Here is a 56,323-nt window from a genome sequence, read left to right as displayed (position 1 = left end):
TTCGCCAGTCGCACCACGTCCCCCGATTTGGGGGAGTGCCAGATCTTCCCGGCCCCGGCGTAGATGCCCACGTGGTAGACGCTGCGCCCCGAATGGAAGAAGACGAGGTCGCCGCGTTTACGCTGCGACTTCGCGATATGGCGGGTCTTGTTGTACTGCTGCTGTGCCGTGCGGGGAAGCTTCTTGCCGGCCTTCTTGAACGAGTAGAGCGTCAGCCCCGAACAGTCGAAGCGGCTGGGACCCGCCGCTCCGTACTTGTAGGGAGCCCCCTTCTTCGACGCGGCGACCTTCAGGGCCTTCGTCGAGTGGGCGGTGGCGGCCTCGGCATCACTCACCAGACCGGGCGCCAGCATCGAGGACGTCACGGCCAGGGTGAGCGCCGAAGCCGTACCGACCCGGGCGAACAGAGACGGGACATGAACCTGCGCAGACATGCGCAACCCTTCGTCAGCCGCCTGTGAAGGATGACCTGTCGGGTTCGGGCTGGCGAAGTTGCCCGGCCGCGTCGCGGCTTCACCCCGAGGGCTTCCCGGTCTCCCGGTCGGCCCGTTGTGCTCGGGTCCTCCACTCCTGCCGATCCACTTCTGTCGACCAGTCATCCGGGCGGCGGCAGGACTCGGCGTCCGCCCGGACCGCCCCGCCGCGGCGGCGGGGGCTTGTCGTCCCAGGGATCTTGACGCACTCCGTGCCGGATTTCCGAGCTGAAACGGCGATTTGTGAGTCTCCTCACCACTGATCCATTCAGGTGGACAGGCCTGATTCGCGCTCGCCGACGAGCCCGGCGCACACCCTCGTACCAGGGACGAAAGGATGCATTTCGAGTACGGGCTGCGCTCCGGATGCAAGTTGGGCCGTCGCTCGTGCGGGTGATGACCTACGCCGAACGAGCGAGGGAATGTGATCGCGGGGTCGGGCGTGTCGTGCGGTGGCCCGACCGGTCCGCTCCCGTAAGGCGCTCCCGGCGCGCCGGGCGGGTCAGTTCACTGCGGGTCAGTTCACCGGAGGTCGGTCCACTGGCGGAGGCATCGCGACCCGGCCCGCCCTGCGCTCCCCGTCCAGGACACGCAGGGCCCGCGCCAGGGTGGCGGCGTGGAGCCGTGACTCGCCGCGCTCGTGCATCAGGGCCAGGGCGTCGCGCAGGGCCGCCGCCCCGGAGGCCAGGGCCTGGGCGGCCCGCAGCGCGCTGTAGGTGTCGCCGCCGTGCGCGGGGTTGATCCGGCCCACCTGGTCGAGCACGGCCAGATAGCAGTCGACGAACTCGCCCTCGGCGCGGGTCAGCGCGGGCAGGGGCGGGAACTCGGGTGGCTCCATCGGCGTTTCACCTCGCGTCGTACGGCGCCGGTCGCACGGCGGCCGGATGGGTCAGCGGTTCTCCACGACGTGGTCGACCAGCCCGTGGGCGAGGGCGCCCTTCGCGTCGAGGATGGTGTCGCGCTCGATGTCGGCGGTGACCTGCTCCGCGGTCCGGCCCGTGTGCCGGACCAGCATGGCCGCGAACATCTCGCGGGTGCGCACCAGTTCGCGCGCGTGGATCTCCAGGTCGGACGGCTGGCCCCGCATCGGCTCCTCCAGTGCGGGCTGCTGAATGACTACCCGTGCGCCGGGCAGTGCATGTCGCCGCCCCTTCGCCCCGGCCGCCAGCAGGGCCGCCGCGTAGGAGCCGGCCTGCCCCAGGCAGAAGGTCTCCACCTCGCAGGTCAGGAACTGCATCGTGTCGTAGACCGCCGCCATCGCCTGGAACGAACCGCCGGGGGAGTTGATGTACAGCGACAGGGGCCGGTCCGGATCGGCGTGCTCCAGGTACATGAGCTGGGCGATGAGATCGCTCGCTGCGGTGTCGTCGATCGGGCTCCCGAGGAAGACGATCCGCTCGGACAGCAGCTTGGAGTACGGGTCCTGGGTCCGGGTTCCGGTCGCGGTGCGCTCGGTGAACTCGGGAAGGACGTAGCGGGCGACGGGGCGGATCATGGCGTGCCTCTCTCCTGGAGCTGACCATCCGTCTGGGGGTCCGGCCATCCGTAAAAAATGTACAGGACGTACAGAAGGTTATGATGGTGACTATGGCCTACGAGATTCCGGTGACGCAAGCACGGGCGGAGCTCGCCGAACTGATCAACCGCGTCGTCTACGGCGGCGAACGCGTCGTGGTGACACGGCACGGCAAGCCCCTCATCGCGCTGGTTTCCGCCGCTGACCTGCAACGACTCGAAGCGGAGGAGGCTGCTACCGAGGAGCAGGTGATCAGCTCGGTCTCCTCGATCAACTCCGCGCCCTCCGCTCAGGGCGAACGGCGCAGGTTCGGTATCGCCGCCGAGCACCGCCCTCACGACGGCAACGGCAACGGCCGGGACGCCTGACGCCCGGACCGGACGGCGCCCGCGCCGGAGCGCGCCCGCGCCGGAGCGCGCCCGCGACAGGACAGAGCCGGGTGCCCCTCCTCAATGAGGGGCACCCGGCTCGGCGCGTCCGGACCCGGGGCTCAGCCGGTCAGGGCCGGCTCCCGGGCGGGCTCGGCGGGCGTCGGTGCGGCGGGCTTCGGCGTCCGCCGGGCGAGCAGCACCGCCGCCAGTCCGAGGGCCGACCACAGCGAGAGCGTCAGGAGGGGCCCGCCCGCCGCGCTCCCGTCGAAGAAGGCGACCGAGCGGAGCAGGGAACCCCCCGCGCCCGGCGGAAGCCATTGGCCGATCGCCCCGACGGGCTCGGGCAGCAGCTGCGGTGCGCTGGTGACGCCGGAGAAGGAGTTGCCCAGCAGGACCATCAGCAGGGCGCCGAGTCCGATACCGCGCGGCCCGAACAGGGCGGCGAGCCCCGCCACCGCCGAACCGATGGCCAGCACGGTGAGCGCGAGCACCCCCGCCTCCGTCCACCAGTCGCCCGTGATCACGCCGAGCCAGCTGTGCGTCACGGCCGTGGCGGCGAGCCCCACCAGTGCGGATGCCGCCAGCAGGGTCAACACGCCGCGCGCCCCGCGCAGCCCCATGAGGGTGACGACGGCTCCGGCCGCCATTCCCGCCAGGGCCAAGGGCAGGACGCTCGCGCCGAGCGCACTGCCACGCGGATCCCCGGGCGGTGCGGCGACCACATCGGTGACCTCGACCTGCGTGCCCTTCGGGGCGGACGCGGTCACGGCCTCGCGCAGCAGCTGGGAGACGACGGGGCTCGCCGCCGACGCGGTGAGCAGGTGCGGCCCCTGCGGGGTGGCGACGACCGCTCCGTATACGACCCGGTCCTCGATCGCGGCCCGGGCGGCGGCCTCGTCGGCGTAACGGTGCACCTCGAAGGCGCCCTCGCGCTGCTCGAACCGCTGCTCCAGCTGCTGGGCGGCCGGCGCCGCGCCCGCCACGCCGACCGGGAGGTCGCGCGGCGCGATCCGGGCGGCGGGCCAGGCGAAGGCCCAGAGGGCGAGAGTCACCATCAGGGGGATCAGCAGGATCACCGCTACCGCGCGGCGGTTGGGTGCGGTGGACATGAGGGGCCTCGATTCGTGCGACGGGCAGGCGACGGGCAGGAGCTCAAAAAGAAGGATCGTTCGTTTTACGCTGACCCCCACTGTCCGCACGCCTCGTTCGATTGTCAAGAAGGAACGTTCGTTTTAGATTGAGGCCATGGCCCGTGTATCCCAGGAACACCTCGACGCCCGCCGCCGTCAGATCCTCGACGGCGCGGCGCGCTGCTTCGCCCGCAACGGATTCCACGGCACGTCCATGCAGGACGTCCTCAAGGAAGTGGGCCTGTCCGCCGGAGCGGTCTACCGCTACTTCCCCGGCAAGGAGGACATCATCGCGGCCATCACCGAGGAGACCTTCGGCGTCATTCGCGGCTCCTTCGAGGAGGCTTCCCGTATGACGCCGCCGCCCACCCCGGACGTGCTGCTCAGCCGGGCGCTCGGCGGCGTGCTCGGGGGTCAGGTGTACGGACTGCGGCGTCGTACGTTCGCCGCGCTCGTGGTCCAGCTCTGGTCCGAGACGCTGCGCAACGAACGCCTCGCCACCCTCCTCGGCGAGGGCTACGCCTCCATGCGCGTCGCCTGGGCGAAGCTCGTCGACGCCTACCGCTCCGCCGGGATCCTGGAGGGCGACGTGTCCGGCGAAGACGTGGCGCGCACGATGATCGCGGTGGCGCAGGGCTTCCTCGTCCAGGAGGCGCTCTTCGGGGACGTGCGCCCCGAGGTGGTGGAGAAGGGGTTGCGCGGGCTGATGTCCATCACCCCGCAAAAGATCAGTTAACGCAATGGAAAAACTTCCGCCCTAACGTGCAATGCCTGGTCGCGAGACCTCCGTTCCCGTTCAACGAGTTGTTGAACGGGGATAGGGTCCCGCTGCGTCCGGAGCCAGGAACCGGGCGGAAGACGATGAGGTGGAAGCGTGCAACTGACCCCGCACGAGCAGGAGCGTCTGCTCATCCATGTGGCCGCCGACGTGGCCGAGAAGCGCCGGGCGCGCGGGCTGAAGCTCAACCACCCCGAGGCCGTCGCCCTGATCACCGCCCACCTCCTGGAAGGCGCCCGGGACGGCCGTACCGTCGCCGAACTCATGGCGTCCGGGCGCAAGTTGCTCACCCGGGACGACGTCATGGAAGGCATCCCCGAGATGCTCCACGACGTCCAGGTCGAGGCCACCTTCCCCGACGGCACGAAGCTCGTCACCGTCCACGACCCGATCGTCTGACGGGGGAGCGCCGATGATTCCCGGAGAGATCCTGTACGGGGACGGGGACATCCCCGTCAACGAGGGGCGGGCGGTCACCCGCCTCACCGTCCTCAACGCCGCCGACCGCCCCGTCCAGGTCGGCTCCCACTACCACTTCGCCGAGGCCAACCCCGGGCTGCACTTCGACCGCGCCGCCGCCCACGGCCTGCGGCTGAACATCGCCGCCGGCACGGCGGTCCGCTTCGAACCCGGCATCCCCGCCGACGTCGAACTCGTCCCCCTCGCCGGCCGCCGCGTCGTCCCCGGCCTGCGCGGCGAAACCGGAGGTGCCCTCGATGCCTGACCTCAAGCGGGCGGTGTACGCCGACCTGTTCGGGCCCACCACCGGCGACCGGATCCGGCTCGCCGACACCGATCTGCTCGTCGAGATCGAGGAGGACCGCTCCGGCGGCCCCGGAAACGCGGGCGACGAGGCGGTGTTCGGCGGCGGCAAGGTGATCCGCGAGTCCATGGGCCAGGCCCGCACCACCCGGGCCGAAGGCGCGCCCGACACCGTCATCACCGGCGCCGTCGTCATCGACCACTGGGGCATCGTCAAGGCCGACATCGGCATCCGGGACGGCCGGATCACCGGCATCGGCAAGGCCGGGAACCCGGACACCATGGACGGCGTCCACCCCGACCTGGTGATCGGCCCGGAGACCGAGGTCATCGCGGGCAACGGCAAGCTGCTCACGGCCGGGGCGGTCGACGCCCACGTCCACTTCATCTCGCCCACCCTGATCGACCAGGCACTCTCCAGCGGCATCACCACCCTTGTCGGCGGCGGCACCGGCCCCGCCGAAGGCACCAAGGCCACCACCGTCACCCCCGGCCCCTGGCATCTGGCCCGGATGTTCGAGGCACTGGAGACGTTCCCCGTCAACATCGGGCTGCTCGGCAAGGGCAACACGATGTCGCAGGACGCCATGTACTCCCAACTGCGCGGCGGGGCACTGGGATTCAAGATCCACGAGGACTGGGGTGCCACGCCCGCCGTCATCGACGCCTGCCTCACCGTCTGCGAACGGACCGGCGCGCAGCTCGCCATCCACACGGACACCCTCAACGAGGCCGGGTTCGTCGCCGACACCCTCGCAGCCATCGCCGGCCGGACCATCCACGCGTACCACACCGAGGGGGCGGGCGGCGGGCACGCGCCCGACATCATCAGCGTGGTCTCCGAGCCGTACGTCCTGCCCAGCTCGACCAACCCCACCCGGCCGCACACCGTCAACACCATCGAGGAACACCTCGACATGCTGATGGTCTGCCACCACCTGAACCCCGCCGTCCCCGAGGACCTGGCGTTCGCCGAGTCCCGGATCAGGCCCTCCACGATCGCGGCCGAGGACATCCTCCACGACCTCGGCGCCATCTCGATCATCTCCTCGGACTCCCAGGCCATGGGGCGTATCGGCGAGGTGATCCTGCGGACCTGGCAGACCGCCCACGTCATGAAGAAGCGGCGCGGAGCCCTGCCGGGGGACGGCCGGGCCGACAACCACCGGGTCCGTCGCTATGTCGCCAAATACACCATCAATCCGGCCGTCGCCCAGGGCATGGGCGGCGAGATCGGCTCGGTGGAGACCGGCAAGCTCGCCGACCTGGTGCTCTGGGACCCGGCGTTCTTCGGCGTGAAGCCGCAGACCGTCATCAAGGGCGGCCAGATCGCGTACGCGCAGATGGGCGACGCCAACGCCTCCATCCCGACGCCCCAGCCGGTGATGCCCCGGCCGATGTTCGGCGCGCTGGGCCGGGCGGCCGCGCGGGGTTCGTTCAACTTCATCTCCGCCGCCGCGATCGAGGACGGGCTGCCCGAACGGCTCGCCTTGGACAAGCCGTTCGTGCCGATCACCAGCACCCGGGGAGTCACCAAGGTGGACATGCGGGAGAACGACGCCGTGCCCCGCGTCGACGTCGACCCCGACAGTTTCGCCGTCACCATCGACGGCGATCCGGTCGAGCCGGCCCCGGCGGCGGAACTGCCCATGGCCCAGCGCTACTTCCTCTTCTGAGGGACGGCCACCGCCATGTCACGCGCAGCTCTCCTCGTCCTCGCCGACGGCCGGTTTCCCGCCGGAGGCCACGCCCATTCCGGTGGCGCCGAACCGGCCGTCGCCGAGGGCCGCGTCCGGGACGCCGACTCCCTCGCCGCCTTCTGCCGGGGCCGTCTGCACACCGCGGGCCTCACCGCCGCCGCCCTCGCCGCGGCGGCGGCCCACGGCCTCGACCCGCTCGCCCTCGACGAGGCCGCCGACGCCCGTACGCCCTCGCCCGCCCTGCGGGCCACCGCCCGGAAGCTGGGCCGGCAGATGATGCGGGCCGCCCGCGCCACCTGGCCCGGCCCCGAACTGGACGCCCTCGCCGCGGCCCGGCCACGCGGCGCCCACCAGCCCGTCGTCCTCGGGCTCACCGCGCGGTCGGCGGGCCTCGGCCCCGAGGACGCCGCGCACTGTGTCGCGTACGAGACCGTCAGCGGCCCCGCCACCGCCGTCGTCCGGCTCCTCTCCCTCGACCCCTTCCACGCCACCGCCGTCCTCGCCCGGCTCGCCCCGGACCTGGACCGGGTCGCGGAACAGGCCGCCGAGGCGGCCCGGCAAGGCATCGACGCCCTGCCCGCCGCCTCGGCCCCGCTCCTCGACATCACCGCCGAGGCGCACGCCGCGTGGCCGGTCCGCCTGTTCGCCTCATGACCCTCCAAGAAGGCTTCCCAACCCTCCAAGAAGCAGGAGCAGCCCCATGCACCTCGACCACACCCACGACGGCCCCGCCGCCGTCAGCGCCGACGCCACCCGCCCTGACGGCACCCGGCGCGCCCTGCGCATCGGCCTCGGCGGTCCCGTCGGCACCGGTAAGACGGCGACCGTCGCCGCCCTCTGCCGCGAGCTGCGCGACCGGCTCTCCATCGCCGTCGTCACCAACGACATCTACACCCGGGAGGACGCCGACTTCCTCCTGAACAACGCGGTCCTGCCGCCCGAGCGGATCCAGGCCGTCGAGACCGGCGCCTGCCCGCACACCGCGATCCGCGACGACATCTCCGCCAACCTCGAAGCGGTCGAGGACCTGGAGGACGCGGTCGGCCCGCTCGACCTGATCCTCGTCGAGTCCGGCGGCGACAACCTCACCGCCACCTTCTCCAAGGGCCTGGTCGACGCGCAGATCTTCGTCATCGACGTCGCGGGCGGCGACGACATCCCCCGCAAGGGCGGCCCCGGCGTCACCACCGCCGACCTCCTCGTCATCAACAAGACGGACCTCGCCCCGTACGTCGGCTCCGACCTGGAGCAGATGGCCCTGGACGCCAAGAAGCAGCGCGGCGACCTCCCCGTCGCCTTCACCTCCCTGACCTCGGCCGAGGGTGTCGGACCGGTCGCCGACTGGGTGCGCGCACAGCTCGCCGCCTGGACCGCGTGAGCGTCCGCGCGCGCGCCCGGCTCCGCGCAGTGCCGGACGGGCGGGGCGGCACCGCCCTGCCCGTCCTGGAGAGCGCAGGCCCGCTCGCCCTGCGGCGCACCCGTTCCCCGCACCCCCCGTACGCCCGGGTCACCGTGGTCGGCGCGATGAGCGCCCCGCTGAACGGCGACCGCCTCGCCATCGAGGCCGAGGCGGCCGACGGCGCACGCCTCACGGTCGACGCGGCGGCGGCCACCGTCGCCCTCCCGGGCCCCCGCCCGGACGCCGACCCGTCCACGTACACCGTCGACCTGACCGTGGGGGAGGGGGCGATCCTGCACTGGCTCCCCGAACAATTGGTCTCCGCTCACGGCAGCCGCCTGCACCAGACCACCCGGGTCCAACTCGCCCCTACCGCACGCCTCCTGCTGCGCGAGGAACAGATCCTCGGCCGCCACGGCGAACCCACCGGCGCCCTCACGACCCGCCTCGCCGTCCACCGCGCTGGCCGCCCCCTCCTCGACCAGCAACTCGCCTACGGCCCCGACGCCCCCGCCGGCTGGGACGGCCCAGCCGTCCTCGCCGGCCACCGAGCCGTCGGCCAACTCCTCCTCGCCGACCCGCTCTTCGAGGATGCCCCGCTCCCCGCGTGCCTCCTCGGCCCCACCGCCGCCCTCACCCCACTGGCCGGCCCCGCCGTCCTGGTCACCGCGGTGGCAGCGGACGCCCGCCTGCTGCGCGGAATCCTGGACGACGCGATGCGCGAACTGCTGGACGGACTGAAGGAGAGTTTCGAGGACTGAGTCCGCTCAGCGAACTTCCTTCACCGGTTATGGGTTCGGTAAAGAAACAGGTGTACGCCCTGGCCCCAGGTGCCCCACAGACGAAAGGATCCCCGCGACGTACCGATGACCACGCCGCCCCCTCGGCGGCGGATCGGATGAAGGGGGATTCACGTGAGACGTACGACAGTGCTCGGCTCGGCCGGGGCTCTCGTCGCGGGCACGCTCATAGCGGGGGCCATGGCCGCACCCGCGGCGAGCGCCGACGGCCGGCACCACGGCCGGGGCGACGCCGAGGCGCGCGGGGTCGCCGTCGCGGCGCAGCGGGCGGCGAAGAGCGGGATCGACTGGAAGGACTGCCCGGAGGACTGGGGTCTGACCGCCCCCATCCAGTGCGGCTGGGTCACCGTGCCGCTCGACTACGCCAAGCCGCACGGGAAGAAGATCAAGCTCGCCGTCGACCGGCACGTCAGTACCGGCACGAAGGCCGAGCGGCAGGGCGCCCTGCTCTACAACCCGGGCGGGCCCGGCGGTTCGGGGATGCGCTTCCCCACCCGGATCACCGCCAAGAACCCGCTCTGGACGAAGACCGCGAAGGCGTACGACTTCGTCGGCTTCGACCCGCGCGGCGTCGGCCACTCGGCCCCGATCTCCTGTGTCGATCCGCAGGAGTTCGTGAAGGCGCCCAAGGCCGACCCGGTCCCCGACAGCGAGGCCGACAAGCGCGCCCAGCGCAAGCTGGCCCGTGAGTACGCCGAGGGGTGCGGCGAGCGCAGCGGCGAGATGCTGCCGCACATGACGACGCCGAACACGGCACGCGACCTGGACGTCATCCGGGCCGCGCTCGGGGAGAAGAAGCTCAACTTCCTCGGCGTCTCCTACGGCACCTACCTGGGCGCCGTCTACGGCACGCTCTTCCCGACCCACGTCCGGCGCATGGTCGTCGACAGCGTGGTCGACCCGTCGCGGAAGAACATCTGGTACCGGGCGAACCTCAACCAGGACATCGCCTTCCAGACCCGCTGGGACGACTGGAAGGCGTGGGTCGCCGAGCACGACTCCGTCTACGGCATCGGCGACACCCCGCAGAAGGTCGAGAAGGCCTGGCTGGAGCTGCGGGCCGCCGCGAAGAAGAAGCCCATCGGCGGCGTCGTCGGACCCGCCGAGCTGATCTCCTTCTTCCAGGGCGCCCCGTACTACGACTCCGCCTGGGCCCCCACCGCCAAGACCTGGAGCGCCTACCGGGCCGGTGACACCCAGGCGCTGATCGACGCCGCCGCCCCCGACATGAGCGACCTCGCGGGCAACGCCGCATCCGAGAACGGCAACGCGGTCTACAGCGCCGTCGAGTGCGCCGACGCCCAGTGGCCCACCGACTGGCGCACCTGGGACCGGGACAACACCCGGCTGCACGAGAAGTACCCGTTCATGACGTGGGCCAACGCCTGGATGAACCTGCCCTGCGCCACCTGGCCCGCCAAGCAGCGGACCCCGCTGGACGTGAAGACCCGCAAGGGCCTGCCGCCGGTTCTCATCGTGCAGTCCACCCGCGACGCCGCCACCCCGTACGCGGGCGCGGTCGAGCTGCACAAGCGGTTCAAGGGCTCCCGGCTCATCACCGAGAAGGACGCCGGATCCCACGGCGTCACCGGGCTGGTCAACCCCTGCGTCAACGAGCGGGTGGACACCTACCTGCTCACCGGGAAGACCGACCGGCGCGACGTGACGTGCACCCCGCACGCCACGCCGAAGCCTTAGCACGCCCCTGAGGCGTACGACCGGGGCCCGTTCTCAGCGGCGGCTCCGGTCGTACGCCGCCAGCCAGGCGTCCTCCGCCGCGTAGTCGAAGAGACCCTCGCCGTAGTTCTTGAGCATCTTCGGGAACGCCTCCCGCCAGTCGCGCCCCGCCAGCTCTCCGGCCAGCCACTCGACCGTCTCCGGCAGTGACTCCACGTACCCCGTCACGGGCCGGTAGCCGAGCTGTTCACCGGCTGCCGCCATGTCGTAGACCACCGGGTGCGCGCCGCTCCACGGTGTCTCGCCCACATGTCCCTCGGGCGCCGGGCCGTCGATCAGCACCGTCGCCGTATCCCGCCCCAGCACCGCGTCGATCGCCGACGCGATCTCCGCGACCGTGGGCGCCTCGGGGTCCGCCGCGTTCAGCACACGCGAACCCGGCTTCCCGGCGGCCAGCCGGATGAGCTCCGCCGCGTTGGAGACATGGAGCGGGTGGAAACGGGTCTTCCCGCCGTACGCGAGGACCCGGCGCCGCCGCCCGTCCAGCAGCCGCTTCACCACGTACAACTCGCGCGGTGTGCGGCAGTACGGGCCGTGGACCGCGCCCGCGCGCAGCAGCGTCACCGGCAGCGCCTCGCCCGCCGCCAGCAACTCCCGCTCCAGCAGGACCTTCCGCGTCCCGTACGTGGCGTCCCCCGGCGCCACCGTGGCCTGGCTCTCCGGCAGCGGCACCGGGTAGCGCGGGAAGCCGTCCGGTTCGGCCTGGGTGTCGAAGCTGCGGCCCCGCTCGTCCTCGTACACCGCGCCGCTGGAGATCACGACCGCCGAGCCGATCCGGCCGGCCAGCCCGGTCAACTGCCGGGCGTGCGCGCCGTCGAACGCCACCATGTCGACCAGGACGTCACAGCCGCCGCCCAGGGCCTTCTCCAGCGCCCCTTCCTCGTCGCGGTCGAGCGCCACCGCCCGGACCCCGGCGTCCCACGCCTCGTCCCGGCCCCCGCCGCGCGAGGCCGCGGTGACCTCCCAGCCGTCGGCGGCCAGCGCGCGGACCGCGGCCCGCCCGATCTGGCCCGTCGCTCCCAGTACCCATGCGTGTCCGTTGCTCATGCATCCGACGCTAGGGGAGCGGGGCCTCCCGGACGAGACCGCTCTGCCGGTGGCGAATTCGCGCTCAGCGTCGCAGCTTCGGGAACTTCCTCGGCGGCGCTGCTGCCTGTTCGGCCGCCTTCACCTTGGCCGCGTACTCGTCCACGTACTCCTGGCCGGAGAGTTCGAGGATCGCGTACATGATCTCGTCCGTCACCGCACGGATCGCGGCTTTCTGGTCCTCCATGCCCGCGTAGCGCGAGAAGTCCAGCGGCTCACCGAACCGGATCGCGACCTGCTTGATCTTGGGGAGTTTCTGGCCGGGCGGCTGGATCTCGAAGGTGCCGAGCATCGCGCACGGGATCACCGGCACCCCCGCGGTGATCGCCATGACCGCCACCCCGACCTTGCCCTTGTAGAGCCGGCCGTCGTGCGAGCGGGTGCCCTCGGGATAGATCCCCAGCAGCTCGCCCTTGCTCAGCACGCCGAGCCCCTCGCGGATCGCGGCCTGACCGGCGTCCTTGCCGGACCGGTCCACCGGGATCTGGCCCGCGCTGCGGAAGAAGGCGGCCGTGAGCCGGCCCTTGATCCCCGGGCCGGTGAAGTATTCGGCCTTCGCCAGGAAGGTGATGCGGCGCTTGAGGATGGCCGGCATCAGGAAATGGTCCGAGAAGGAGAGGTGGTTGCCCGCGACGATCGCCGCACCGTCTTCCGGGATGTTCTCCAGGCCCTCGATCCGGGGGCGGAACAAGAGCCGCAGAACGGGTCCCAGAACGACATACTTCAGGATGTAATAAAACACCTTGTGGGTGCACCTCGCTCTGCCGGGCCGACTCAGGACTGCGTACTACCAGGTCATGGTGGTGCCGGGACCCTACCCGCAGGGTCCCGGCACCACCAGGGACGGTAAGCGCTGTCCCGACGCGTACCCGGCTCCGGGGACGTCAGGCGTTGTCACCCGCCGTGACGTCTCAGGTGTCCTGTGTGGCCAGCATGCCGATGGTGCACAGTCCCAGCACCACCCAGCCGAACCAGAGCCAGCCACTGCTTCCCAGCGCCACCGTGTACGCGGTCACCGCGACCAGCGCCCCGACGGTCATGTATCCCATGGTCTTCGTCGATCCGGACATGCGCGCACGCTCCTCGTCGGCCGCGCGGCCGTTGTCCCCATGGTCACCCCGTATGCGCCATCCGCGCTACTGTCCGCGCGCCTGCAAAGACGCGAGATAGGCGTTGTACGCCGCCAGCTCCTTGTCGCCGTCGCGGTCGGCGGCCCGGTCCGAGCGCCGTGCAGCACGCTGTTCGGAGTTGTACCACTGGTAGACCAGCGCGATCAGCACCAGCACCGAGGGGATCTCGCTGAACGCCCAGGCGATCCCGCCCGCCCAGTTCTGGTCGCTCAGGGCGTCGATGCCCAGCGAGGCGGGCGGATTCTCGTACGTCTTCACCATCGGCGTCGACGCCATCATCAGGGCGATCCCGAAGAACGCGTGGAACGGCATCCCGGCGAACAGCTCCAGCATCCGCATCACATAGCCGGGGCGGTGCGGACCCGGGTCCACGCCCATGATCGGCCAGAAGAAGACCAGGCCGACCGCGAGGAAGTGCACCATCATCCCGAGGTGGCCCGGCTTGGAGCCCATCAGGAAGTCGAAGATCGGCGTGAAGTAGAGCGCGTAGAGGCTCGCGATGAACAGCGGGATCGTGAACACCGGATGCGTCATGATCTTCATGTACCGGCTGTGCAGCAGCTTCAGCAGCAGCTCGCGCGGTCCGATCCGCCCCCGGCCGGCCGGCGGCAGCGCGCGCAGCGCCAGCGTCACCGGGGCGCCCAGCAGCAGCAGGATCGGCGACAGCATGCTGATCACCATGTGCTGCACCATGTGGACGCTGAACATGACCATGCCGTAGTCGTTGAGCTTGGTGCACATCACCAGCGCGATGCTCAGCACGCCCACCGTGAAGAACACGATCCGGCTCACCGGCCAGCCGTCCCCGCGCCGACGCAGCCGCACCACGCCGTACCCGTACAGGGCGAGCGCCAGGACGCAGCCGGTCAGGAAGAACGGTTCGACGGAGAGCTCCAGCCCCCGTCCCAGCGTGAACGGCGGCAGATCCATGTTCATGCCGTGCCCGCTGTGATCCATCTGTTCACTCCCGATGGGGACACGTCCCCGTTTCGTGCCGGTTGTCCGGTCCAGAGTAGAACTGCCCCCGGCCGCGGTTGCGGCCGGGGGCAGTTCTGGACGATGTGTCCTGACGAGGTGTTCTACAGCACGCACTCCGCCTCGGCGTACCGCTCGGCCGGGACCGTCTTCAGCGTCTCGACCGCCTCCGCCAGCGGGACCATCACGATGTCCGTGCCGCGCAGCGCGGTCAGCATCCCGAACTCGCCCCGGTGCGCCGCCTCCACCGCGTGCCAGCCGAACCGGGTCGCGAGGACGCGGTCGTACGCGGTCGGCGTGCCGCCGCGCTGGACATGGCCGAGGATGACCGGGCGGGCCTCCTTGCCGAGCCGCTGCTCCAGCTCGCCGGAGAGCTGCGTGGCCACCCCGGCGAACCGCTCGTGGCCGTAGATGTCCTTGACGCCCTGCTCGAACTGCATGGAGCCCTCACGCGGCTTGGCGCCCTCGGCGACGACCACGATGGCGAACTTCTTGCCCGCCGAGAACCGCTTGCCGACCAGTGCGGTCAGCTCGTCGATGTCGAAGGGGCGCTCGGGCACCACGATCGCGTGGGCGCCGGCGGCCATGCCCGAGTGCAGGGCGATCCAGCCGGTGTGACGGCCCATGACCTCGACGATCAGCACCCGCTGGTGCGACTCGGCGGTGGTCTTCAGCCGGTCCAGCGCCTCGGTCGCGACACCGACGGCGGTGTCGAAGCCGAAGGTGACGTCGGTGGAGGCGATGTCGTTGTCGATGGTCTTGGGGACCCCGACGATGGGCAGCCCGGCCTCGGAGAGGAGGTTGGCCGCCTTCAGCGTGCCCTCGCCGCCGATCGGGATGATGGCGTCCAGGCCGAGATCCGCGACATGGCCGCGGGCGCGCTCCACCCCGTCGCGCAGATGCGCGGGCTGGACGCGGGAGGATCCGAGGATCGTGCCGCCGCGGGCCAGGATGCCGCCCACCGCGTCGAGGTCGAGCTTGCGGTAGTCCGCCTCCAGCAGGCCCTTCCAGCCGTCGTGGAAGCCGATGACCTCGTCGCCGTGGTCCACCACCGCGCGGTGCACGACGGAACGGATGACGGCGTTGAGGCCGGGGCAGTCGCCGCCGGAGGTGAGTACGCCAATGCGCATGGCCCGGAAACCTTTGCAACGTGTAAGTCGACGACCGGACCACGCCGTCCGGTTGGATCCCCGCCACCCTACCGGCGCAGAGTGGCGGGGCCGAACCGGCCGTCCGCCTGCTGGACTTCGCTCAACCGAGCGAAATACCCCTCAGGCGGGCCGTCGCTCAAGCGAGCGTCAGCCCCCTCAGGAGGGCTTTGCTCATGCGAGCGGAATGTGCCTCAGGCGGGCTGGGTCGCCGAGGCGATCCGCTCGGCGCGCAGCGCCTCGTACCACCGGTCGTCGGTGGGCGGCAGCGCGTTCACGTCGAGGGCCAGCTTCAGCAGCAGGTCGGCGATCTGCGGGTTGCGGGCCATCACCGGACCGTGCATGTACGTCCCGAAGACGGTGTCGTTGTACGCGCCCTCCGTGCCGTCCCCGGTGCCGTTGCCCCGGCCGAACTGCACCCGGGCGAACGGCCGTGCCGTCGGGCCGAGATGGGTGACGCCCTGGTGGTTCTCGAACCCGGTCAGCGGCGGCAGGCCGAGCTGCGGGTCGATGTCCGCCAGTACGTCGCCGACGCACCGCGCGCCCTCACCGCGGGTGGAGACCACGTCGAGCAGACCGAGACCCTGCTCGCGCTCACCGAGGTCGTTGACGAACTCGTGGCCGAGGATCTGGTAGCCCGCGCAGACCGAGAAGATGATCGCGCCGTTGGACGCGGCCCGGGCCAGCCCGCCGTCGCGGCGCAGCCGCTCCGCCGCGAGGCGCTGCGGCCGGTCCTCACCGCCGCCGATCAGATAGATGTCGCCGGACGTCGGCACCGGCTGGTCGCTGCGCACGTCGACGCGCTGCACGTCCAGACCGCGCTGCCGGGCCCGCCGCTCCACGACCAGGGCGTTGCCCTGGTCGCCGTAGGTGCTGAGCAGGTCGGGGTAGACCCAGACCAGACGCAGACCGTTGTTCATACTTCGTCCTCTCCGGAGATGGCCGGGGCCGGGGTCAGTTGCCGACACGACGGCGCAGATCCTGGAAGGCGGTGTAGTTGGCGATGACCTCGATGCGGCCGGGCGGGGCGTACTGCACGGCCTCGTCGAGGTTCTCGCAGACCCGGAAGTCGAGACCGGCCACTTCGAGGCGGACCGCGAGGTCCAGCTTCCGGTCGCCGAGCACGAAGATCGGGTGCCCGGCCAGCTGGGTGTAGTCCACGTCCCACAGCCAGGAGGTGTCCGTGCCGTCCGCTCCGCGGGCGTTCACCGAGAGGATCACCGGCGTCGGCGGCGGGTCGATCAGCGAGAACGTCTCCAGCCAGCCGGCCGGGTTCTTCGCCAGCAGGAGCCGCAGCTCACGGTTCTGGAAGGAGACGACGTCGTAGCGTCCGGCGACCGCCTGCACCTGGTACATCCGCTCCAGCGCGACCTGCGGCGGTACGCCGAAGACGGCGGCGACGGCCGCCGAGCTGGTGGCGTTCGCCTTGTTCGCGCGGCCGGGCAGCTGGAGGTGGATCGGCCACGCCGAACCGTGCGGGTCCAGGACGTAGTCGCCGTTCAGCGCCCAGCTCGGGGCGGGGCGGCGGAAGCCGCACTGCCCGCAGAACCAGTCGTCGCCCGGGCGCTGCATCACACCGCCGCAGGACGGGCAGGACCACGCGTCGTCCTTCCACGCCTGACCGGCCGCCACCCACACCACGTTGGGCGAGGAGGAGGCCGCCCAGACGACCAGCGGGTCGTCCGCGTTGGCGATGATCACGGCCTTCGAGCCGGACAGGCCCTCGCGCCAGTGCTCGGCCATCATCCGGGTCTCCGCCGCGCGGTCCAGCTGGTCGCGGGAGAGGTTGAGCAGCGCGATGGCCTTGGGCGTGGTGTCCCGGGCCACCCCCGCCAGATACTTCTCGTCGACCTCGATCACGCCGAACTTCGCGTCCGAGCCGCCGGCCAGCGCCGAGGTGATGCCCGCGGGCATGTTCGCGCCGAGCGCGTTCGATACGACGGGCCCGGCGGCCCGCAGCGCCTCGGCGATCAGCCGGGTGGTGGTCGTCTTGCCGTTCGTCGCCGACACGAGGATCACGTCCAGGTGCTGCGCCAGCCGCCCCAGCAGGTCGGGGTCGAGTTTGAGCGCCACCCGGCCGCCGATCACCGATCCGCTGCCCCGCCCCGCGGCGCGTGACACCGCCGCCGCGGCCTTGCCCGCCGTCACGGCCAGTTTGGCCCGCGGCGACAACGGCTCCGTGTTGCCTGCCATCGTCCTAGATCCTCCTTGCATCGGTCCGCGCCCAGCCTATCGATGTCCGCCGCATCGACCGCACCGCGGCACCACGGGAACTCCCCGGCCCCGGCGGAACGTACGCTTGCCGCCATGCGAAACCGCCCGATCCCCGGCAGTTCCGGACTCGTCCGTGAGATGAGTCTGCTCGGCGACCCGTTGCTCCACCGGCCCTGCGAGGACGTCACCGACTTCGGTCCGTCGCTCGCGAAGCTGGTCGAGGACATGTTCGCCACGATGTACGCCGCACAGGGTGTCGGGCTCGCCGCCAACCAGATCGGCGTCCCGCTCAAGGTGTTCGTCTACGACTGCCCGGACGACGACGATGTCCGCCATCTGGGACACGTGGTCAATCCCGAACTGGTCGAGGCGGACGGACTCACCGTACGCGGACCGGAGGGCTGTCTGTCACTTCCGGGTCTGGAAGCGGGCACGGAACGCTTCGACCACGCGGTCGTCGAGGGGCTGACGATGACCGGCGAGCCGGTCCGGATCGCCGGGACGGGATGGTTCGCCCGGTGCCTCCAGCACGAGTGCGATCACCTGGAGGGCACCGTCTACCCCGACCGGCTGACCGAGCTGCGGCGCTCCCGGGTGCTGCGTGCGGCGCGCCGGGCGCCGTGGGCGCGGCAGGGCTGAGCCCACCCGGGGCGCCGGTGTCTCAGGACCTCAGAACCCCGGGCCGCCCTTGACGTCGCGGTCGCCCGCCTCGGCCAGCCGCCCCCACAGCAGATCGGCCAGGCTGCTGACCAGGCGCTCGCGGGAGCAGGGCCGGTCGGCGAGCCACCAGTCGCCCGCCGCGTGCATCATGCCGACGATCCCGTGGCCCCAGATGCGGGCCATCTGCTCGCTGTCAGGACCCAGGTCGACCCGCTCGACGATCACCTGGCCCAGCTCCTCGCCGAGGCGGCGCAGCAGCGGTGCGGAGTGCCGGCCGACGTCGAAGCCCGGCTCGGCGGAGGGGGTGGCGTCGGCGGTGTCGGCCGTGCCGTCGGCGGGGTGCATCAGGAAGCGGTAGACCTGCGGGCGGGCCTCGATCGCGGCGAGATAGGTGTCGAGCGTGGCCTCCACCCGGGCGCGCCGCTCGGCGGGCGCGTCCAGCGCGGCGCGCAACGCGCTGAGCAGCGCGTCGGTGTGGCGCTTGGCCAGCGCGCGGTAGAGGCCGCCCTTGTCCCCGAAGTGGCGGTAGAGGATCGGCTTGGTGATCCCGGCCTCGGCGGCGATGGCGTTCATCGAGGCCTTCGGTCCGTCCCTGAGCACCACCCGGTCCGCCGCTTCCAGCAACTCGCGGCGGCGGCGCTCGGCCGCGGTCCGCTGTCGCTCGGAGCTTCGTGCGGTCTCCATGTCGTCTCTCCCACCCCTGGCCACGCGATGCCGTCGCACCGCTCCTGCACGCCCGCGCAACGTAACACTCCACGGGGCGGGCGCCGGATCGGCTCCATGACGGTTGACAGTACCTACTTGCCGGTAACAGACTGTGGTTACCGCGAGTAACGCATGGTTTTCGCCGCAGTGCCTGGAGGGGAAACATGGCCGAGTTCACGCTTGAGCTCAACGATGACCAGAAGCAGGTCAAGGAGTGGCTCCACGGCTTCGCGGCGGATGTCATCCGCCCCGCCGCCGCCGAGTGGGACGAGCGTGAGGAAACGCCCTGGCCCGTCATCCAGGAAGCGGCCAAGGTCGGCATCTACTCCCTGGACTTCTACGCCCAGCAGTTCTTCGACCCTACGGGTCTGGGCATCCCCATGGCTATGGAGGAGCTCTTCTGGGGCGACGCGGGCATCGCCCTGTCGATCGTCGGTACGGGCCTGGCGGCCGTCGGCGTCCTCGCCAACGGCACCGAGGAGCAGATCGGCACCTGGATCCCGCAGATGTACGGCGACGCCGACGACGTGAAGGTCGCCGCCTTCTGCTCCTCCGAGCCCGACGCCGGCTCCGACGTCGCCTCGATGCGCACCCGGGCCGTCTACGACGAGGCCAAGGACGAGTGGGTCCTCAACGGCACCAAGACCTGGGCGACCAACGGCGGCATAGCCAACGTCCACGTCGTCGTCGCCGTCGTCGACCCCGACATCGGCTCCAAGGGCCACGCCTCCTTCATCGTGCCGCCGGACACCCCCGGCCTCTCCCAGGGCCAGAAGTTCAAGAAGCACGGCATCCGCGCCTCCCACACCGCCGAGGTGGTCCTGGAGGACGTCCGCGTCCCCGGCCACTGCCTGCTCGGTGGCAAGGAGAAGCTCGACGAGCGCCTCGCCCGCGCCCGGGAGCGCGCCAAGGCGGGCGGCGAGCGGGTCAAGAACGCGGCGATGGCCACCTTCGAGGCCTCCCGCCCGGCCGTCGGCGCGATGGCCGTCGGCACCGCCCGCGCCGCCTACGAGGTCGCCCTCGACTACGCGAAGACCCGCAGCCAGTTCGGCCGCCCGATCATCGACAACCAGGGCATCGCCTTCCAGCTCGCCGACATGCGCACCCGCATCGACGCGGCCCGGCTGCTGGTCTGGCGCGCCTCCTGGATGGCCACCACCGGCAAGCCGTTCACCTCGGCCGAGGGCTCCATGTCGAAGCTGTACGCGAGTGAGGCCGCCCGGGACGTCACCGCGCAGGCGATCCAGATCCTCGGCGGCAACGGCTTCACCCGCGAGTACCCCGTCGAGCGCATGCACCGCGACGCGGCCATCTACACCATCTTCGAGGGCACCAGCGAGATCCAGCGTCTGGTGATCGCCCGCACGCTCTCGGGCATGCCGATCCGCTAGCGGAGAGGCGGACGTACGGAAGGGGCGGCCGGGGACATGGATCCCCGGCCGCCCCTTCCCCGTCGGCTCAGCCCGGCAGGTGCGCCTCGATCGCCGCCACGACCTCCGTGGACTCCGGCTCCGAGCGCGGACGGATCCGGGCCACCGGCTCACCGGCCGGCGAGATCACGAACTTCTCGAAGTTCCACTGGACGTCCCCGGCCTCCCCGTCCGCGTCCGCCAGCCGCGTCAGCTCCGCGTACAGCGGGTGCCGGCCGTCGCCGTTGACGTCGGCCTTCTCCAGCAGCGGGAAGCTGACCCCGTACGTCGTCGAGCAGAACGTCTGGATCTCCTCCGCGCTGCCCGGCTCCTGCCCGGCGAACTGGTTGCACGGGACGCCGAGCACGGTCAGACCCCGGTCCCCGTAGTTCTGCTGCAGCCGCTCCAGGCCCTCGTACTGCGGGGTGAGCCCGCACTTGGAGGCCACGTTCACCACCAGGACGGTCCGGCCGCTGTACGCGCCCAGCGTGGTCGGCTCGCCCGTGAGGGTGCGCAGCGGAATGTCGTGCAGCGTCATGAAACTCTCCCTGTTCCTTGCGTGGTGCAGCTCATTGTGCCGCCCGCCGCTCACGGAGCGGCGAGCTCCTTGTAGTAGAAGGTCGTCGGCTTGAGGCTGCCCGCGGGATTCGCCGCGTATCCCGGCACGCTCCCGACCTTCGTCCACCCCGCCCCGCAGTAGACCTGCTCGGCCAGGCTGCCGGTCTCGGTGTCCAGGATCAGCAGCGTGATGCCCTCGGTCGCCGCGTACGCCTCCACCGCCGCGAGCAGCGCCCTGCCGAGCCCCTGGCCGCGCGCGGAGGGACGGACCATCAGTTTGGCGACCTCCGCCCGGTGGCGGGCGTTCGGCAGCGGGGCGCGGACCAGGGCGATCGTCCCGGAGACCCGGCCGCCCTCGCGGGCGATCCAGATGCCGATGCTCCCGGCCTCCACCGCGGCGGCCCGCTCCCGCCACCAGATGGCGGCCGCCTCTCGGTCCAACGGGGCCAGGAAGCCCACCGAGGACCCCTCATCGACGGTCTCGACCAGCAGGCCGGCCAGGTCGTCGGCGTACGTGACCAGCTCGGGGGCGGACACATGGACGATCTCGGTCATGCGCGGGGTCCTTTCACGGCGGAACGGTCGAAGGGGCGCGGCGGCGCAGCCGGGAGCGGGCCGCGCGCCCCGGGCGGAGGCTGTCTCCAGGGTGCACGGAGTGCGCCCCCGGCGACCGTCACCTCCACCGGTGCCGTCCACCCCCTACCCGGATGCGCTGCCCGCCACCGGGTACGGATGACACCGGTACGGGAGATTTCACCCGGCCTCCGGCCGTGCCCCGCCCCGATCCGCCGGCGCGGGCGTCAGCCGGAGGGTGACCACGTACGCCACCACCACTGCCACGATCACCAGCGGCATCACAGTGAGCCCCTCCCTGCCCAGCAGAAGCGTCGCCAGGAGCACCGAGGTCATCGGCAGCCGCAGCATCGCCACGCACATGGCCCCGACGCCCATCGCGAACCCCGCCGTGAGAGGCAGCCCCGGCAGATGGGACAGCGCGACACCGCCCACCGCGCCCACGAACATCGCGGGAAAGACCGGGCCGCCCCGGAAGCAGCTCAACGAGGCGCAGTAGGCGAGCGACTTGCAGACGATGAGCAGCACGAGCGCCCCGACCGAGTACTCCGCGCTCGTGGAGAGGAGGTGGCCCAGCTCGTGCTCGCCCGAGTACAGCACCTCGGAACCCTCCTTGCCCGACGTCTCGGCGTACACCAGCGCCAGCGCGCCGACGACGAGGCCCATGACCGCCGTGGCCACCACCGTCCGCCGCTCCACGCGTTCCTGGAGGGCCAGCGAGAGCCGGCGGATGCCCGCACCCGCGAAGGCCGCCGCGACCCCCAGGAGCAGCGCCCACCCGAACCCGGCGGCATCGGGGGTGGCCGCCGGCGGTACCTCGCCCAGCGTCAGGGAGTACGTCCCGAGCCCCGTCCAGGACCCCAGCCCGGTGAAGATCAGCGCGCCGACGCCCGCCGAGAGCAGCCCGGGCACCAGGACCACGCCCAGCATCGGCCCGGCCAGACCCGCCACCTCCATCAGCAGGAACGCGCCCAGCAGCGGCGACCCCAGCAGGGCGCTCACCGCGGCGAAGCTCCCCGACGCCCCGACCAGGGACCGCGCATCCGGGGGCAGGTCCCGCTTGACGCGGCCCGCCGCCCAGACGGCCAGCCCGCCGCCCAGCGCGATCAGGGGCGCCTCCGGCCCCAGCACCGCGCCCACGCCCAGCGAGACGAGCGCCGCGAGCACGATCCCGGGCAGATCCGCCGCGGGCGGTGCGCCGGTGGACACCAGTCCCTCCGCCGGCCGGTGCCCGCCCCCGCCCGGCAGCCGGCGCACGACGAGCCCGACCAGGAGCCCGGCGACGCCGAGCAGCGGAACGGGCCACCACGACGGGGTCGCCTCGAACCCCAGCGCCTTCGGCAGCTCCGTGTACGTCAGCGACTGGAGCTCCGAGACCAGCGCCAGGAAGCCGAACGCGATCGCCGAGACCGGCACCCCGAGGACGGCCGCCATCAGCAGCAGCCCCGCGTACTTCCGCGTACGGACCGCCGCGTATGGGTCCTCCGGTGCGGTGATGGGGGCGGCCGGAGGCGTGGTCGGCATGGGCGCGGCTCCTCGGCGTGACGACGGTCGGGAAAGGGGCGTCCCCCTGGCCGTCGGGCAGGGGCACACCCCACCCGGCCGTCGGACATCGGAAGAGGGCGTCCCCCACGGCTTCACGCCGGGATACCACGCGGCGGCCGGCCGGGCCGCCCGCCGCCACCGGGAACACCCCCTCCGGCGCGGAAGGTCAGCCGCCCGGCCCCGCCGGACCGTCCGCGCCGGAGGTGTCGTCCGCGCCGGCCGCGGGCAGCCGCCCCGCGGCCACCGCGTCCACCAGTGCCCGGTGGTCCAGCTCGTTGCGGTCCGCGTACGACTCCGCGAACGTGGCGATCGCCCGGTCGAAGACATCCTTGCCGCCCAGATAGCCGGCGATGGCGATCCGGTCCCCGGACCGGGCATGGGCGCGGGCCAGCGTGGCCCCGCACACCTCGCCGAACACCCGCATCCCCTTCGGCACCATCGCCTCCGGTTCGGCGATGCCCTTCCAGTCGCGCAACTGGCGCACGTAGAAGTCCCGGCTCCGGCCGTCGAGGCCGTCGGCCCGCTCCCAGCCGAGGAAGATGTCACCGGCCGCCTGCATCAGCCGCTGCCCGGCGACCACCCGTTCCCCCTGGTTCGCGTACCGGCTCGCCCCGGCGAACTCGGCCAGCACCGACGGGCCGGCCTCCTTGGCCTGGAGCAGCAGCGGATCCCCGCCGTCCCGGCCGAGCAGCAGGACGATCCAGCACCGGGTGCCGACACTGCCCACACCGACGACCTTCCGGGCCACGTCCACCAGCGTGAAGTCCTCCAGGAGGCTGCGCCGGTCGGGCGGCAGGCTGCGCGCGTACCCCGCCAGCATGGAGCCGAACTGCCGGAACACCGCGTCCCGGTCCACCCCCGGCGTCAGATCGGTCAGCGGGACGACCATCGGCGGGTCCGCCGCGATCCGCAGCCGACCGTCGACCACCTCGGCGAGCTTCCCGAACGCCTGCAGACTGTCCCGGGACCGGGCCTTCCCCAACGCCCGGTCGACATTCCTGCGCCCCCGCCCGCCCAACTGCTCAGCGGCCACCGTGCGCAGCCGCTCGGCGTCCGTCCGCGCGTACCAGACGTCCAGATTGCGCATGCCCGCGAACCGGGCCATCGCCTCCCGGTACGAGCGGACCGAGGCCCGCACGATCCCGGCCCGCTCCCGGTGCGTGAAGCCGTTCGCCCGCCCCGCGATGACGAGGCTCGCCGCGAGCCGCTTGATGTCCCACTCCCAGGGCCCCGGCAGCGTCTCGTCGAAGTCGTTGATGTCGAAGAGCAGATTCCGCTCGGGGGAGGCCAGCAGCCGGAAGTTCAGCAGATGGGCGTCCCCGCACAACTGCGCCCGGATCCCGGAGACCGGGGTCCCGGCCAGGTCGGCGGCCATCAGCGCGGCCGCGCCCCGGTAGAAGCGAAACGGTGACTCGGTCATCCGGGCGTAGCGGATCGGGACCAGCTCGGGAACCCGCTCCGCCGACTGCGCTTCGAGGACGGTCAGCGGGTCGGGGCGGTGCGTCGACGGGGAGAACTCCGCGTGGCTCGACCGCGGAGCCTTCCGGCGGGCGGCCCTGCCCAGCGCCGCGCGTTCGTCCGGCGTCGCGTGCGGTGCGGCGCGCAGTCGCGCCTCGGCTTCCCGGTCCATGGATGGCTCCTTCCGGTGTTCCTCAGGCGTTCTCGGCGAGTCGGCGGTCGCGGCGCAGGCGGATCCGCTGCCAGATCGCGCGCTGGGCCTTGAGCGCGGCCGTGCCCACCACGATCAGCACGAGGATGTTCACGACGAGCTGGATGGCCGAGCCCCGCACATCGGACCAGCTGGTGAACGCCGACGAGACGGCGATGTCCGCGGCGGCCGGGATCGTCGTCACGGAGATGAACACCCCGAGCAGAGCGCTGGTCCTGGCCTCGGTGAGCGACACGATCCCGACGATCCCGGCCAGGGTGGCGACGGCGACGGAGAAGAAGTTCGGTGTGTTGATGAGGTTGGAGACGGGGCGCAGCCCCCGGTCGAACGCCTCAGACTCCAGCCCGAAACCGCGGATGAGGAGGGCGAAGAGGAAGGTGACCACGATGGTGAGGAGGAAGCCGACGCCCAGGGCGGCCAGTCCGCCGCGCACCATGGACCGGTGGCCGCGGTCGATCCCCAGCGCCACGCTGACGATGGCCCCGTACTCCGGCCCGACGACCATCGCCCCGACGATCAGGATCTGCGAGTTGGTGACGATGCCGACCGAACCGATCAGACCGGCGATGACCAGGTAGAGGTAGAAGCTCGGCGGATACCGGCCCCCGGATCTGATGCGTGCCTCGACCTGTTCCCAGACCGGCGCCCGGCTCAGCGGCCCCAGCGCGCGCTGCCCGCCCTCGGTGGCCGCACCGGAGAAGGCCATGTCGACGGGTTCGATGACGAGGGAGCCTCGCCGGTCGAGGTGGACGGCGCGCAGCCGGTGCAGCACGTCGTTGGCCGCCCCCGTCAGTACGTCGCAGGCGATGGCGTCGCCGTCGGGGCGGCGCGCGGCGTCGCGCTGGACGATCAGGTTGAGGACGCACGGGTCGTCCGAGAGCAGGCCGACGACCTCGTCGGTCAGGTCCGGCGGGCTCACCGCGCGGATGTGGATCATGTCCATCCCGGCACCTCCGCGGCTCCCGGCCCCGTCGCACGGAGCTGTGCCCGGCAGGCGGTCCGGGGCTCATTCCAGTAACGCGGCCCCGGCACGGTTCGGCAAACCGGCGGTCATCCGTCCGGGCCGGGAGACCGATGCCGCGGGCCCCGGCCCGCCCGGCCTGCGATCATCGAGGGGTGGACACACCCGATGCCTTCCCCGAACCCCTGCCCGGGGCCGACGAAGCGGTCCGCGAGGAGCAGGCCACCGACGACGGGACGCCGGAGGGCCGCCGCCTCGTCCGCTGCCGGCTCTGCGGCCGCCCCCTGACCGGGACCGACTCGCGGCGGGCCGGCCTCGGCCCGTCCTGCGACGCCAAGCTGCACCCGGCGCCGCCGGACATCCGCACCCGCCGCCACGAGGTCGACCAGGACCCGCTGCCGGGCACGTAAAAGGCTGTTCTAGTCGCTCGCCAGCCGCCGGAAAAGCCCCTCCTGCACCACCGACACCAGCAGCTGCCCCGAACGGTCGTAGATCCGGCCCCGCGCCAGGCCCCGGCCGCCCGTCGCGATCGGCGACTCCTGGTCGTACAGGAACCACTCGTCCGCCCGGAACGGCCGGTGGAACCACATGGCGTGGTCCAGGGACGCCATGTCGAAGCCCCGCGGACCCCACAGCGGCTCCACCGGGATGCGGACCGCGTCCAGCAGCGTCATGTCGCTCGCGTACGTCAGCGCGCAGGTGTGCACCAGCGGGTCGTCCCCCAGCGGGCCCACCGCCCGCATCCACACCGCGCTGCGCGGATCGGCGTCCTGGATCTCGTCCTTCGTCCAGCGCAGCCGGTCGACGTACCGGATGTCGAAGGGCTGGCGGCGGGCCATCCGCTCCAGCGCCTCCGGCAGCGCGCCCAGGTGCTCGCGCACCTCCTCGGCGACCGTCGGCAGCTCCTCCGGGTCCGGGACGATCCGGGCGGGCGGCAGCTGGTGCTCGAAGCCCGCCTCCTCGGGGCGGTGGAAGGACGCCGTCAGGTTGAAGATCGTCCGGCCCTCCTGGACCGCCGTCACCCGCCGGGTGGTGAAGGACCGGCCGTCCCGGACCCGCTCCACCTGGTAGACGATCGGCACCCCGGGACGCCCCGGCCGCAGGAAGTAGGCGTGCAGCGAGTGCACCGGCCGCTCCCCGTCGGTCGTCCGGCCCGCCGCCACCAGCGCCTGGCCCGCGACCTGCCCGCCGAAGACCCGCTGCAGGGACTCCTCCGGGCTGCGGCCCCGGAAGATGTTGACCTCGATCGGCTCCAGGTCGAGAAGATCGACCAGATGCTCGGCCGGGTTCGTCATGCCGTACCTCTCCCCTTGCGCGTCGGAGTCCGGTTCACAGCTGGCCGACCTCGGTGACCCGGACGACCGCCCGGCCCTCCTCGTCGGACGCCGCGAGGTCCACCTCGGCCTTGATGCCCCAGTCATGATCGCCCGCCGGGTCGGCGAACGCCTGCCAGACCCGCCACAGCCCGTGCGCCGGGTCCTCCTCGATCTTCAGCAGCTTCGGGCCCCGCGCGTCCGGACCGGTCCCGATCTCCTCGTGCGCGTCCCAGTACGCGTCCAGGGCCTCGCCCCACGCGTCCTCGTCCCACCCGGACTCGCCGTCCAGCTCGCCCAGGGCACCGGCCCGGTCCAGCGCGGCCAGTTCCACCCGGCGGAACATCGCGTTGCGCACGAGCACCCGGAAGGCACGCGGGTTCGCCGTGACCGGCTTGACCTCGTCCGCCTTCTCCTGCGCCTGCTCGGCCGTCTCCACCTCGGGATTGGCCAGCTGCTCCCACTCGTCCAGCAGGCTGGAGTCCACCTGACGCACCATCTCGCCCAGCCAGGAGATCAGGTCCTGGAGGTCCTCCGACTTCACGTCGTCCGGGATCGTGTGCTCCAGCGCCTTGTACGCGCTCGCCAGATACCGCAGCACGATGCCCTCGGTCCGGGCCAGCTCGTAGTGCGAGGTGAACTCCGTGAAGGTCATGGCCCGCTCGTACATGTCCCGGATCACCGACTTCGGCGACACCGGGTGGTCGTTCACCCACGGGTGGCTCGTGCGGTACACGTCGTACGCGTGCCACAGCAGCTCGCTCAGCGGCTTGGGGTAGGTGACCTCCTGGAGCCGCTCCATCCGCTCCTCGTACTCGACCCCGTCCGCCTTCATCTGCCCCACGGCCTCGCCGCGCGCCTTGTTCTGCTGGGCGGCCAGGATCTGCCGGGGATCGTCCAGCGTCGACTCGACGACCGAGACCATGTCCAGCGCGTACGAAGGCGATTCGGCGTCCAGCAGGTCGAACGCGGCCAGCGCGAACGTGGACAGCGGCTGGTTCAGCGCGAAGTCCTGCTGGAGGTCGACCGTCAGCCGCACGATCCGGCCCTCGGCGTCCGGAGTCTCCAACTGCTCCACCACCCCGCCGTCCAGCAGCGAACGGTAGATGGCGATAGCCCGCCGGATGTGCCGCAGCTGCGCCCGGCGCGGCTCGTGGTTGTCCTCCAGCAGATGCCGCATCGCCTCGAAGGCGTTGCCCGGCCGGGCGATGACCGCGAGCAGCATGGTGTGGGTGACCCGGAAGCGCGAGTTCAGCGGCTCCGGGTCCGAGGTGATCAGCTTGTCGAAGGTGGTCTCCGACCAGGCGACGAAGCCCTCCGGAGCCTTCTTGCGGACCACCTTGCGCTTCTTCTTCGGGTCGTCGCCCGCCTTCTTGACGGCCTTCTCGTTCTCGATGACGTGCTCGGGGGCCTGCGCCACGACGAAGCCCGCCGTGTCGAACCCGGCCCGCCCGGCCCGCCCGGCGATCTGGTGGAACTCCCGCGCCCGCAGGGTCCGCACCCGGTTCCCGTCGTACTTGGTGAGCGCCGTGAACAGCACCGTACGGATGGGGACGTTGACGCCGACGCCGAGCGTGTCCGTCCCGCAGATCACCTTCAGCAGCCCCGCCTGGGCCAGCTTCTCCACCAGTCGGCGGTACTTCGGCAGCATCCCCGCGTGGTGTACCCCGATCCCGTGGCGTACGTAACGGGAGAGGTTCTGGCCGAACTTGGTGGTGAAGCGGAAGCTGCCGATCAGATCGGCGATCTTCTCCTTCTCCTCCTTCGTGCACATGTTGATGCTCATCAGCGACTGCGCCCGCTCGACGGCCGCCGCCTGCGTGAAGTGCACGATGTAGACCGGCGACTGCCGGGTGTCCAGCAGCTCGGTCAGCGTCTCGGTGATCGGCGTGAAGCGGTACTCGTAGCTCAGCGGCACCGGGCGGGTCGCCGAGCGCACCACGGAGGTGGGGCGGCCGGTACGGCGGGTCAGGTCCTTCTCGAACATCGAGACGTCGCCGAGCGTCGCCGACATCAGCACGAACTGCGCCTGCGGCAGCTCCAGCAGCGGAATCTGCCAGGCCCAGCCCCGGTCCGGCTCCGCGTAGAAGTGGAACTCGTCCATCACGACCTGGCCGATGTCGGCGTACTTCCCGTCGCGCAGCGCGATGGAGGCCAGCACCTCGGCCGTACAGCAGATCACCGGGGCGTCCGCGTTGACCGAGGCGTCACCGGTCAGCATGCCGACGTTCTCGGTGCCGAAGAGCTTGCACAGGTCGAAGAACTTCTCCGACACCAGCGCCTTGATCGGAGCCGTGTAGAAGGTGACCTTGTCCTGCGCCAGCGCCGTGAAGTGCGCGCCCGCCGCCACCAGGCTCTTGCCCGAGCCGGTCGGGGTGGACAGGATCACGTTCGCCCCGGAGACCACCTCGATCAGCGCCTCCTCCTGAGCCGGGTACATCGTGATGCCCTGGCTCTCGGTCCATGAGGAAAAAGCCTCGAAGAGGGCGTCAGGGTCGGCTGTCTGGGGAAGCTGGTCGATGAGGGTCACGCCCCCATCTTGCCTGTCTTCCGGCCGGATGAGGGAACCGGCCGACGCGACCAAGATCATGGGCGATACGCTGCGGTCTCAACCTGCCCGCACCGTACCGGTGATGGGCGTACGAACCACTGGGGGCGGGACAGACCATGATGGGACCGGCACACTCTCTGTCAGGGGCAGCGGCCTGGCTGGGGGTGGGCGCGGCGGCCGCCGCCGCGGGCCACACGATGCCCTGGCCGGTCCTCGTCGTCGGGGCGCTGATCTGCGCCGGAGCGGCGCTCGCCCCCGACCTCGACCACAAGGCCGCGACCATCTCGCGCGCCTTCGGACCGATATCCAAGGCCCTCTGCGAGATCACCGACAAGCTCTCCTACGCCGTCTACAAGGCCACGAAGAGCACCGCGGACCCCCGCCGCAGCGGCGGCCACCGCACCCTCACCCACACCTGGTTCTTCGCGGTGCTGATGGGGGCAGGCTGCTCCTTCGCCGCGGTCGCCGGAGGGCGCTGGGGGGTCCTCGCGATCCTCTTCGTCCACCTGGTGCTCGCCGTGGAGGGCCTGCTCTGGCGGGCGGCCAGGGTCTCCAGCGACGTGCTCGTCTGGCTGCTCGGCGCGACCAGTGCCTGGATCCTCGCGGGCGTCCTCGCCAAGCCCGGCAACGGCGCCGACTGGCTGTTCGACGCCCCCGGCCAGGAGTACATGTGGCTCGGCCTGCCCATCGTGCTCGGCGCCCTCGTCCACGACATCGGCGACGCCCTGACCGTCTCCGGCTGCCCGGTCCTGTGGCCCCTCCCGATCGGAGGCAAGCGCTGGTACCCGCTCGGTCCGCCGAAGTTCATGCGCTTCCGCGCCGGCAGCTGGGTGGAGATCAAGGTGCTGATGCCCGCCTTCATGGTGCTCGGGGGAGTGGGCGGGGCGGCCGCCCTCAACTTCATATGACGTACCCGGCGCGCGGCGGGCCGGCGGCGCGCCCGGTGTCCTTCCGGCGGGCGGCGCGCTCCGCCCCGTAGCACCATGGGCGCATGCTGCTCGCCGAGCTCGCCCAGGTGTCCCTGGAGGTCGCCGCCACCTCCGCCCGGTCCAAGAAGGTGGCCCTCCTCGCCGGCCTCTTCCGGAGGGCCGGACCCGAGGACGTCCCCGTCGTCATCCCGTACCTCGCCGGACGGCTGCCCCAGGGCCGGATCGGAGTGGGATGGCGGTCTTTCGGCGACCCGGTGGAGCCCGCGGCGGAACCCACTCTCACCGTCACCGGCGTCGACGCCGGGCTGACCGCCCTCGCCGCCGTCTCGGGACCCGGCTCCCAGGCCCGGCGCAAGGAGCACCTGCGCACCCTGTTCGCCGCCGCCACCGAGGACGAACAGCGCTTCCTGCGGGCCCTGCTCACCGGCGAGGTACGCCAGGGAGCCCTGGACGCCGTCGCCGCCGACGCCCTGGCGCATGCCGCCGACGCCCCGCCCGCCGACGTCCGGCGCGCCGTGATGCTCGCCGGATCGCTCCAGGAGGTCGCCGGAGTCCTCCTCGCGGACGGGCCCGAGGCGCTCGCCGCCTTCCGGCTCACGGTCGGGCGGCCCGTCCAGCCGATGCTGGCGCACACCGCCGCCTCGGTCGGCGAGGCCCTCGGCAAACTGGGCGCGTGCGCGGTCGAGGAGAAGCTCGACGGCATCCGGGTGCAGGTCCACCGCGACGGCGACCGGATCCGCGCCTACACCCGCACCCTCGACGACATCACCGACCGGCTGCCCGAGCTGACCGCCGCCGTCGCCGCCCTTCCGGCCGGCCGCTTCATCCTGGACGGCGAGGTGATCGCCCTCGGGGAGGACGGCAGACCCCGGCCGTTCCAGGAGACCGCCTCCCGGGTGGGCTCACGGCGCGACGTGGCGGAGGCGGCGGCGCACGTGCCCGTCGTCCCGGTCTTCTTCGACGCGCTCCTCGTCGACGACGAGGACCTGCTCGACCTGTCCCTCACCGACCGCCACGCGGCCCTGGCCCGGCTCCTCCCCGAGCACCTCCGGGTCCGCCGCACCCTCGTCCCCGACGCGGCGGACCCGGGGGCCCGCGCGGCGGCCGACGCGTTCCTCGCCGACACCCTGGAGCGCGGCCACGAGGGCGTCGTCGTCAAGGACCTCGCCGCGGCCTACAGCGCGGGCCGCCGGGGCGCGTCCTGGCTGAAGGTGAAGCCCGTGCACACCCTGGACCTGGTGGTGCTGGCCGTCGAGTGGGGCAGCGGCCGGCGCACCGGCAAGCTCTCCAATCTGCACCTGGGCGCACGGCGCCCCGACGGTACGTTCGCGATGCTCGGGAAGACCTTCAAGGGGCTCACGGACGCCCTGCTGGACTGGCAGACCGAGAAGCTGGGCGAGCTGGCCACCGACGACGACGGCCATGTCGTCACCGTACGCCCCGAACTCGTCGTGGAGATCGCCTACGACGGACTCCAGCGCTCCACCCGCTACCCCGCCGGGGTCACCCTGCGGTTCGCCCGCGTCCTGCGCTACCGCGACGACAAGACCGCCCAGGAGGCGGACACCGTGGAGACGGTGCTGTCCCGGCAGCCGTGAGCGCGCCCCTTTCCTGAAGGGGCGCGCTCGTAGAGGGCCCGGCGGCTCAGTGCTTGATGACCGTCGCCGCCGTGTGCTCCTTGATCTGTTCGGGCGTCAGATACACGTCCGTGTACTCGAAGTCCCGCAGCGTCGCCGGCTTGCGGGACTGGAACCCGGTCCGTACGAAGTCGTCACCGGCGACCGCGTTCAGCATCCAGTTCGTCATGACCCGGGTCTTCGCCACGTTCGTCCGCAGCGCCGACCAGTGGTAGCCCCGGGCCACCGCCTGCGCGGGCAGCCCGCGCAGCTCGATGCCCAGCGGCTTGGACACGGCGTCCTTGCCGCCGAGGTCCACGACGAGCCCCAGGTCCTTGTGGACGTAGTCCTTGAGCGGCTCGTGGCGCACCGAGGCGATCAGGTTGTCCGCCAGCACCCGGCCCTGGCGCATCGCGTGCTGTGCGGTGGGCGGGCAGACCGCCCCGTCGCCCTTCGCCAGGTCGGGCACCGCGGCCGCGTCGCCGAGCGAGAACACCCCGTCCGCGCCCGGCAGTTGCATCTGCGGGGTCACGGCGAGCCGGCCGCGTACCGTCTCCGCGCCGAGCGTGGCCACCAGCGGACTCGCGGCCACCCCGGCGGTCCAGATCAGCGTCCGGCAGGGCAGCACCCGGCCGTCGGTGAACGTGACCTCCTCCGGCCCCGCCTTGGCGATCGAGACCCCGAGCGACACCTCGATGTTCCGCTTGCGGAGCACCTCCAGCGCGGCCAGGCCGAGCTTGTCGCCGAGCTCCGGCATCAGCTTGGGCGCGATGTCGATCAGATGCCACTTGATCAGGCGCGGGTCCAGCCGCGGATAGTGCTTCACCGCGTTGGTGGTCAGACGCTGGAGGCAGGCAGCCGTCTCCGTGCCGGCGTACCCGCCGCCGACCACGACGAACTGGAGCCGGGAGGCCCGCTCGGCCTCGTCGTGACTGGCGTCCGCCAGGTCCAGCTGGGCGATGACGTGGTCGCGGACGTACGCGGCCTCGGCGAGCGTCTTCATCCCCCGGGCGTTGTCCAGCAGCCCGGGGATGTCGAACGTCCGGGTGACGCTGCCCGCCGCCAGCACGAGGTAGTCGTACGGCTCGTTCACGATCTCGTCCGTGATCTTCCGGATCACGCAGACCTTCGCCTGCGTGTCCACGCCGATCGCGCCGCCCGGCACGATCCTGGTCCGGTGGCGTCGGCTGCGGCGCAGCGACACCGCCACGGACTGCGGCGTGAGCACCCCGGAGGCGACCTGGGGGAGCAGCGGCAGATAGAGCTGGTAGGAGAAAGGTGTGACGAGCGTGATCTGGGCCTCGCCCGGAGCGAGCCTGCGCTCCAGACGGCGTACGCACTCGACGCCTGCGAAGCCGGCGCCGACGACGAGAATCCTGGGTGGTGCCACGGTCTGCGTCCCTTCTCGGGCTTGCGTGGTTCTGCGCTCGCCTGCCCCGTTTACCGGGTGATTCACCCCTCATCCTCACCGGATGCTCCGGCATCCGCCTCCTGGCAGGGGTGAAACGGGCCCGATCAGAGGGGCGGGGCGGCCGACAGCTCCCGCAGCCAGTAGGCGCCCTCGGCATCCCCGCACACGCCCGGACCACCCGGCGGTACGGGGAACATCCGCCCCCACGAGGCGGCCCGGCCCAGCGCCGCCAGCCGCCACGCCAGGCTCACCGCACGGCGCAGCCCCGCCGTCGTGACACCCCCGCCGGTCCACGGCTCCAGATACGCGTCCCGCAGCCGGGGCAGCACCTCGGGGCCACAGCGTTCACGGGCCGCCCGCGCGGGCACCAGCAGACTGCAGAACGGATGCCCGACCAAGGCGTCGCCCCAGTCGAAGAAGGCGTACCGCCCGGCCACGGGTGCGAACAACTGCTTCTCGTGCAGATCGGCGTGGTCCAACGAGTCCGCCACCCCCGACGACGCCAGCTCCTCGCACCAGTCGGCCACCCGGGGCCGCAGCGCCTCCAGCGCCACCCGGTCCTCCCGGGTCAGCGCGGCGTTCCCCGCGACCAGCCGGTCGAACAGCGCGGGCAGATCGCGCGGCCGGGCCGCCGGAACCCCCAGCGCCTCGATCGCCTCGGCGTACGGGGCCAGCTCCCGCTGCATCGCGGCGTACTGGCGCAGCGGCTCCTCCCAGTACCCGGGGTCGGGGTCGCCGGGCCGTCCGTCGAGGACCTCCGACAGCACCGGACCGCCGTCCGGGGTCAGCGTCCAGCCCCGTGCCGCATCGACGGCGAGCGGAGGCAGCACCTGGGCCGGGACCCAGCGGGCCAGCGCCTCGGTGAGCCCCGCCTCGAAGGCCGCGGCGGGCGGAACGGCCTTGAACCAGACGGGCGCGGTCCCGGCGACGGTCAGCCGCACCAGCACCGACCAGGGACGCAGCCGCACCGCCCGGGGGCCCGTCTCCACCAGCCCGTGAGCGGCTAGGCCCTCGGCCACCCAGGCGAGGGCCTCCGCGCGCCAGGCCGGGTCCTCCCAGGGCGTCACGGCGTCCGGGAAACGCCCCCGGTCCACGGTCGTGGTCGTGTCGGTCATGGTCGCGTCGGTTCCGGCCAGGGCGGTCGTGGTCACGGCGGTCGTGGTCGCGTCGGGCCCGGGCTTCTCGTCTCTGCGCACCTGATCATGGGATCACCGACCCCGGCGCGGGTGCACCGCAATTTCCGGGAACACCCGTTCCCGTCCTGCCCGGATCGATTGTCCTTGCCCCTCCGGCCCCTGGAACGGCGGGAGTTCGGCCGCCCGCCCCGTGCGAGGATGCTGCGGTGACCACCTCGTCCTCCTCGCCCGCGGCCGACGGCTCTCCCGTGTCTTCCGTGGACGACGCCCCGCCCCGCGACCAGGGGCTGAGCTCCCGGGCCGCGGCGGTCCTCGTCTTCGGGTCCTCGGCCGCCGTCCTCGTGGTCGAGATCGTCGCCCTGCGGCTGCTGGCCCCGTACCTCGGCCTCACCCTGGAGACCAGCACGATGGTGATCGGCATCGCGCTGACCGCCATCGCCCTGGGCTCCTGGCTGGGCGGGCGCATCGCCGACCAGGTCGATCCGCACCGGCTCATCGCCCCCGCGCTCGGGGTGTCGGGCGTGGTCGTCGCGCTCACCCCGCTCCTGCTCCGTACCACCGCCGAGTGGTCTCCCGCGCTGCTCCTGCTGGTCGCGTCGGCGACCCTCCTCGTGCCGGGCGCGCTGCTCGCCGCGGTGACCCCGTTCGTGACGAAGCTGCGGCTCACCAGCCTCGCTGAAACCGGGACGGTCGTCGGGCGGCTGTCGGGCGTCGGCACCTTCGGAGCCATCGTCGGCACCGTGCTCACCGGATTCGTCCTGGTCACGCGGCTGCCCGTCAGCTCCATCCTGATCGGCCTCGGCACGCTGCTGGTGCTCGGGGCCGCCCTCGCCGGCTGGCAGGCCCGGCGCTGGCGGCGCGCCACGGCCGTGGCCCTCGCCACCGTCGTCGCGGGCACCCTCGCCACCGGGTTCGCCCCCGGCGGCTGCGACGCGGAGACCCGCTACCACTGCGCCCGAGTCGTCACGGACCCCGACCGGGACAGCGGCCGCACGCTCGTCCTGGACGGCCTGCGCCACTCCTACGTCGACGTGGAGGACCCGGCGTACCTGAAGTTCGCGTACGTACGCGCCTTCGCCTCCGTGGCCGACACCGCCTTCCCCGAGGGCGAGCCGCTGACCGCCCACCACATCGGGGGCGGCGGCCTCACCTTCCCCCGCTACCTCGCGGCCGCCCGACCCGGGACCCGCAGCCTCGTCTCCGAGATCGACCCCGGGGTCGTCCGCATCGACCGCGACCGGCTCGGCCTGGGCACTGCGGCCGCGACCGGCATCGACGTACGGGTGGAAGACGGGCGGCTCGGTCTGCGGCGGCTGGAGGAGGGCAGCCACGACCTGGTCGTCGGCGACGCCTTCGGAGGCGTCAGCGCGCCCTGGCACCTCACGACGTCCCAGGCGATCGAGGACGTACGCCGGGCGCTCGACGCGGACGGTCTGTACGTCACCAACCTCATCGACCACGGCCGGCTCGCCTTCGCCCGTGCCGAGGTCGCCACCCTCGCCGCGACCTTCCCTCATGTCGCGCTGCTCGGGAAGCCCGCGGACATCGGCCTGGACCCCACGGCATCGAGCATCGGCGGCAATATGGTGGTCGTCGCCTCCGCCCGGCCGCTCGACGCCCCCGCCATCCAGGAAGCCATGGACGCCCGGGACGTCGGCTGGAGGATCGCCACCGGCGACACCCTCACCGCCTGGGCGGGGAACGCCCGGGTGCTCACCGACGACCACGCGCCCGTCGACCAGCTCCTCCAGCCCCACCCCGTCCGAACGGCCCGGTGACGCCGAGGACGGCTCGGTGACGCCCGAACGGTCCGTGGTATCCGGACGCCTCGGTGACGCCGAACGGCCCGGCGATCCCAGGCTGTTCGGGCGGGGTCACCGGGCCGTTCGGACGCGCTGCCTCACCCGTGCCAGGACCGCCACAGCGACGCGTACGCGCCGCCCGCCGCCACCAGCTCGTCATGGCTGCCCAGTTCGCTGATCCGGCCGTCCTCCACGACCGCGATCACATCCGCGTCGTGCGCGGTGTGCAGCCGGTGCGCGATCGCCACCACCGTACGGCCCTCCAGCACCCGGGCCAGGGAACGCTCCAGATGGCGGGCGGCCCGCGGGTCGAGCAGTGAGGTCGCCTCGTCCAGCACCAGCGTGTGCGGATCGGCGAGCACCAGCCGGGCCAGCGCGATCTGCTGCGCCTGCGCCGGGGTCAGCGCGAACCCGCCCGAACCGACCTCGGTGTCCAGCCCCTTCTCCAGCGCCTTCGCCCAGCCGTCCGCGTCGACCGCGGCCAGCGACGCCCACAGCTCCGCGTCCTTCGCCCCCTCGCGGGCGAGGCGCAGATTGTCCCGGAGCGAACCGACGAAGACATGGTGCTCCTGGTTGACCAGGGCCACATGCTCACGGACCCGCTCCGCCGTCATCCGCGACAACTCGGCCCCGCCGAGCGTCACCTCACCGGTGCGGGGCGCGTAGATCCCCGCCAGCAGCCGGCCCAGCGTCGACTTGCCCGCGCCGGACGGGCCGACCAGGGCGAGCCGGGTGCCCGGAGCCACGTCGAGCGACACCTTGTGCAGGACGTCGACGCCCTCCCGGTACCCGAAACGGACCTCGTCCGCCCGTACGTGTCGGCCGTCGGGGCCGACCTCGGCGTCGCCCGCGTCCGGCTCGATGTCCCGGACACCGACCAGCCGCGCCAGCGACACCTGGGCGACCTGGAGCTCGTCGTACCAGCGCAGGATCAGACCGATCGGGTCGACCATCATCTGGGCCAGCAGCGCCCCCGTCGTCAGCTGCCCGACCGTCAGCCAGCCCTCCAGCACGAACCAGCCGCCGAGCAGCAGGACCGCGCCGAGGATCGTCACGTACGTCGCGTTGATGACGGGGAAGAGCACCGAGCGCAGGAACAACGTGTACCGCTCCCACGCGGTCCATTCCTCGATCCGCCGGTCCGACAGCGCCACCCGGCGGCCGCCGAGGCGGTGCGCCTCCACGGTCCGCCCCGCGTCCACGGTCTCCGCGAGCATCGCGGCGACGGCCGCGTAACCGGCGGCCTCCGAGCGGTACGCGGAAGGGGCGCGGCGGAAGTACCAGCGGCAGCCCACGATCAGCACCGGCAGCGCGATCAGCACGGCCAGCGCCAGCGGGGGAGCGGTCACCGTCAGCGCGCCGAGCAGCAGCCCGGCCCACACGACGCCGATCGCCAACTGCGGCACGGCCTCGCGCATCGCGTTCGCCAGCCGGTCGATGTCCGTGGTGATCCGGGACAGCAGATCACCCGTCCCGGCCCGCTCCAGCACACCGGGCGGCAGCCCGACGGACCGGACGAGGAAGTCCTCGCGCAGATCCGCGAGCATCTCCTCGCCCAGCATCGCGCCGCGCAGCCGCATGGAGCGGGTGAACACGACCTGGACGACCAGCGCCACCGCGAAGATCGCGGCCGTACGCTCCAGATGCAGGTCGGTGACCCCGTCCGAGAGGTCCTCGACCAGACCGCCCAGCAGATACGGTCCGGTGATCGAGGCGATCACCGCCACCGCGTTGACCGCGATCAGGACGGTGAACGCCCTGCGGTGCCGGCGCAGCAGACTCCGTACGTAACTCCGTACGGTCGTCGGTGTGCCCACGGGCAGCGTCGTCGCCGACTCCGGGGCCGCGGGGTCGTACGCCGGGGGTGCGACGCCGATCATGCCCTCTCCTCGATTTCCTCGATGCTCTTCATGGCGGGGACGTCGTCGCTCTTCGGGGCGGGGACGTCGCCGACGCCGTTCACCGCGTTCGCGGCGGCGGCCTCGTCGTCGGTCTCGCGGGTGACGACCGCCCGGTAGCGCGATTCGGTGCGCAGCAGGTCGCGGTGGTTCCCCACGGCGACGACCGTGCCCTCGTGGACGAGGACCACCCGGTCGGCGGCGTCGAGCAGCAGCGGCGACGAGGCGAACGCCACCGTCGTACGCCCCTGGCGCAGCTTCGCGATCCCGGCGGCGACCCGTGCCTCGGTGTGCGAGTCGACCGCGGAGGTCGGCTCGTCCAGCACCAGCGCCTCCGGGTCGGTGACCAGGGACCGGGCCAGCGCGAGGCGCTGGCGCTGGCCGCCGGACAGGGACCGGCCGCGCTCGGTGATCCGGGTCCGCATCGGGTCCCCGTCATTGTCGGCGGACGCCTGGGCCAGCGCGCTCAGCACATCACCGCACTGGGCCGCCTCCAGCGCCGCGTCCGCGGTGACCAGGCCCGAGGACGGGACGTCCAGCAGCTCCCGGAGCGTGCCGGACAGCAGCACCGGGTCCTTGTCCTGGACCAGGACCGCCGCTCGTGCGGCGTCCAGGGGGATCTCGTCCAGGGCGACCCCGCCGAGCAGCACGGACGGGGTCGCCGCGGCAGCCTTCTCGTCCTCCTCGCCGGTCTCCGCGTGCCCGCCGAGCCGGTCGGCCAGCCGGCCCGCCTCGTCCGGGTCGCCGCAGACCACGGCGGTGAACTGCCCGCGCGGGGCCATCAGCCCGGTCGCCGGGTCGTACAGATCACCGGTGGGCGTCACCCCCTCCACCGTGGCCTCCTGCGCACTCCGGTGCAGCGACAGCACCCGCACCGCACGCTGGGCGGAGGGCCGCGAGAAGGAGTACGCCATCGCGATCTCCTCGAAGTGACGCAAGGGGAACAGCATCAGGGTGGCCGCGCTGTAGACCGTGACGAGCTGACCGACGTCGATGCGGCCGTCCCGGGCGAGCGTCGCCCCGTACCAGACCAGGGAGATCAGCAGGATCCCCGGCAGCAGCACCTGCACCGCCGAGATCAGCGCCCACATCCTGGCGCTGCGCACGGCCGCGCGGCGGACCTCCTGCGAGGCGCGGCGGTAGCGGCCGAGGAACAGCTCCTCGCCGCCGATACCGCGCAGCACCCGCAGCCCGGCGACGGTGTCTGAGGCCAGTTCGGTGGCCTTGCCCGCCTTCTCGCGCTGCTCGTCGGCGCGGCGGGTGGCGCGCGGCAGCAGCGGCAGCACGGCCAGGGCGAGCACCGGCACGGCGAGCGCCACCATCAGTCCGAGGGACGGGAGGTAGAACGCCAGGCCGACGCAGATCACCACGAGGGCGGTGGCAGCGGCGGCGAACCGGGAGAGCGCCTCGACGAACCAGCCGATCTTCTCCACATCGCCGGTCGACACGGCCACGACCTCACCGGCCGCGACCCGGCGGGTCAGCGCGGAGCCCAGCTCGGCCGTCTTGCGGGCGAGCAACTGCTGGACCCGCGCGGCGGCGGTGATCCAGTTGGTCACGGCGGTCCGGTGGAGCATGGTGTCGCCGACGGCGATCAGCACGCCGAGGGCCACGATGAGGCCGCCCGCCAGGGCGAGGCGCCCGCCGGATCGGTCGATGACGGCCTGGACGGCGAGCCCGACGGTGACCGGCAGACCGGCGATGGCCAGCTGGTGCAGCAGCCCCCAGGAGAGGGACTTCAGCTGCCCGCCGAGCTGATTGCGGCCGAGCCAGAACAGGAAGCGAGGGCCCGAACGGACATCGGGGTCGCCGGGATCCGAATACGGAAGGTCGCGAATCTGCATGACGTCCCAGGGCTCGTGAAACGGAGATCCGGACGGACCTCGAAGACAGGGTGACGTGCAAGAGTCCCTGTTCGTCCCGTTCCGGGGCAACCGGTTTTCTCCCGGTCGCCCCCGCCCCGCGGGTCCCGGGCCGAGCAGGCCCGGGACCCCGGAGACGTCACTCCGCGGGCTTCTCCGAGTCCATGCCGGACCGGGTCTTCTTCCACTCGCCCCGGGTGAAGTCCGGGATCGGCAGGGGCGCGCCCTTGGCCTTGATGGACAGATGGCTCAGCGGCACGGGGGCCGTCCAGACCGCCGCGTCGTACACGTCGAAGTCGGGCACCAGACCGAGCCGCATGCACTGCATCAGGCGGAACACCATGATGTAGTCCATCCCGCCGTGGCCGCCCGGCGGATTGGCGTGCTCCTTCCACAGCCAGTGGTCCCACTCGGCGTACTTCTTGAAGTCGTCCCACTGGTGGTTGGTGTTCGTGGGCTCCAGATAGATCCGCTCCGGGTAGTCCTCGAACACGCCCCGGGTCCCGCCGAGGCTGTTGATCCGCGAGTACGGGTGCGGCGACGACACATCGTGCTCCAGCCGGATCACCCGGCCCTTGGCGGTCTGCACGAGGCTGATCGTCCGGTCGGCCCCGATGTACGACTCCTTCCAGCTCGGGTCGCCCGGTGGCATGTGCTCCTCGCGGTACGCGGCGAGCCCCAGGGGGGTGGTGCCGAAGCTGCTGATGCTGACGACCCGGTCGCCCCGGTTGACGTCCATGTAGTTGGCGACCGGACCGAAGCCGTGGTTGGGGTAGAGGTCACCGCGCAGCCGCGTGTGCCACAGCCGCCGCCACGGACCCTCGTAGTAGTCGGGGTCGAACATCAGCTCACGCAGATCGTGGTTGTAGGCCCCCGCGCCGTGCTGCAGTTCGCCGAAGAGACCCGCGTGCGCCATCCGCAGCACCCGCATCTCGTTCTTGCCGTAACAACAGTTCTCCAGCTGCATGCAGTGCCGCCGGGTGCGCTCGGAGAGATCCACGAGCTGCCACAGCTCTTCCAGGCGCATCGCGATCGGGCACTCCACCCCGACGTGCTTGCCGTTCAGCATCGCCGTCTTCGCCATCGTGAAGTGCAGCTCCCACGGCGTCACCACGTAGACGAAGTCGATGTCCCCGCGCTTGCAGAGGTTCTCGTAGTCGTGCTCGTCCTTGGCGTAGATCGCGGGGGCGGGCTGACCGGCGGCCGTCACCTTCTTGGCGGCCTTCTCCGCCTTGTCCCGGACCGTGTCGCACACCGCCTTGACCTGGACCCCCGGGAGGGCGAGGAAGAGGTCGATCATGCTGTCGCCGCGGTTGCCGAGGCCGATGATGCCGACCCGTACCGTGGAGCGCCGCTCGAAGGGCACGCCCGCCATGGTGCGGCCCTGCCAGGGAGGGGCGGCGGCCACGGCTTCCGCGGCGGTGACGGCTTCGGGGGCACGCGCCCCGGCCGCCGACGCGGTGCCTGCGCCCAGTGCGCCGAGGCCGAGTCCGGCCCCGGCCACGCCCGCCGTGGTCCACAGCACCGAACGGCGGCTGGGATCCTGCCGGTTCACCTCGTCGGCCGCACCGCTGTGCGGGGGTATGTCCTGCGGTTCCGGTGCGGGCCGGGCGTCGTCGTTCATCGAGCCTCCAGGTGGGGTGTGGGGGTTCAGACGGTGCGCGAGCACGTCCGGTCCCGCCGTACGGATACGGGCGGCGGGACCGGGGCTCGGTAAGGACCCTGGAGGGTGAGGCTGATGGTGCGCAAGGGAAGTATTTGGACTCTTGTCCTCAAACCTTGGACTTTTCTCACGGCACGCCGAAGCCCCGACTGGTGCAACCAATCGGGGCCTTCAAACGCTCATCTGTGCAGGCCGGCGGGGGTGTTGGCGCCCGCCGTCACCGGCTCACGGGAGCGTCGGCCGGGTGGCGTGTTCCAGTTCGATCAGCGCCGAGCGGTACGGGTGCCCGGTGGCGCGTTCCATGCCGATCTCGCACATCCGGTTCGCCGACAGATAGGCGTCGTAGGGGCGGCGGTCGACCTCGGCGGCCTCCTTGGCGGTCGCCGAGTCGGTCAACTCCTTGTGGAGCATGCCCCGGTCGCCCGCGAACGCGCAGCACCCCGCGTCGTCCGGGACCACGACCTCCTGCGCACAGGCCTCGGCCAGCGCCCGCAACTGCCCCACGTCACCCAGATGTTCCATCGAGCAGGTCGGATGCAGGACCGCCGAGCCAGCCGTCCGGAACACCGTCAGATGCGGCAGCAGCTCCTCGGCCGCCCACACCAGCGAGTCCACGACGGTCAGTTCGCGGTGGAGCGCCCGGTTGTCCTCGGTGAGGTAGGGCACCACCTCCTCGGCGATGCCGAGCGTGCACGAGGAGGCGTCGACGACCAGCGGCAGCGTCCCGCCCGCCGTCCAGCCCCAGGCGGCCTCCACGATCCGGTTCGCCATGATCCTGTTGCCGGCGTCGTACCCCTTGGAGTGCCAGATCGTCGCGCAGCAGGTCCCCGTGACGTCCTCGGGGATCCACACCGGCTTTCCGGCCCGCCCGGACACGGCGACGACCGCCTCGGCCAGGGAGAGTCCCGGCCCCGCGTCGCCGCCGTCCGGCCCGGCGAAGATGCGGTTGACGCAGGCCGGGTAGTACACCGCGCTCGCCCCGACGCGTTCCGTGTCCGGCAGTTTCCGCGCCGCCGCACCGGGGATCTGCGGCAGCCACTCCGGTACGAGATCGGGGCGCACGGCCTTGCGGGCGAGCCGCGTCACGGCCTGAAGGGGGGCGTCCCCCACCCGCTCCCCGATCGTGTCGGCCGCCGCCACAGCCAGCCGCGCCGAGGCCTCCACCGCCCGGAAGTTCTTCGCGGCGAGGGCCGCGATCCGCTCCTCGCGAGGGGTGTGCCTGCGGTGCCGGAAGCCCTTCATCATCGCCCCGGTGTCGATACCGACCGGGCAGGCCAGTTTGCAGGTGGAATCCCCGGCGCAGGTGTCCACGGCGTCGTAGCCGTACGCGTCCAGCAGGCCGGCCTCCACCGGTGAGCCATCGGTCTGCCGCATCATCTCCCGGCGCAGCACGATCCGCTGGCGCGGAGTGGTCGTCAGATCCTCGCTGGGGCAGGTGGGTTCGCAGAAGCCGCACTCGATGCACGGGTCGGCGACCGCCTCCACCTTCGGAATGGTCTTCAGACCCCGCAGATGGGCCCGCGGGTCCCGGTCCAGCACGATGCGCGGGGCGAGGACCCCGGCGGGGTCGATGACCTGCTTGGTCCGCCACATCAGCTCGGTGGCGCGCGGCCCCCACTCCCGCTCCAGGAACGGCGCGATATTGCGTCCGGTGGCGTGCTCCGCCTTGAGTGACCCGTCGAACCGGTCCACCACCAGCGCGCAGAACTCCTGCATGAACGCGTCGTACCGGGCCACGTCGGCCGGCTTCGCCGCGTCGAACGCGAGCAGGAAGTGCAGATTGCCGTGTGCCGCGTGACCCGCCACGGCGGCGTCGAAGCCGTGGCGCGACTGGAGCTCCAGCAGGGCGGCGCAGGCGTCCGCCAGGAGGGCGGGCGGCACCGCGAAGTCCTCCGTGATCAGGGTGGTGCCCGAGGGCCGGGAGCCGCCGACGGCGGTGACGAACGCCTTGCGGGCCTTCCAGTACCCGGCGATCGTCCCGGCGTCCCGGGTGAACGCGTTGGTCACGGACGCGGCCGGACGAACCAGGTCCAGATCGGCGACGACGCTGTCCGCCGCCTGCTCGAAGGCCTCCTGGCCCGCCTCGTCGGCCGCCCGGAACTCCACCAGCAGCGCGGTCGTCTCCCGGGGCAGCGCCGCCCAGTCCGCCGGGACGCCCGGCACGCTGACGGAGGCGCGCAGGGTGTTGCCGTCCATCAGCTCCACGGCGATCGCCCCCGCCTCGTTGAACCGGGGCACGGCGGCCGCGGCGGCGGTGAGGGAGGGGAAGAACAGCAGGGCGCTGGAGACCCGCCGGTCGAGCGGGAGGGTGTCGAAGACGACCTCGGAGATGAAGCCGAACGTCCCCTCGGAGCCGACCATCAGCCCCCGCAGGATCCGCACCGGCGTCGCCCCGTCGAGGAAGGCGTCCAGGCGATAACCGTTGGTGTTCTTGATCGTGTACTTGGCGCGGATCCGGGCGGCCAGCTCCGCGTCCGCCTCGATCTCCGCCTTCAGCTCCATCAGCCCCGCGCACAGCTCCGGTTCCGCGTGGGCCAGCTCCTCGTCGGCGGCGGGGTCCGCGGTGTCGACGACGGTGCCGCTCGGCAGGACGAAGGTGAGCGAGGCGAGCGTCCGGTAGGAGTTGCGGGTGGTGCCCGCCGTCATGCCCGAGGCGTTGTTGGCGACGACCCCGCCGAGGGTGCAGGCGATGGCGCTGGCCGGATCGGGGCCGAGCAGCCTGCCGTACCGGGCGAGGGTGGCGTTGGCCCGCATGACGGTGGTGCCCGGCAGGATCCGGGCCCGCGCCCCGTCGTCCAGCACCTCCACACCGGTCCAGTGACGGCGTACGTCGACGAGGATGTCCTCGCCCTGGGCCTGGCCGTTGAGACTGGTGCCCGCGGCCCGGAACACGACGGAACGGCCCTTGCCATGGGCGTACGACAGGATCGCGGACACGTCGTCGAGGTCCTCGGGGACCAGCACGACCCGGGGGAGGAAGCGGTAGGGGCTGGCGTCCGAGGCGTACCGCACGAGGTCGGAGATCTTCCAGAGCACCTTGTCCGCGCCGAGCAGGGCGATCAGGTCGCTCCGCAGCGGCTCGGGGGTGCCGCCCGCACTGCGATCGGTCACCCGGTCGGGGGCGGGGTCCCTCACCGTTCCGGGGCGCAGGGCTTCCGGATCGGGCTCCAGCAGCGGCATGTCGACCTTCCCCTCGGCTCGGCGCTCAGCGATGGCACGCGGCAACGGCGCTCAGCAGTGGCGCTCCGGCATTCCGTCGACCAGAGCGGACAGCAGCTCACCGAACACCTCGCGCTGATCGGCGGTCAATGGAGCCAGGATCTCCTCTGCGGCGGCCCGGCGCGCGCTGCGCAGGGACCGCAGCGTGGCGCGCCCCTCGTCGGTGATCTCGATGCGGACCACCCGGCGGCTGTCGGGATCCGGGGCGCGACGCACCCGGCCGCTCGCCTCCAGGCCGTCGACCAGCGTGGTCACGGCGCGCGGGACGACGTCGAGCCGACGGGCCAGATCCGCCATCCGGGGGGCCGCGTCGTAACTCGCGACCGTCCGCAGCAGCCGGAACTGGGCCGGAGTGATGTCGATCGGATCCAGCTGGCGGCGCTGGATGCGGTGCAGCCGCCGGGTGAGCCGCAGCAGCTGCTCGGCGAGCAGACCGTCGTGGGAATCACGAGAATCGCGGGAATCAGGTGACTCGGAGGGGGCGGGGGAATCCGGGGCGTCCATACGGGAACAATATCAGGACCTTGTTCATTGTGAGTACAGGTAACAATGAGCTAGGCTCTCACTGTGCGGGGCCGGGACTGCCCGGCATCGCCTCACGCCCGACGAAGGAGCCCATGAAACCCGACGAACCCACGTGGACGCCCCCGCCCGATGCCCGCACCGACGCCGACCGGCCGCCCGCCGAGGTGCGCCGCATCCTCCGTCTCTTCCGCCCCTACCGCGGCCGCCTGGCCGTCGTCGGCCTACTGGTCGGCGCATCCTCCCTGGTCGGGGTCGCCTCCCCGTTCCTGCTGCGCGAGATCCTCGACACCGCCATCCCGCAGGGACGCACGGGCCTGCTGACCCTGCTGGCGCTCGGCATGATCCTCACCGCCGTGATGACCAGCGTCTTCGGCGTGCTCCAGACCCTCATCTCGACCACCGTCGGACAGCGCGTCATGCACGACCTGCGCACCGCCGTCTACACCCAGCTCCAGCGGATGCCGCTCGCCTTCTTCACCCGGACCCGCACGGGCGAGGTCCAGTCCCGCATCGCCAACGACATCGGCGGTATGCAGGCGACGGTCACCTCCACCGCGACCTCGCTGGTCTCCAACCTCACGGCCGTCATCGCGACCGTCGTCGCCATGCTCGCCCTCGACTGGCGGCTCACCGTCGTCTCGCTCCTCCTGCTGCCGGTCTTCGTCGCGATCAGCCGCCGCGTCGGCAATGAGCGCAAGAAGATCACCACCCAGCGCCAGAAGCAGATGGCCGCGATGGCCGCCACGGTCACCGAGTCCCTCTCGGTCAGCGGCATCCTCCTGGGCCGCACGATGGGCCGCTCCGACTCCCTCACCCAGGGCTTCGCCGAGGAGTCCGAGCGCCTGGTCGACCTCGAAGTGCGCTCCAACATGGCCGGCCGCTGGCGGATGTCCACGATCGGCATCGTCATGGCCGCCATGCCCGCCGTCATCTACTGGGCGGCCGGACTCACCTTCGCGTCCGGAGCCGCCGCCGTCTCCATCGGCACGCTCGTCGCCTTCGTCACGCTCCAGCAGGGGCTGTTCCGCCCGGCGGTCAGCCTGCTCTCCACCGGCGTCCAGATGCAGACCTCCCTCGCCCTCTTCCAGCGCATCTTCGAATACCTCGACCTCACGGTGGACATCACCGAAGCGGAGCATCCGGTCCGGCTGGAGAAGATCCGCGGTGAGATCGCCTTCGAGGACGTCGACTTCAGCTACGACGAGAAGAACGGCCCGACGCTGACCGGCATCGACGTGACCGTTCCCGCGGGCGACAGCCTCGCGGTCGTCGGATCCACCGGCTCCGGCAAGTCCACGCTCAGCTACCTGGTGCCCCGGCTGTACGACGTCACCGGCGGCCGGGTCACGCTCGACGGCATCGACGTCCGCGACCTGGACTTCGACACCCTCGCCCGGGCCGTCGGCGTCGTCTCCCAGGAGACCTACCTCTTCCACGCCTCGGTCGCCGACAACCTGCGCTTCGCCAAGCCGGAGGCCACCGACGAGGAGATCGAGGCCGCGGCCCGCGCCGCGCAGATCCACGACCACATCGCCTCCCTGCCCGACGGCTACGACACGATGGTCGGCGAGCGCGGCTACCGCTTCTCGGGCGGTGAGAAGCAGCGTCTGGCCATCGCCCGCACCATCCTGCGCGACCCTCCGGTGCTGATCCTCGACGAGGCGACCAGCGCGCTCGACACCCGTACGGAACAGGCCGTGCAGGAGGCGATCGACGCCCTGTCCGCCGGACGGACCACGCTCACCATCGCGCACCGGCTCTCCACCGTCCGCGACGCGGACCAGATCGTCGTCCTGGAGGACGGCCGGGTCGCCGAGCGGGGTACGCACGAGGAGCTGCTCGACCGCGACGGCCGGTACGCCGCCCTGATCCGCCGCGACTCCCACCCGGTCCCGGTCCCGGCTCCCTGACCGCCCTTGCCGGGCCGGCCCTCGATCAGGCCGCCCCTGACGTCACCGCCATGGCCCGCATACGGCATGATCGCCGCGCATGAGAGCTCTCCTCGGGGTGGAACTCCCCGGCTACCGCACCGTCGACACCGACGCCTGGGTGAACGACCACGGCGATGTGCTGTCGCTGCACTTCTTCGACCTGCCGCCGGACCTGCCGGCCGCGCTGGACGACGGCCCGACCCTGCGGCACGGCCTGACCCACTTCACCGCACGGGCGGGCGGCGGACTCATCGAGGCATCGGTCAAGCGACTGGGCGAGCTGCCCGCCCTGCGGCAGATACTCAAACTGCCGCTCCCGAACCAGCCCAGCGGCCAGGCGTTCATCGGCAGCTTCACGGTGCCGCGCGCCGGATGCAGCACCGTGGTGAAGATCCAGGCGGCGGAACGCGGTATGACGGGCATGCGGGAAGCCGTGGTGATGGCCAAGCTCGGCCCCGACCAGTACTTCCGGCCGCACCCCTACGCCCCCGAGGTCCAGGGCGGGCTGCCCTTCCACGCGGCGGACCACGCCCAGTGGGACGCGGAGTTCCCGGACCACCCGCTCACCCGGGTCCGCCGGACGCTCGACACCCTGGCGGCGGCGGTGACGGTGGCGCCCGAGTTCGCCGCGCTGCCGCCCTTCACCGGGCCGGCCGCCACGAACCGCTGAGCCGACCGGCGGCCGGTACACACGGCACACACGGCGGCGCCGCCGCTCCCGTGGGACGGGGAGCGGCGGCGCCGGGCGGAGCAATGGTCAGACGAGCCAACCCACGAAGTGGACGACGCCGGCAAGCAGGTTGGTCAGGAAGTTCATCTGGTCTTTCTCCTTGTACGTGGTGCATCTGTGGGACTGCGCAGTAGCGGTCTGCAGCCCGTTGACTGCGCTCTGCAATCATCACGCCCCGCACGAGTGAACAGCAACGAATCCCCTGACGATCACGCGTTCCAGCGAACACCCGATCCCTTGTTCGTGTGTTCCGGCTACAGGTGTTCTGCCCGCGCCGTACGGCGTTCGTGTCGCCGGGGCCGACGCCGTGGTCGGGCTACCGGCCGTGGCTCGCACCCCGGGTTAACGTGCCCGCATGGTGAACGAGTCCCCGGACGCCCGCCCCCGTCGCAGACTCCGCCCGACCCGCCGCGGAAAGATCGTCCTGGTCGTCGGCGCACTGCTCGTCGTGTCGGCCGCCGTCCTGATCCCGCTGTCCCTGACCGGGTCGGACGAGCCGCCGAAGAGGCAGGAGACTCCGCAGAGCACGCTGATGATCCCCGAGGGCCGCCGGGTCTCGCAGGTGTACGAAGCGGTCGACGAGGCGCTCGGCCTGAAGCCCGGCAGCACGCTGAAGGCCGCGTCGACGGTGGACCTGAAGCTGCCCGCCCAGGCCGAGGGCAACCCCGAGGGGTACCTCTTCCCGGCCACGTATCCGATCGACGACGCGACCGAGCCCGCGGGACTGCTGCGCTACATGGCCGACACCGCCCGCAAGCACTTCGCCGCGGACCATGTCACGGCGGGGTCCCAGCGCAACAACGTCTCCGTCTACGACACGGTCACGATCGCCAGCATCGTCCAGGCCGAGGCCGACACCCCGGCCGACATGGGCAAGGTGGCCCGGGTCGTCTACAACCGGCTGCTCAAGGACATGCCGCTGCAGATGGACTCCACCATCAACTACGCCCTGAAGCGCTCCACCCTGGACACGACGACCGCCGACACCCAGCTGGACAGCCCGTACAACAGCTACCGGATCAAGGGCCTGCCGCCGACGCCCATCGGCAATCCGGGGGAGGAGGCGCTGCGCGCGGCCGTCAGGCCCACACCCGGCCCCTGGCTCTACTTCGTCACGGTCGGCCCCGGCGACACCCGGTTCACCGACAGCTACGACGAGCAGCAGAGGAACGTCGAGGAGTTCAACCGCAGTCGCGGCTCCGCCACGACGGGCTGATCGAATCGGCCGACGAGGCCGACGGGACCCGCGCGACGGGTTTCGAGGTCACGCCCCCGGGACGGGCGCGGGCACGGAGGCGACCGCCGAGGCCTCCCCGTCGGCGCCCGTCTCCTTCAGCAGCCGCATGACCGACCGGACCGCCGCGCGGCCCGCACGGTTCGCGCCGATGGTGCTGGCGGAGGGTCCGTACCCGACGAGGTGGACGCGCCCGTCCCGTACGGCACGGGTGTCCTCGGCCCGGATGCCACCACCCGGCTCGCGCAGCTTCAGCGGTGCCAGGTGGTCCACGGCGGGCCGGAACCCGGTCGCCCAGAGGATCACGTCGGTCTCGACGGCACGGCCGTCGTCCCAGGCCACACCGGTCGGCGTGATCCGGTCGAACATCGGCAGCCGGTCCAGCACGCCCTCGGCCCGGGCCCGCCGCACGGCATCGTTCAGCGGCAGCCCGGTCACGCTGACCACGCTCTTCGGCGGCAGCCCGTTGCGTACCCGCTCCTCCACCATCGCCACGGCCGCCCGCCCCCACTCCTCGGTGAACGGCCCCTCGCGGAAAATCGGTTCGCTGCGGGTCACCCAGAAGGTGTCGGCCGCGTGCTCGGCGATCTCCATCAGATGCTGCGTACCGGAAGCGCCGCCCCCGACCACGAGGACGCGCTGCCCCGCGAACTCCTCGGGCCCGGGGTAGTTCGCCGTGTGCAACTGCCGCCCCCGGAAGGTCTCCTGGCCCGGATAGCGCGGCCAGAACGGCCGGTCCCAGGTGCCGGTCGCGTTGATCAGCGCCCGCGTCGCGTACGTCCCCTCGGACGTCTCCACCAGCAGCCGCCCGCCGCTCCCCTCCCGTACGGCGCTCACCTCCACCGGCCGGTGGACCCGCAGGCCGAAGCGGTCCTCGTACGCGGCGAAGTACGCGCCGATCACCTCCGACGAGGGCCGGTCGGGGTCGGCTCCGGTCAGCTCCATGCCCGGCAGCGCGTGCATCCCGTGGACCTTGCCGTACGTCAGCGAGGGCCAGCGGAACTGCCACGCGCCGCCCGGCCGGGGTGCGTGGTCCAGCACGACGAAGTCGTCGTCCGGCTCCAGCCCGACGCGACGCAGGTGGTAGGCGGCGGACAGCCCAGCCTGACCCGCGCCGATGACGACCACGTCCAGCTCGCGCACCCCAGAAATGTTCACGCTTCTACTAACTTGTCGGGCGCCCGGGATCTTCCCGGGCGCCCGACAAGCATCACCGCACGGCTCAGCGACCCCCGGCGAGCAGCAGGGGAGCCCCGCCCGGCGCCGTGGCGGTCCGGCTCTCGGCACCGTTCACGCCCAGCAGCGGCGACGCGGGCACGGTCGGCAGCAGCCCGCGGCGGGACAGCTCGGGGGTGACGCCCTCGCCGAACCAGTAGGCCTCCTCCAGATGCGGATAGCCGGAGAGCACGAAGTGCTCCACGCCCAGCGCGTGGTACTCCTCGATCCGGTCCGCGACCTCCGCATGGCTGCCCACCAGCGCGGTCCCGGCCCCGCCGCGCACCAGACCGACGCCCGCCCAGAGGTTCGGCGCGATCTCCAGCTTGTCCCGCGAACCGCCGTGCAGCGCCAGCATCCGCTGCTGCCCGACCGACTCGCTCTTCCCCAGCGCCTGCTGCGCCGCCGCGATCGTCTCCGGATCGAGGTCGCCCAGCAGCCGGTCGGCGGTGGCCCACGCCTCCCGCGACGAATCCCGCGAGATGGTGTGCAGCCGGATACCGAACCGGACCGTGCGCCCCTGCTCCTCCGCCAGAGAGCGAATCCAGTCGATCTTCTCCTTCACGGCGGCCGGCGGCTCGCCCCAGGTGAGATAGACATCCGCGTGTGCGGCGGCGACCGGCCCGGCCGCCGCCGACGACCCGCCGAAGAAGATCTCCGGCAGCGGGTCCGGCGGCAGCGCGGTCAGCCCGCCCTCGACCTGGTAGTGCTCCCCGTCGAAATCGTACGGCTGCCCGCTCCAGGCGCCCCGCACCACCGACAGGAACTCCGCGGTGCGCGCGTACCTCCGGTCATGGTCCACGTGGTCCCCGAAGCGCCGCTGTTCGGTCGAGTCGCCGCCGGTGACGACGTTCAGCAGCAGCCGCCCCCGGGTGATCCGCTGATAGGTGGCGGCCATCTGCGCGGCCAGCACGGGCGAGATGACCCCCGGCCGGAACGCCACCAGGAACTTCAGCCGCTCGGTGTGCTGGGCGAGCGCCACCGTGGTCAGCCAGGCGTCCTCGCACCAGGTGCCGGTGGGCGTCAGCACGGCCTCGAAGCCCAACTGCTCGGCCGCCTTGGCGATCTGGGCCAGATACTCGATGTCCGGGGCGCGCACCCCGCTCACCGGCGTGATCCTGTCGCGCTTGATGCCGCCGTCGGTGTACGCGTGCCGGTCCACGAGCGTCCGGCCGTCACCGCCGGTGGGCAGGAACCAGTGCAGATGGACGTTCATGAGGAGGCCTTTCCGTAGGAGCGCGGCGCGGTGGAGGAAGGAGGAAGGTCGCGGTTGAACCGGGTGTCGACGTAGTCCTCGAAGTCGAAGCGCCGTGGGATCAGCTTGAGTTCGGCGAAGGTGTCGGCGATCTCCTGCTCGGAGGCGATGGCGGCGTCGTCGATCGCCACCGGCACGCGGGTGCCGTAGCTGAGCTTCACGGCGTCCAGCGCCACTTCATACGGAAGCCCGGTCTCCTTCGCCCAGACCTTCGCCCACTCCTCCGGGTGCTCGAAGACCCACTTCTGGGCCCGCTCCAGCCGGACGAGCAGATCGCCGATGGCCTTGGACTTCTTCGCGTTCTTGAGCGAGGCGGGCGAAGCCACCTGGAAACCGAGGCCGTTGACGACGCCCTCGCCGGTCGTGAGCACCCGGGCGTCCGCCGTCCGCAGGACCTGCGAGGTGTACGGGTCCCAGATCGCCCAGGCGTCGACCTTGCCCCGGCTGAACGCGGCGAGCGCGTCGGCGGGCTGGAGGTAGTTCAGCTCGACGTCCCCGATCCCGAGCCCGGCCTTCTTGAGCGAGGCGACCAGCTGGAAGTGGGCCGAACTGCCCTGGGCGACGGCGATGGACTTGCCCTTGAGCTGGGCGGGCTTCTTCAGCGGGGAGTCCTCGGGCACGACGATGACCTCACCGGCCGGAGAGCCGTGCGTGGCGCCGACGACGGTGATGTTCGAGTCGGCCCCGGCAGCGAAGACGGGCGGCGTGTTGCCGACGCCGCCGATGTCGACGGCCCCGGCACTCACGGCCTCCAGCAGGGGTGGCCCTGAGGTGAAGGTGGACCACTTGATGCGGTAGTCGAGGTCGTCGAGCTCTCCGGAGGCCCGCAGGATCGCCTCGTAACCTCCCTTCTGATCGCCGACGTTGAGCGTGAGGCTGCCCTTGCCGTCGGTGTTGCCGCCCGAGTCGGCGGACGAGGCGCCGCCGCACGCGGAGAGGAGCAGGGCGAGGGGGAGGAGCAGGGCGGGCAGAGTGCGGCGTTTCATGACGGGTCTCCGTGGTGAGGGTCGGGGTGGGGGCGTGCGGGCGATGCGTCGGGGCTCTCCGTGCTCTCCGTACGGGCCTGGGTATGGCCGGCACTCTGGGCGCCGAGGCCGGTGGCGCGGCCCGCGCCCTCGACGCCCAGTTCGGTCAGCAGCCGGGAGCGCAGATCGGTGAAGCCGGGGGAACCGACCTCGCGCGGCCGGTCCAGCGCGACGGACGTGTCGTACGCGATCCGCCCGTCCCGCATCACCAGCACCCGGTCGGCCAGCAGCAGGGCCTCGTCCACGTCATGGGTGACCAGGAGCACCGCGCAGCCGCGCCGCTGCCAGAGTTCGGCCACGAGCTGCTGGGCCTTGATCCGGGTCAGGGCGTCCAGTGCGCCGAAGGGCTCGTCGAGCAGCAGCAGGTCGGGCTCGCGCACCAGGGCCCGGGCCAGCGAAGCCCGCTGGGCCTCGCCGCCGGACAGCGTCTTCGGCCACGCCCCGGCCCGCTCCGCAAGACCGACCTCCGCCAACGCCTGCTCGGCGACGGCACGTTCGGGCTTGCCCGGCAGCCCGAGCAGCACGTTGCGCCACACCCGCTTCCAGGGCATCAGGCGCGGGGCCTGGAAGGCGACGGCACGGCGGCGGGGGACCAGGACGGTGCCCGAGATCTCCCGGTCGAGCCCGGCCAGCACCCGCAGCAGGGTCGACTTGCCGCACCCGCTGCGTCCGAGGAGGACGGTGAACTCGCCTGCTTTCAGGCTGAGATCGAGGTCATCGATGACGGCACGCCCGTCGAAGGAGCGGGTGAGTCCTTCGACCCGTACGGCGGCATCGGCGCCGTTGTGGGACGCCGGAGGAGAGGTGTCGGCGGGGCCGGTTTCGAGGAGGGTCTTCACTGGCCGGTGAAGGTCGGTCGCCATTGCAGCAGCAGCCTTTCGAGGATCCGGACGATGACGTCGGCGGTGAGGCCGAGGAGGGCGTACACGACGAGACAGACGACGATCACATCGGTCCGGAAGAACTCCCGGGCCTGGTTCATCAGGAACCCGATCCCGGCGTCGGCGTTGATCGACTCACCGAAGACGAGGGCGAGCCAGGCCGTCGCCAGCGAGTAGCGCAGCCCTGTCATGGCCCCGGGCAGCGCCCCCGGCAGCACGACATGCCGCACCAGGCCCCATCGCCCGAGCCCCAATGACGTACCGGCTTCGATGAGTTGGGCATCGACGCCCCGAATGCCCGCGTACACGTTCAGATACAGGTGGAAGGCCACTCCCAGGGCGATGAGGGCCACCTTGGGCGCCTCGCCGATCCCGAGCCAGATGATGAACAGCGGGATGAGCCCCACCCAGGGCACCGTGCGCAGCATCTGCACGGTCGCGTCGACCAGATCCTCCCCGAGCCGCGAGAGCCCCGACACGAGCGCGAGCGACGTCCCGATCACCCCGCCGAGCAGGAGCCCCACGACCACCCGCTGGAGCGAGACCCCCATCGCGGCGGGCAGCGTCCCGTCGGCCATCAGATCGGCAGCGGCGCGGGCGATGGTCCCGGGCGAGGCGAGCACATCGGGATCGAGCACCCCCGTGGCACTGAACACCTGCCACAGCACGAGCAACAGCAACGGCCCCACCGCACGCCGCACCCACCTCGGAGCGGCCCGCAACCGCGACCGCCGGACGGAGGCCGGGACGACGGCCTCCAGCTCGGGCGGCGTAGGCGTCGGCGCGGAGTGTTTCTCGAGAGGGGCGGGTATCGCGGATGGCGGTGCATGGCTGACGGTCATGACGGCTCCAGGAAGGGACGCGGGAATGCGCGCGGAGGGAAGGCAGGGGAGGAGAAGGAAGAGGGTCACGGACATGCCGGAGCAACCCCGAAACCGCGCACGCACGAGGACCGACCGACGGCCGGCAGGAGGCGAAAGGGCTACGGAGCAGCGAAGCTCAGCGGATGCCGATTGCCGTGCGGGTGCGCAGCGGCACGGAGCCGGACGCGACTACGGCAGAACGGGCGACGGAACGCGGCAGGCAGCGCAGCCGGCACGGGGGTGGCCGTGCGGCCGGAAGCCATGCCGCCGGAAACGGCCCGGAAGTCGCTGAGGGAACGTCAGCAGCCGCGACAACACGCGGCGGAAGCCACTCGCAGCAGGTCGATGTGACCGCGCGAAGTGAGCAGAGCTGATCGGAACATGGCGCTGAACGTAGTCATCCGGTTGGGACACGGTCAATGGCGTCTCGGAGCGTGGACGCCTCATCTCACCCCGGTGAGGTGATGATGGGGGCATGTCCGATTCCTTCACCACCACGGTCCTGAACATCACCACGGGTACGGCCGAGACGGTCACGGACCTGACGCGTGCCTGCGAGGAGTTCCTCACCCGCACGGCCCCCGGCCGCGACGGCCTGCTCAACGTCTTCGTCCCGCACGCCACGGCCGGCATCGCGGTACTGGAGACCGGCGCGGGCAGCGACGACGACCTCCTGGCCGCCCTCCACCACCTGCTCCCCGCCGACGACCGCTGGCAACACCGCCACGGCAGCCCGGGCCACGGCCGCGACCACGTGCTCCCGGCCCTGGTCCCGCCCCACGCCACGCTGCCGGTGATCGGCGGCCGGCTGGAGCTGGGGACCTGGCAGTCGGTCTGCCTGGTGGATACAAACACGAGCAACACCAACCGCAGCGTCCGTCTGAGCTTCCTCGGCCAGTGAGCTGCTCTGATGTGACTGTAGAGGGATCCTCCGGCCGTACCAACTGGGTAGCCCCAGTGGGCGCCAGGTGAGCGCGTCACATCTGATAGCAGATTCTGCGTCTGCTGGTGGTACACGACTCGAGTGGTTACTGACCAGCGGAAACGGTCGTGATTCGATCGCACTGCAGGCGGCTGGGCCGCGTATGGCCCGGATTTTGGGCAGAGGAGAGTGGGCCCCTGGCCGACAGCCCGTGACGCTGGCCAGCCGGCACACAAGGGAGGGGAGGGCCGACAGGTCTCCACAAAGGAGACCTCGGTCCGAAGGGTCACGAGAGAGGAACTCGTCAGGGCTTGGATCGCGGAGCGGGCAACCCACCGACTGATCGCTGCGTCCCAAGCGTGAAGCTCCCTCATCTTGGCCATCTGTCGGACGGACCAGGCGGACCTCGGAAGCGGGGCGCACGCCTGCTGCGGCAGGTGGTCATCCACCCCGGTACACGGGTTCCGAACCATCGCCTTGAGCCTCCACCGCCTCCCGCACTCGCTGGTCCTCGCGCAGGGAGCCGACATCGCGCTCCAAGGGGGTGCGGCTCACGGCTGTCGCAAGGTTTTCCAAGGCGTGTTTCTGCAGGTCTGCCTCGCTCCGTAGCGCTGGGCTCCGGCCACCGGCTCCTTCCCATGTCTGGAGGGCCTTCTCCACGCGTGCCCAGTCCGGGTCCCTGTGCTCGCGCATAGCGGCTGCCGCCTGCTCCGTGTCCGATTCCAGGGCTTCGGCCAACGCCTCCACCTCGGGAGTGGAAGGGTTGTCGTCGTGCGGGACGCGGCTCTCCATGAGCGTTGTTGCTCTGTCGAAACCTTCGAGCGCCTCCTGAGCAGCCTTCGCCTCTTGCGCAGTCAGGCCCCTGGGGCGGACCGGTTCCTGTTGTGCCCGGTCGTAAGCCTCCTGCCAGGCGGCGCGGGCTCTTCTGCTCGCCAGTTGGGCACTGCGCATGTCGGCACGGCGGTCCGCGGTCGGTTCGGCGAAGTGGCGGAGCACTGCCGCCGCGTGGCGGCCGTTGGCGGCAAGCCAGTCCGCCAGCCGCT

52 protein-coding genes (2 of these 52 running past the window's edge) are annotated in these 56,323 nt (G+C 71.8%); 19 read left to right on the top strand and 33 right to left on the bottom strand.

Annotated features, from left to right (window positions below):
• The 3 genes from IE134_RS13695 to IE134_RS13685 form a co-directional block, all read right to left on the bottom strand.
• Positions 1-434, bottom strand: partial view of a C40 family peptidase gene (locus tag IE134_RS13695; protein WP_030713942.1) — the 5' portion only. The gene continues 40 nt to the left of window position 1, outside the view; the window shows 434 of its 474 coding nt (coding positions 1-434); the start codon lies at positions 432-434; the stop codon falls past the left edge of the window.
• A gap of 556 nt (positions 435-990) precedes the next feature.
• Positions 991-1,311: a hypothetical protein gene (locus IE134_RS13690; RefSeq protein ID WP_030713945.1), complete on the bottom strand. Its 321-nt coding sequence runs from the start codon at positions 1,309-1,311 to the stop codon at positions 991-993.
• Between the two features lie 51 nt (positions 1,312-1,362).
• Positions 1,363-1,968, bottom strand: coding sequence for an ATP-dependent Clp protease proteolytic subunit (locus IE134_RS13685; protein ID WP_030713948.1), 606 nt, complete (start codon positions 1,966-1,968; stop codon positions 1,363-1,365).
• Positions 1,969-2,060: 92 nt separating this feature from the next.
• Between IE134_RS13685 and IE134_RS13680 the strand changes: the two genes are divergently transcribed.
• A complete protein-coding gene (locus IE134_RS13680; RefSeq protein ID WP_098896171.1) occupies positions 2,061-2,357 on the top strand; it encodes a type II toxin-antitoxin system Phd/YefM family antitoxin in 297 nt (98 codons plus the stop codon).
• A gap of 122 nt (positions 2,358-2,479) precedes the next feature.
• On the opposite strand, the gene IE134_RS13675 is transcribed toward IE134_RS13680, so the two are convergent.
• Positions 2,480-3,469, bottom strand: coding sequence for a hypothetical protein (locus IE134_RS13675; protein WP_030713954.1), 990 nt, complete (start codon positions 3,467-3,469; stop codon positions 2,480-2,482).
• Between the two features lie 136 nt (positions 3,470-3,605).
• On the opposite strand from IE134_RS13675, the gene IE134_RS13670 reads away from it, so the two are divergent.
• The 8 genes from IE134_RS13670 (at position 3,606) to IE134_RS13635 (ending at position 10,627) form a co-directional block, all read left to right on the top strand.
• Positions 3,606-4,226: a TetR/AcrR family transcriptional regulator gene (locus tag IE134_RS13670; protein ID WP_030713957.1), complete on the top strand. Its 621-nt coding sequence runs from the start codon at positions 3,606-3,608 to the stop codon at positions 4,224-4,226.
• A gap of 138 nt (positions 4,227-4,364) precedes the next feature.
• Positions 4,365-4,667, top strand: coding sequence for an urease subunit gamma (locus IE134_RS13665; protein ID WP_010070010.1), 303 nt, complete (start codon positions 4,365-4,367; stop codon positions 4,665-4,667).
• Between the two features lie 13 nt (positions 4,668-4,680).
• A complete protein-coding gene (locus IE134_RS13660) occupies positions 4,681-4,992 on the top strand; it encodes an urease subunit beta (RefSeq protein ID WP_030713962.1) in 312 nt (103 codons plus the stop codon).
• Complete coding sequence (locus tag IE134_RS13655) at positions 4,985-6,706, top strand: urease subunit alpha (protein ID WP_189430625.1); 1,722 nt, start codon at positions 4,985-4,987, stop codon at positions 6,704-6,706. The genes IE134_RS13660 and IE134_RS13655 overlap by 8 nt, the downstream gene beginning before the upstream one ends.
• Before the next feature lie 15 nt (positions 6,707-6,721).
• Complete coding sequence (locus IE134_RS13650) at positions 6,722-7,384, top strand: urease accessory protein UreF (protein WP_030713968.1); 663 nt, start codon at positions 6,722-6,724, stop codon at positions 7,382-7,384.
• Positions 7,385-7,430: 46 nt separating this feature from the next.
• Positions 7,431-8,108 carry an urease accessory protein UreG gene (gene ureG, locus IE134_RS13645; RefSeq protein ID WP_030713970.1) on the top strand — a complete coding sequence of 226 codons (678 nt, stop codon included), beginning with the start codon at positions 7,431-7,433 and terminating at the stop codon, positions 8,106-8,108.
• Positions 8,105-8,890: an urease accessory protein UreD gene (locus IE134_RS13640; RefSeq protein ID WP_189430623.1), complete on the top strand. Its 786-nt coding sequence runs from the start codon at positions 8,105-8,107 to the stop codon at positions 8,888-8,890. The genes ureG and IE134_RS13640 overlap by 4 nt, the downstream gene beginning before the upstream one ends.
• A gap of 153 nt (positions 8,891-9,043) precedes the next feature.
• Entirely contained in the window at positions 9,044-10,627 is a 1,584-nt protein-coding gene (locus IE134_RS13635) for an alpha/beta hydrolase (RefSeq protein ID WP_229823547.1), read from the top strand.
• 33 nt (positions 10,628-10,660) lie between these two features.
• Here the strand turns inward: IE134_RS13635 and IE134_RS13630 are convergent, their stop codons facing one another.
• The 7 genes from IE134_RS13630 to IE134_RS13600 all read right to left on the bottom strand — a co-directional run bounded on the left by IE134_RS13630 (position 10,661) and on the right by IE134_RS13600 (position 17,198).
• Entirely contained in the window at positions 10,661-11,713 is a 1,053-nt protein-coding gene (locus tag IE134_RS13630; protein ID WP_098017533.1) for an NAD-dependent epimerase/dehydratase family protein, read from the bottom strand.
• A 64-nt stretch (positions 11,714-11,777) separates the two neighbouring features.
• A complete protein-coding gene (locus IE134_RS13625) occupies positions 11,778-12,494 on the bottom strand; it encodes a lysophospholipid acyltransferase family protein (RefSeq protein ID WP_030713979.1) in 717 nt (238 codons plus the stop codon).
• Positions 12,495-12,663: 169 nt separating this feature from the next.
• Complete coding sequence (locus IE134_RS13620; protein WP_006122878.1) at positions 12,664-12,822, bottom strand: hypothetical protein; 159 nt, start codon at positions 12,820-12,822, stop codon at positions 12,664-12,666.
• A gap of 66 nt (positions 12,823-12,888) precedes the next feature.
• Entirely contained in the window at positions 12,889-13,839 is a 951-nt protein-coding gene (locus IE134_RS13615; RefSeq protein WP_189430621.1) for a cytochrome c oxidase assembly protein, read from the bottom strand.
• Positions 13,840-13,961: 122 nt separating this feature from the next.
• Positions 13,962-14,987, bottom strand: coding sequence for a 6-phosphofructokinase (locus IE134_RS13610; protein WP_006122876.1), 1,026 nt, complete (start codon positions 14,985-14,987; stop codon positions 13,962-13,964).
• 212 nt (positions 14,988-15,199) lie between these two features.
• Positions 15,200-15,925 carry a type 1 glutamine amidotransferase gene (locus IE134_RS13605; protein ID WP_030713988.1) on the bottom strand — a complete coding sequence of 242 codons (726 nt, stop codon included), beginning with the start codon at positions 15,923-15,925 and terminating at the stop codon, positions 15,200-15,202.
• A gap of 34 nt (positions 15,926-15,959) precedes the next feature.
• Positions 15,960-17,198, bottom strand: coding sequence for a MurT ligase domain-containing protein (locus IE134_RS13600; RefSeq protein ID WP_030713991.1), 1,239 nt, complete (start codon positions 17,196-17,198; stop codon positions 15,960-15,962).
• A 114-nt stretch (positions 17,199-17,312) separates the two neighbouring features.
• On the opposite strand from IE134_RS13600, the gene def reads away from it, so the two are divergent.
• Complete coding sequence (gene def / locus IE134_RS13595; protein ID WP_189430619.1) at positions 17,313-17,858, top strand: peptide deformylase; 546 nt, start codon at positions 17,313-17,315, stop codon at positions 17,856-17,858.
• Positions 17,859-17,888: 30 nt separating this feature from the next.
• Here def and IE134_RS13590 read toward each other — a convergent pair whose 3' ends face one another.
• Entirely contained in the window at positions 17,889-18,563 is a 675-nt protein-coding gene (locus tag IE134_RS13590) for a TetR/AcrR family transcriptional regulator (RefSeq protein ID WP_189430617.1), read from the bottom strand.
• A gap of 185 nt (positions 18,564-18,748) precedes the next feature.
• Here IE134_RS13590 and IE134_RS13585 point away from each other — a divergent pair, with 185 nt between their 5' ends.
• Positions 18,749-19,975: an acyl-CoA dehydrogenase family protein gene (locus IE134_RS13585; protein WP_032788552.1), complete on the top strand. Its 1,227-nt coding sequence runs from the start codon at positions 18,749-18,751 to the stop codon at positions 19,973-19,975.
• 67 nt (positions 19,976-20,042) lie between these two features.
• Here the strand turns inward: IE134_RS13585 and IE134_RS13580 are convergent, their stop codons facing one another.
• From IE134_RS13580 to IE134_RS13560, 5 genes are all read right to left on the bottom strand, one after another.
• Positions 20,043-20,531 carry a glutathione peroxidase gene (locus tag IE134_RS13580; RefSeq protein ID WP_030714001.1) on the bottom strand — a complete coding sequence of 163 codons (489 nt, stop codon included), beginning with the start codon at positions 20,529-20,531 and terminating at the stop codon, positions 20,043-20,045.
• Positions 20,532-20,581: 50 nt separating this feature from the next.
• Positions 20,582-21,106, bottom strand: a complete 525-nt coding sequence (locus tag IE134_RS13575; protein ID WP_097886876.1) for a GNAT family N-acetyltransferase — start codon at positions 21,104-21,106, stop codon at positions 20,582-20,584.
• 198 nt (positions 21,107-21,304) lie between these two features.
• Positions 21,305-22,648: a chloride channel protein gene (locus tag IE134_RS13570; protein WP_189430615.1), complete on the bottom strand. Its 1,344-nt coding sequence runs from the start codon at positions 22,646-22,648 to the stop codon at positions 21,305-21,307.
• Positions 22,649-22,835: 187 nt separating this feature from the next.
• On the bottom strand, positions 22,836-24,299 hold the full coding sequence (locus tag IE134_RS13565) for a DUF2252 domain-containing protein (protein WP_189430613.1): 1,464 nt from the start codon (positions 24,297-24,299) through the stop codon (positions 22,836-22,838).
• Positions 24,300-24,321: 22 nt separating this feature from the next.
• A complete protein-coding gene (locus IE134_RS13560; protein WP_098017527.1) occupies positions 24,322-25,281 on the bottom strand; it encodes a DUF389 domain-containing protein in 960 nt (319 codons plus the stop codon).
• Positions 25,282-25,454: 173 nt separating this feature from the next.
• Between IE134_RS13560 and IE134_RS13555 the strand changes: the two genes are divergently transcribed.
• Complete coding sequence (locus IE134_RS13555; protein WP_030714014.1) at positions 25,455-25,709, top strand: DUF6011 domain-containing protein; 255 nt, start codon at positions 25,455-25,457, stop codon at positions 25,707-25,709.
• Positions 25,710-25,718: 9 nt separating this feature from the next.
• Here IE134_RS13555 and IE134_RS13550 read toward each other — a convergent pair whose 3' ends face one another.
• Together IE134_RS13550 and IE134_RS13545 are read right to left on the bottom strand one after the other, a co-directional pair.
• The gene (locus IE134_RS13550) at positions 25,719-26,594 is read right to left on the bottom strand and encodes an acyl-CoA thioesterase (RefSeq protein ID WP_010062360.1); all 876 of its coding nucleotides are present in this window, start codon (positions 26,592-26,594) and stop codon (positions 25,719-25,721) included.
• Positions 26,595-26,628: 34 nt separating this feature from the next.
• Positions 26,629-29,202, bottom strand: coding sequence for a DEAD/DEAH box helicase (locus IE134_RS13545; RefSeq protein ID WP_179255616.1), 2,574 nt, complete (start codon positions 29,200-29,202; stop codon positions 26,629-26,631).
• 77 nt (positions 29,203-29,279) lie between these two features.
• Here IE134_RS13545 and IE134_RS13540 point away from each other — a divergent pair, with 77 nt between their 5' ends.
• Positions 29,280-30,071, top strand: a complete 792-nt coding sequence (locus IE134_RS13540) for a metal-dependent hydrolase (RefSeq protein ID WP_030714025.1) — start codon at positions 29,280-29,282, stop codon at positions 30,069-30,071.
• 83 nt (positions 30,072-30,154) lie between these two features.
• Positions 30,155-31,690 carry an ATP-dependent DNA ligase gene (locus IE134_RS13535; RefSeq protein ID WP_098017525.1) on the top strand — a complete coding sequence of 512 codons (1,536 nt, stop codon included), beginning with the start codon at positions 30,155-30,157 and terminating at the stop codon, positions 31,688-31,690.
• Positions 31,691-31,736: 46 nt separating this feature from the next.
• On the opposite strand, the gene IE134_RS13530 is transcribed toward IE134_RS13535, so the two are convergent.
• Positions 31,737-33,098, bottom strand: a complete 1,362-nt coding sequence (locus IE134_RS13530; protein ID WP_030714030.1) for an NAD(P)/FAD-dependent oxidoreductase — start codon at positions 33,096-33,098, stop codon at positions 31,737-31,739.
• Positions 33,099-33,223: 125 nt separating this feature from the next.
• Positions 33,224-34,234 (bottom strand): phosphotransferase, encoded by a 1,011-nt coding sequence (locus IE134_RS13525; RefSeq protein WP_189430682.1) that lies wholly within the window; start codon positions 34,232-34,234, stop codon positions 33,224-33,226.
• 227 nt (positions 34,235-34,461) lie between these two features.
• On the opposite strand from IE134_RS13525, the gene IE134_RS13520 reads away from it, so the two are divergent.
• Positions 34,462-36,033 (top strand): fused MFS/spermidine synthase, encoded by a 1,572-nt coding sequence (locus IE134_RS13520; RefSeq protein WP_098017522.1) that lies wholly within the window; start codon positions 34,462-34,464, stop codon positions 36,031-36,033.
• Positions 36,034-36,155: 122 nt separating this feature from the next.
• Here IE134_RS13520 and IE134_RS13515 read toward each other — a convergent pair whose 3' ends face one another.
• From IE134_RS13515 to IE134_RS13495, 5 genes are all read right to left on the bottom strand, one after another.
• A complete protein-coding gene (locus IE134_RS13515) occupies positions 36,156-37,937 on the bottom strand; it encodes an ABC transporter ATP-binding protein (RefSeq protein WP_030714037.1) in 1,782 nt (593 codons plus the stop codon).
• A complete protein-coding gene (locus IE134_RS13510) occupies positions 37,934-39,799 on the bottom strand; it encodes an ABC transporter transmembrane domain-containing protein (protein WP_189430611.1) in 1,866 nt (621 codons plus the stop codon). Before IE134_RS13510 ends, IE134_RS13515 begins: the two co-directional genes overlap by 4 nt.
• 157 nt (positions 39,800-39,956) lie before the next feature.
• The gene (locus tag IE134_RS13505) at positions 39,957-41,441 is read right to left on the bottom strand and encodes a Gfo/Idh/MocA family protein (protein ID WP_189430610.1); all 1,485 of its coding nucleotides are present in this window, start codon (positions 41,439-41,441) and stop codon (positions 39,957-39,959) included.
• A 264-nt stretch (positions 41,442-41,705) separates the two neighbouring features.
• Positions 41,706-44,660, bottom strand: coding sequence for an FAD-binding and (Fe-S)-binding domain-containing protein (locus IE134_RS13500; RefSeq protein ID WP_098893945.1), 2,955 nt, complete (start codon positions 44,658-44,660; stop codon positions 41,706-41,708).
• A 51-nt stretch (positions 44,661-44,711) separates the two neighbouring features.
• Positions 44,712-45,203 carry a MarR family winged helix-turn-helix transcriptional regulator gene (locus IE134_RS13495; protein WP_089114436.1) on the bottom strand — a complete coding sequence of 164 codons (492 nt, stop codon included), beginning with the start codon at positions 45,201-45,203 and terminating at the stop codon, positions 44,712-44,714.
• Positions 45,204-45,316: 113 nt separating this feature from the next.
• On the opposite strand from IE134_RS13495, the gene IE134_RS13490 reads away from it, so the two are divergent.
• The 3 genes from IE134_RS13490 (at position 45,317) to mltG (ending at position 49,101) form a co-directional block, all read left to right on the top strand.
• Complete coding sequence (locus tag IE134_RS13490) at positions 45,317-47,134, top strand: ABC transporter ATP-binding protein (RefSeq protein WP_189430608.1); 1,818 nt, start codon at positions 45,317-45,319, stop codon at positions 47,132-47,134.
• Positions 47,135-47,213: 79 nt separating this feature from the next.
• Entirely contained in the window at positions 47,214-47,825 is a 612-nt protein-coding gene (locus IE134_RS13485; RefSeq protein WP_030714056.1) for a hypothetical protein, read from the top strand.
• Positions 47,826-48,240: 415 nt separating this feature from the next.
• A complete protein-coding gene (gene mltG / locus IE134_RS13480; protein ID WP_030714060.1) occupies positions 48,241-49,101 on the top strand; it encodes an endolytic transglycosylase MltG in 861 nt (286 codons plus the stop codon).
• Positions 49,102-49,149: 48 nt separating this feature from the next.
• Here the strand turns inward: mltG and IE134_RS13475 are convergent, their stop codons facing one another.
• From IE134_RS13475 to IE134_RS34640, 6 genes are all read right to left on the bottom strand, one after another.
• Complete coding sequence (locus tag IE134_RS13475) at positions 49,150-50,277, bottom strand: NAD(P)-binding domain-containing protein (protein WP_032768647.1); 1,128 nt, start codon at positions 50,275-50,277, stop codon at positions 49,150-49,152.
• Positions 50,278-50,341: 64 nt separating this feature from the next.
• Positions 50,342-51,550, bottom strand: a complete 1,209-nt coding sequence (locus IE134_RS13470) for an LLM class flavin-dependent oxidoreductase (protein ID WP_044369328.1) — start codon at positions 51,548-51,550, stop codon at positions 50,342-50,344.
• Positions 51,547-52,575, bottom strand: a complete 1,029-nt coding sequence (locus tag IE134_RS13465; RefSeq protein WP_030714072.1) for an ABC transporter substrate-binding protein — start codon at positions 52,573-52,575, stop codon at positions 51,547-51,549. Before IE134_RS13465 ends, IE134_RS13470 begins: the two co-directional genes overlap by 4 nt.
• Entirely contained in the window at positions 52,572-53,477 is a 906-nt protein-coding gene (locus IE134_RS13460) for an ABC transporter ATP-binding protein (RefSeq protein WP_098017506.1), read from the bottom strand. The genes IE134_RS13465 and IE134_RS13460 overlap by 4 nt, the downstream gene beginning before the upstream one ends.
• On the bottom strand, positions 53,450-54,337 hold the full coding sequence (locus IE134_RS13455; RefSeq protein WP_189430607.1) for an ABC transporter permease: 888 nt from the start codon (positions 54,335-54,337) through the stop codon (positions 53,450-53,452). Before IE134_RS13455 ends, IE134_RS13460 begins: the two co-directional genes overlap by 28 nt.
• A 320-nt stretch (positions 54,338-54,657) precedes the next feature.
• Entirely contained in the window at positions 54,658-54,741 is an 84-nt protein-coding gene (locus IE134_RS34640) for a putative leader peptide (RefSeq protein ID WP_311307964.1), read from the bottom strand.
• Positions 54,742-54,833: 92 nt separating this feature from the next.
• Between IE134_RS34640 and IE134_RS13450 the strand changes: the two genes are divergently transcribed.
• Entirely contained in the window at positions 54,834-55,259 is a 426-nt protein-coding gene (locus IE134_RS13450; protein WP_189430605.1) for a secondary thiamine-phosphate synthase enzyme YjbQ, read from the top strand.
• Between the two features lie 462 nt (positions 55,260-55,721).
• On the opposite strand, the gene IE134_RS13445 is transcribed toward IE134_RS13450, so the two are convergent.
• Positions 55,722-56,323 carry the 3' end of an FUSC family protein gene (locus tag IE134_RS13445; RefSeq protein ID WP_189430603.1) on the bottom strand. It continues 1,570 nt past the right edge of the window, so the window shows 602 of its 2,172 coding nt (coding positions 1,571-2,172); its start codon lies off the right edge, out of view; its stop codon occupies positions 55,722-55,724.

Source organism: Streptomyces rubiginosohelvolus (assembly GCF_014649875.1).
Lineage (GTDB): Bacteria > Actinomycetota > Actinomycetes > Streptomycetales > Streptomycetaceae > Streptomyces > Streptomyces rubiginosohelvolus.
The sequence above is the reverse complement of the archived record's forward strand: the minus strand, read 5'-3'. Positions and strand labels throughout refer to the sequence as shown.

Bases quoted from the DNA above. Each gene is read 5' to 3' on its own strand.
- IE134_RS13655 (WP_189430625.1), top strand. From the start codon at position 4,985: ATGCCTGACCTCAAGCGGGCGGTGTACGCCGACCTGTTCGGGCCCACC.
- IE134_RS13600 (WP_030713991.1), bottom strand. From the start codon at position 17,198: ATGGCAGGCAACACGGAGCCGTTGTCGCCGCGGGCCAAACTGGCCGTG.
- IE134_RS13675 (WP_030713954.1), bottom strand. From the start codon at position 3,469: ATGTCCACCGCACCCAACCGCCGCGCGGTAGCGGTGATCCTGCTGATC.
- IE134_RS13620 (WP_006122878.1), bottom strand. From the start codon at position 12,822: ATGTCCGGATCGACGAAGACCATGGGATACATGACCGTCGGGGCGCTG.
- IE134_RS13585 (WP_032788552.1), top strand. From the start codon at position 18,749: ATGGCCGAGTTCACGCTTGAGCTCAACGATGACCAGAAGCAGGTCAAG.
- IE134_RS13670 (WP_030713957.1), top strand. From the start codon at position 3,606: ATGGCCCGTGTATCCCAGGAACACCTCGACGCCCGCCGCCGTCAGATC.
- IE134_RS13550 (WP_010062360.1), bottom strand. From the start codon at position 26,594: ATGACGAACCCGGCCGAGCATCTGGTCGATCTTCTCGACCTGGAGCCG.
- IE134_RS13650 (WP_030713968.1), top strand. From the start codon at position 6,722: ATGTCACGCGCAGCTCTCCTCGTCCTCGCCGACGGCCGGTTTCCCGCC.
- IE134_RS13660 (WP_030713962.1), top strand. From the start codon at position 4,681: ATGATTCCCGGAGAGATCCTGTACGGGGACGGGGACATCCCCGTCAAC.
- IE134_RS13470 (WP_044369328.1), bottom strand. From the start codon at position 51,550: ATGAACGTCCATCTGCACTGGTTCCTGCCCACCGGCGGTGACGGCCGG.
- IE134_RS13565 (WP_189430613.1), bottom strand. From the start codon at position 24,299: ATGGACCGGGAAGCCGAGGCGCGACTGCGCGCCGCACCGCACGCGACG.
- IE134_RS13630 (WP_098017533.1), bottom strand. From the start codon at position 11,713: ATGAGCAACGGACACGCATGGGTACTGGGAGCGACGGGCCAGATCGGG.
- IE134_RS13460 (WP_098017506.1), bottom strand. From the start codon at position 53,477: ATGGCGACCGACCTTCACCGGCCAGTGAAGACCCTCCTCGAAACCGGC.
- IE134_RS13685 (WP_030713948.1), bottom strand. From the start codon at position 1,968: ATGATCCGCCCCGTCGCCCGCTACGTCCTTCCCGAGTTCACCGAGCGC.
- mltG (WP_030714060.1), top strand. From the start codon at position 48,241: ATGGTGAACGAGTCCCCGGACGCCCGCCCCCGTCGCAGACTCCGCCCG.
- IE134_RS13495 (WP_089114436.1), bottom strand. From the start codon at position 45,203: ATGGACGCCCCGGATTCCCCCGCCCCCTCCGAGTCACCTGATTCCCGC.
- IE134_RS13510 (WP_189430611.1), bottom strand. From the start codon at position 39,799: ATGCAGATTCGCGACCTTCCGTATTCGGATCCCGGCGACCCCGATGTC.
- IE134_RS13535 (WP_098017525.1), top strand. From the start codon at position 30,155: ATGCTGCTCGCCGAGCTCGCCCAGGTGTCCCTGGAGGTCGCCGCCACC.
- IE134_RS13500 (WP_098893945.1), bottom strand. From the start codon at position 44,660: ATGCCGCTGCTGGAGCCCGATCCGGAAGCCCTGCGCCCCGGAACGGTG.
- IE134_RS13680 (WP_098896171.1), top strand. From the start codon at position 2,061: ATGGCCTACGAGATTCCGGTGACGCAAGCACGGGCGGAGCTCGCCGAA.
- IE134_RS13525 (WP_189430682.1), bottom strand. From the start codon at position 34,234: ATGACCGACACGACCACGACCGTGGACCGGGGGCGTTTCCCGGACGCC.
- IE134_RS13690 (WP_030713945.1), bottom strand. From the start codon at position 1,311: ATGGAGCCACCCGAGTTCCCGCCCCTGCCCGCGCTGACCCGCGCCGAG.
- IE134_RS13605 (WP_030713988.1), bottom strand. From the start codon at position 15,925: ATGAACAACGGTCTGCGTCTGGTCTGGGTCTACCCCGACCTGCTCAGC.
- IE134_RS13490 (WP_189430608.1), top strand. From the start codon at position 45,317: ATGAAACCCGACGAACCCACGTGGACGCCCCCGCCCGATGCCCGCACC.
- IE134_RS13540 (WP_030714025.1), top strand. From the start codon at position 29,280: ATGATGGGACCGGCACACTCTCTGTCAGGGGCAGCGGCCTGGCTGGGG.
- ureG (WP_030713970.1), top strand. From the start codon at position 7,431: ATGCACCTCGACCACACCCACGACGGCCCCGCCGCCGTCAGCGCCGAC.
- IE134_RS13450 (WP_189430605.1), top strand. From the start codon at position 54,834: ATGTCCGATTCCTTCACCACCACGGTCCTGAACATCACCACGGGTACG.
- IE134_RS13455 (WP_189430607.1), bottom strand. From the start codon at position 54,337: ATGACCGTCAGCCATGCACCGCCATCCGCGATACCCGCCCCTCTCGAG.
- IE134_RS13485 (WP_030714056.1), top strand. From the start codon at position 47,214: ATGAGAGCTCTCCTCGGGGTGGAACTCCCCGGCTACCGCACCGTCGAC.
- IE134_RS13570 (WP_189430615.1), bottom strand. From the start codon at position 22,648: ATGCCGACCACGCCTCCGGCCGCCCCCATCACCGCACCGGAGGACCCA.
- IE134_RS13615 (WP_189430621.1), bottom strand. From the start codon at position 13,839: ATGGATCACAGCGGGCACGGCATGAACATGGATCTGCCGCCGTTCACG.
- IE134_RS13560 (WP_098017527.1), bottom strand. From the start codon at position 25,281: ATGGACATGATCCACATCCGCGCGGTGAGCCCGCCGGACCTGACCGAC.
- IE134_RS13505 (WP_189430610.1), bottom strand. From the start codon at position 41,441: ATGAACGACGACGCCCGGCCCGCACCGGAACCGCAGGACATACCCCCG.
- IE134_RS34640 (WP_311307964.1), bottom strand. From the start codon at position 54,741: ATGTTCCGATCAGCTCTGCTCACTTCGCGCGGTCACATCGACCTGCTG.
- IE134_RS13465 (WP_030714072.1), bottom strand. From the start codon at position 52,575: ATGAAACGCCGCACTCTGCCCGCCCTGCTCCTCCCCCTCGCCCTGCTC.
- IE134_RS13610 (WP_006122876.1), bottom strand. From the start codon at position 14,987: ATGCGCATTGGCGTACTCACCTCCGGCGGCGACTGCCCCGGCCTCAAC.
- IE134_RS13575 (WP_097886876.1), bottom strand. From the start codon at position 21,106: ATGACCGAGATCGTCCATGTGTCCGCCCCCGAGCTGGTCACGTACGCC.
- def (WP_189430619.1), top strand. From the start codon at position 17,313: ATGCGAAACCGCCCGATCCCCGGCAGTTCCGGACTCGTCCGTGAGATG.
- IE134_RS13515 (WP_030714037.1), bottom strand. From the start codon at position 37,937: ATGATCGGCGTCGCACCCCCGGCGTACGACCCCGCGGCCCCGGAGTCG.
- IE134_RS13590 (WP_189430617.1), bottom strand. From the start codon at position 18,563: ATGGAGACCGCACGAAGCTCCGAGCGACAGCGGACCGCGGCCGAGCGC.
- IE134_RS13580 (WP_030714001.1), bottom strand. From the start codon at position 20,531: ATGACGCTGCACGACATTCCGCTGCGCACCCTCACGGGCGAGCCGACC.
- IE134_RS13545 (WP_179255616.1), bottom strand. From the start codon at position 29,202: ATGATCTTGGTCGCGTCGGCCGGTTCCCTCATCCGGCCGGAAGACAGG.